Source organism: Nocardia crassostreae (assembly GCF_001613405.1).
Classification (GTDB): Bacteria; Actinomycetota; Actinomycetes; order Mycobacteriales; family Mycobacteriaceae; genus Nocardia; species Nocardia crassostreae.
Genome location: NZ_BDCH01000023.1, coordinates 226,511 through 284,181, shown reverse-complemented (window position 1 = coordinate 284,181; position 57,671 = coordinate 226,511). Strand labels below are relative to the sequence as shown.

The 57,671-nt window shown below is 67.5% G+C and carries 55 protein-coding genes and 4 pseudogenes (2 of these 59 running past the window's edge); 46 read left to right on the top strand and 13 right to left on the bottom strand.

The window, feature by feature from the left end:
• Both NC4_RS24820 and NC4_RS24815 read right to left on the bottom strand, forming a co-directional pair.
• On the bottom strand, positions 1–343 hold the beginning of the coding sequence (locus NC4_RS24820) for a class I SAM-dependent methyltransferase (protein WP_067542623.1). 416 nt of this gene lie to the left of the window's left edge; the window shows 343 of its 759 coding nt (coding positions 1–343); it begins with the start codon at positions 341–343; its stop codon lies off the left edge, out of view.
• A 44-nt stretch (positions 344–387) separates the two neighbouring features.
• Entirely contained in the window at positions 388–972 is a 585-nt protein-coding gene (locus NC4_RS24815) for a hypothetical protein (RefSeq protein WP_067542620.1), read from the bottom strand.
• 114 nt (positions 973–1,086) lie between these two features.
• Here NC4_RS24815 and NC4_RS24810 point away from each other — a divergent pair, with 114 nt between their 5' ends.
• The 5 genes from NC4_RS24810 to NC4_RS24790 all read left to right on the top strand — a co-directional run bounded on the left by NC4_RS24810 (position 1,087) and on the right by NC4_RS24790 (position 5,772).
• Entirely contained in the window at positions 1,087–1,353 is a 267-nt protein-coding gene (locus NC4_RS24810) for a hypothetical protein (protein WP_067542617.1), read from the top strand.
• Position 1,354: 1 nt separating this feature from the next.
• Positions 1,355–2,251 (top strand): TlyA family RNA methyltransferase, encoded by an 897-nt coding sequence (locus NC4_RS24805; RefSeq protein ID WP_067542614.1) that lies wholly within the window; start codon positions 1,355–1,357, stop codon positions 2,249–2,251.
• Positions 2,248–3,288, top strand: a complete 1,041-nt coding sequence (locus NC4_RS24800; RefSeq protein WP_067542611.1) for an NAD kinase — start codon at positions 2,248–2,250, stop codon at positions 3,286–3,288. The genes NC4_RS24805 and NC4_RS24800 overlap by 4 nt, the downstream gene beginning before the upstream one ends.
• Complete coding sequence (recN, locus tag NC4_RS24795) at positions 3,266–5,038, top strand: DNA repair protein RecN (RefSeq protein ID WP_067542608.1); 1,773 nt, start codon at positions 3,266–3,268, stop codon at positions 5,036–5,038. Before NC4_RS24800 ends, recN begins: the two co-directional genes overlap by 23 nt.
• Before the next feature lie 167 nt (positions 5,039–5,205).
• On the top strand, positions 5,206–5,772 hold the full coding sequence (locus tag NC4_RS24790; RefSeq protein ID WP_157555195.1) for a hypothetical protein: 567 nt from the start codon (positions 5,206–5,208) through the stop codon (positions 5,770–5,772).
• Here NC4_RS24790 and NC4_RS24785 read toward each other — a convergent pair.
• Entirely contained in the window at positions 5,757–6,410 is a 654-nt protein-coding gene (locus NC4_RS24785) for a TetR/AcrR family transcriptional regulator (protein ID WP_067542602.1), read from the bottom strand. The genes NC4_RS24790 and NC4_RS24785 overlap by 16 nt on opposite strands.
• Before the next feature lie 158 nt (positions 6,411–6,568).
• Between NC4_RS24785 and NC4_RS24780 the strand changes: the two genes are divergently transcribed.
• Entirely contained in the window at positions 6,569–6,871 is a 303-nt protein-coding gene (locus NC4_RS24780) for an ester cyclase (RefSeq protein ID WP_169814869.1), read from the top strand.
• 76 nt (positions 6,872–6,947) lie between these two features.
• The gene (locus tag NC4_RS24775) at positions 6,948–7,199 is read left to right on the top strand and encodes a hypothetical protein (RefSeq protein ID WP_157555193.1); all 252 of its coding nucleotides are present in this window, start codon (positions 6,948–6,950) and stop codon (positions 7,197–7,199) included.
• A 64-nt stretch (positions 7,200–7,263) separates the two neighbouring features.
• Here the strand turns inward: NC4_RS24775 and NC4_RS24770 are convergent, their stop codons facing one another.
• Positions 7,264–7,686 (bottom strand): SRPBCC family protein, encoded by a 423-nt coding sequence (locus tag NC4_RS24770; RefSeq protein ID WP_067542596.1) that lies wholly within the window; start codon positions 7,684–7,686, stop codon positions 7,264–7,266.
• 147 nt (positions 7,687–7,833) lie between these two features.
• Between NC4_RS24770 and steA the strand changes: the two are divergent.
• The 14 genes and pseudogenes from steA (at position 7,834) to NC4_RS24700 (ending at position 24,707) form a co-directional block, all read left to right on the top strand.
• Positions 7,834–8,995 (top strand): annotated as a pseudogene (gene steA, locus NC4_RS24765) (putative cytokinetic ring protein SteA).
• A gap of 7 nt (positions 8,996–9,002) precedes the next feature.
• A complete protein-coding gene (locus NC4_RS24760) occupies positions 9,003–9,923 on the top strand; it encodes a copper transporter (protein WP_067542587.1) in 921 nt (306 codons plus the stop codon).
• Positions 9,924–10,019: 96 nt separating this feature from the next.
• Positions 10,020–11,747 carry a CTP synthase gene (gene pyrG / locus NC4_RS24755; protein WP_067542584.1) on the top strand — a complete coding sequence of 576 codons (1,728 nt, stop codon included), beginning with the start codon at positions 10,020–10,022 and terminating at the stop codon, positions 11,745–11,747.
• Positions 11,744–12,388 carry an NUDIX domain-containing protein gene (locus NC4_RS24750; protein WP_067542582.1) on the top strand — a complete coding sequence of 215 codons (645 nt, stop codon included), beginning with the start codon at positions 11,744–11,746 and terminating at the stop codon, positions 12,386–12,388. Before pyrG ends, NC4_RS24750 begins: the two co-directional genes overlap by 4 nt.
• Before the next feature lie 341 nt (positions 12,389–12,729).
• Positions 12,730–13,650, top strand: a complete 921-nt coding sequence (gene xerD / locus NC4_RS24745) for a site-specific tyrosine recombinase XerD (protein WP_067542580.1) — start codon at positions 12,730–12,732, stop codon at positions 13,648–13,650.
• A 363-nt stretch (positions 13,651–14,013) separates the two neighbouring features.
• Complete coding sequence (locus NC4_RS24740; protein ID WP_067542734.1) at positions 14,014–14,910, top strand: ParA family protein; 897 nt, start codon at positions 14,014–14,016, stop codon at positions 14,908–14,910.
• Positions 14,911–15,020: 110 nt separating this feature from the next.
• Positions 15,021–15,884, top strand: a complete 864-nt coding sequence (locus NC4_RS24735; RefSeq protein ID WP_067542731.1) for a segregation and condensation protein A — start codon at positions 15,021–15,023, stop codon at positions 15,882–15,884.
• 563 nt (positions 15,885–16,447) lie between these two features.
• Positions 16,448–17,128 carry an SMC-Scp complex subunit ScpB gene (scpB, locus tag NC4_RS24730; protein WP_439957554.1) on the top strand — a complete coding sequence of 227 codons (681 nt, stop codon included), beginning with the start codon at positions 16,448–16,450 and terminating at the stop codon, positions 17,126–17,128.
• Positions 17,129–17,824: 696 nt separating this feature from the next.
• A complete protein-coding gene (locus NC4_RS24725; RefSeq protein WP_439957552.1) occupies positions 17,825–18,688 on the top strand; it encodes a pseudouridine synthase in 864 nt (287 codons plus the stop codon).
• A 65-nt stretch (positions 18,689–18,753) separates the two neighbouring features.
• Positions 18,754–19,422, top strand: coding sequence for a (d)CMP kinase (gene cmk, locus NC4_RS24720; RefSeq protein WP_067542722.1), 669 nt, complete (start codon positions 18,754–18,756; stop codon positions 19,420–19,422).
• Positions 19,419–20,834 carry a ribosome biogenesis GTPase Der gene (der, locus tag NC4_RS24715; protein WP_067542577.1) on the top strand — a complete coding sequence of 472 codons (1,416 nt, stop codon included), beginning with the start codon at positions 19,419–19,421 and terminating at the stop codon, positions 20,832–20,834. Before cmk ends, der begins: the two co-directional genes overlap by 4 nt.
• Before the next feature lie 138 nt (positions 20,835–20,972).
• Entirely contained in the window at positions 20,973–22,115 is a 1,143-nt protein-coding gene (locus tag NC4_RS24710; protein ID WP_067542575.1) for a serine/threonine-protein kinase, read from the top strand.
• On the top strand, positions 22,082–23,212 hold the full coding sequence (locus NC4_RS24705) for a branched-chain amino acid ABC transporter substrate-binding protein (RefSeq protein WP_084529738.1): 1,131 nt from the start codon (positions 22,082–22,084) through the stop codon (positions 23,210–23,212). Before NC4_RS24710 ends, NC4_RS24705 begins: the two co-directional genes overlap by 34 nt.
• 121 nt (positions 23,213–23,333) lie before the next feature.
• On the top strand, positions 23,334–24,707 hold the full coding sequence (locus NC4_RS24700) for a serine/threonine-protein kinase (protein WP_067542571.1): 1,374 nt from the start codon (positions 23,334–23,336) through the stop codon (positions 24,705–24,707).
• Between the two features lie 12 nt (positions 24,708–24,719).
• Here the strand turns inward: NC4_RS24700 and NC4_RS24695 are convergent, their stop codons facing one another.
• From NC4_RS24695 to NC4_RS24685, 4 genes are read right to left on the bottom strand one after another with little or no spacing between them, the layout of a single operon-like run.
• A complete protein-coding gene (locus NC4_RS24695; RefSeq protein ID WP_245721890.1) occupies positions 24,720–25,286 on the bottom strand; it encodes a TetR/AcrR family transcriptional regulator in 567 nt (188 codons plus the stop codon).
• Positions 25,283–25,420: a hypothetical protein gene (locus NC4_RS40530; RefSeq protein WP_157555191.1), complete on the bottom strand. Its 138-nt coding sequence runs from the start codon at positions 25,418–25,420 to the stop codon at positions 25,283–25,285. Before NC4_RS40530 ends, NC4_RS24695 begins: the two co-directional genes overlap by 4 nt.
• A gap of 44 nt (positions 25,421–25,464) precedes the next feature.
• A complete protein-coding gene (locus tag NC4_RS24690) occupies positions 25,465–25,893 on the bottom strand; it encodes a zinc ribbon domain-containing protein (RefSeq protein ID WP_067542565.1) in 429 nt (142 codons plus the stop codon).
• A 15-nt stretch (positions 25,894–25,908) separates the two neighbouring features.
• Complete coding sequence (locus NC4_RS24685) at positions 25,909–26,877, bottom strand: hypothetical protein (RefSeq protein WP_067542563.1); 969 nt, start codon at positions 26,875–26,877, stop codon at positions 25,909–25,911.
• A gap of 245 nt (positions 26,878–27,122) precedes the next feature.
• Between NC4_RS24685 and NC4_RS24680 the strand changes: the two are divergent.
• Positions 27,123–27,335, top strand: a pseudogene (locus NC4_RS24680) (ABC transporter permease); the annotation flags it as partial.
• A 39-nt stretch (positions 27,336–27,374) separates the two neighbouring features.
• On the opposite strand, the gene NC4_RS24675 reads toward NC4_RS24680, so the two are convergent.
• Positions 27,375–28,514, bottom strand: coding sequence for a PucR family transcriptional regulator (locus NC4_RS24675; RefSeq protein ID WP_067542554.1), 1,140 nt, complete (start codon positions 28,512–28,514; stop codon positions 27,375–27,377).
• A 142-nt stretch (positions 28,515–28,656) separates the two neighbouring features.
• On the opposite strand from NC4_RS24675, the gene NC4_RS24670 reads away from it, so the two are divergent.
• The 6 genes from NC4_RS24670 to NC4_RS24645 all read left to right on the top strand — a co-directional run bounded on the left by NC4_RS24670 (position 28,657) and on the right by NC4_RS24645 (position 35,194).
• Entirely contained in the window at positions 28,657–30,156 is a 1,500-nt protein-coding gene (locus tag NC4_RS24670) for an acyl-CoA synthetase (RefSeq protein ID WP_067542552.1), read from the top strand.
• A gap of 471 nt (positions 30,157–30,627) precedes the next feature.
• Positions 30,628–31,476 carry a lysophospholipid acyltransferase family protein gene (locus NC4_RS24665; RefSeq protein ID WP_067542550.1) on the top strand — a complete coding sequence of 283 codons (849 nt, stop codon included), beginning with the start codon at positions 30,628–30,630 and terminating at the stop codon, positions 31,474–31,476.
• A gap of 172 nt (positions 31,477–31,648) precedes the next feature.
• Entirely contained in the window at positions 31,649–32,218 is a 570-nt protein-coding gene (locus tag NC4_RS24660; RefSeq protein WP_067542548.1) for a hypothetical protein, read from the top strand.
• Positions 32,215–33,303 carry a PrsW family glutamic-type intramembrane protease gene (locus NC4_RS24655; RefSeq protein ID WP_067542541.1) on the top strand — a complete coding sequence of 363 codons (1,089 nt, stop codon included), beginning with the start codon at positions 32,215–32,217 and terminating at the stop codon, positions 33,301–33,303. Before NC4_RS24660 ends, NC4_RS24655 begins: the two co-directional genes overlap by 4 nt.
• Before the next feature lie 75 nt (positions 33,304–33,378).
• Positions 33,379–34,245: a hypothetical protein gene (locus NC4_RS24650; RefSeq protein ID WP_157555187.1), complete on the top strand. Its 867-nt coding sequence runs from the start codon at positions 33,379–33,381 to the stop codon at positions 34,243–34,245.
• A gap of 112 nt (positions 34,246–34,357) precedes the next feature.
• Complete coding sequence (locus NC4_RS24645; RefSeq protein WP_169814867.1) at positions 34,358–35,194, top strand: hypothetical protein; 837 nt, start codon at positions 34,358–34,360, stop codon at positions 35,192–35,194.
• Positions 35,195–35,209: 15 nt separating this feature from the next.
• On the opposite strand, the gene NC4_RS24640 is transcribed toward NC4_RS24645, so the two are convergent.
• Positions 35,210–35,992: a VOC family protein gene (locus NC4_RS24640; RefSeq protein ID WP_067542534.1), complete on the bottom strand. Its 783-nt coding sequence runs from the start codon at positions 35,990–35,992 to the stop codon at positions 35,210–35,212.
• Between the two features lie 181 nt (positions 35,993–36,173).
• Here NC4_RS24640 and NC4_RS24635 point away from each other — a divergent pair, with 181 nt between their 5' ends.
• Positions 36,174–36,920, top strand: coding sequence for an alpha/beta fold hydrolase (locus tag NC4_RS24635; RefSeq protein ID WP_067542531.1), 747 nt, complete (start codon positions 36,174–36,176; stop codon positions 36,918–36,920).
• A gap of 3 nt (positions 36,921–36,923) precedes the next feature.
• Here NC4_RS24635 and NC4_RS24630 read toward each other — a convergent pair whose 3' ends face one another.
• Positions 36,924–38,309, bottom strand: coding sequence for a hypothetical protein (locus NC4_RS24630; protein ID WP_067542528.1), 1,386 nt, complete (start codon positions 38,307–38,309; stop codon positions 36,924–36,926).
• Between the two features lie 503 nt (positions 38,310–38,812).
• Here NC4_RS24630 and NC4_RS41150 point away from each other — a divergent pair.
• The 6 genes from NC4_RS41150 to NC4_RS24600 all read left to right on the top strand — a co-directional run bounded on the left by NC4_RS41150 (position 38,813) and on the right by NC4_RS24600 (position 44,760).
• The gene (locus NC4_RS41150; RefSeq protein WP_067542525.1) at positions 38,813–39,103 is read left to right on the top strand and encodes a helix-turn-helix domain-containing protein; all 291 of its coding nucleotides are present in this window, start codon (positions 38,813–38,815) and stop codon (positions 39,101–39,103) included.
• A gap of 59 nt (positions 39,104–39,162) precedes the next feature.
• A complete protein-coding gene (locus tag NC4_RS24620; protein ID WP_067542523.1) occupies positions 39,163–39,810 on the top strand; it encodes a response regulator transcription factor in 648 nt (215 codons plus the stop codon).
• Complete coding sequence (locus NC4_RS24615; RefSeq protein ID WP_067542521.1) at positions 39,807–41,396, top strand: GAF domain-containing sensor histidine kinase; 1,590 nt, start codon at positions 39,807–39,809, stop codon at positions 41,394–41,396. The genes NC4_RS24620 and NC4_RS24615 overlap by 4 nt, the downstream gene beginning before the upstream one ends.
• Before the next feature lie 159 nt (positions 41,397–41,555).
• On the top strand, positions 41,556–42,503 hold the full coding sequence (locus NC4_RS24610; protein WP_067542519.1) for an acyl-ACP desaturase: 948 nt from the start codon (positions 41,556–41,558) through the stop codon (positions 42,501–42,503).
• Positions 42,504–42,603: 100 nt separating this feature from the next.
• Complete coding sequence (locus NC4_RS24605) at positions 42,604–43,224, top strand: GNAT family N-acetyltransferase (protein ID WP_157555185.1); 621 nt, start codon at positions 42,604–42,606, stop codon at positions 43,222–43,224.
• Between the two features lie 150 nt (positions 43,225–43,374).
• The gene (locus NC4_RS24600) at positions 43,375–44,760 is read left to right on the top strand and encodes a cytochrome P450 (protein ID WP_067542516.1); all 1,386 of its coding nucleotides are present in this window, start codon (positions 43,375–43,377) and stop codon (positions 44,758–44,760) included.
• Here NC4_RS24600 and NC4_RS24595 read toward each other — a convergent pair.
• Positions 44,670–45,353: a DUF8020 domain-containing protein gene (locus tag NC4_RS24595; protein WP_067542513.1), complete on the bottom strand. Its 684-nt coding sequence runs from the start codon at positions 45,351–45,353 to the stop codon at positions 44,670–44,672. The two genes, NC4_RS24600 and NC4_RS24595, sit on opposite strands and share 91 nt — an antisense overlap.
• A gap of 41 nt (positions 45,354–45,394) precedes the next feature.
• Positions 45,395–46,333 (bottom strand): PDR/VanB family oxidoreductase, encoded by a 939-nt coding sequence (locus NC4_RS24590; protein ID WP_067542511.1) that lies wholly within the window; start codon positions 46,331–46,333, stop codon positions 45,395–45,397.
• Between the two features lie 197 nt (positions 46,334–46,530).
• On the opposite strand from NC4_RS24590, the pseudogene NC4_RS39345 reads away from it, so the two are divergent.
• From NC4_RS39345 to NC4_RS24540, 11 genes and pseudogenes are all read left to right on the top strand, one after another.
• A pseudogene (locus NC4_RS39345) lies at positions 46,531–47,472 on the top strand (ABC transporter ATP-binding protein); the annotation flags it as partial.
• 240 nt (positions 47,473–47,712) lie between these two features.
• Entirely contained in the window at positions 47,713–49,077 is a 1,365-nt protein-coding gene (locus tag NC4_RS24585; RefSeq protein ID WP_067542711.1) for an ABC transporter substrate-binding protein, read from the top strand.
• A gap of 119 nt (positions 49,078–49,196) precedes the next feature.
• The gene (locus tag NC4_RS24580; protein WP_067542714.1) at positions 49,197–50,063 is read left to right on the top strand and encodes a carbohydrate ABC transporter permease; all 867 of its coding nucleotides are present in this window, start codon (positions 49,197–49,199) and stop codon (positions 50,061–50,063) included.
• Positions 50,053–50,864: pseudogene (locus tag NC4_RS24575) on the top strand (carbohydrate ABC transporter permease). Before NC4_RS24580 ends, NC4_RS24575 begins: the two are co-directional and overlap by 11 nt.
• Positions 50,865–50,941: 77 nt before the next feature.
• Positions 50,942–51,766 carry an MBL fold metallo-hydrolase gene (locus NC4_RS24570; RefSeq protein ID WP_067542508.1) on the top strand — a complete coding sequence of 275 codons (825 nt, stop codon included), beginning with the start codon at positions 50,942–50,944 and terminating at the stop codon, positions 51,764–51,766.
• A 112-nt stretch (positions 51,767–51,878) separates the two neighbouring features.
• Positions 51,879–52,811, top strand: coding sequence for a LysR family transcriptional regulator (locus tag NC4_RS24565; RefSeq protein ID WP_067542505.1), 933 nt, complete (start codon positions 51,879–51,881; stop codon positions 52,809–52,811).
• A gap of 67 nt (positions 52,812–52,878) precedes the next feature.
• Positions 52,879–53,517, top strand: coding sequence for an HAD-IA family hydrolase (locus tag NC4_RS24560; RefSeq protein ID WP_218021279.1), 639 nt, complete (start codon positions 52,879–52,881; stop codon positions 53,515–53,517).
• 53 nt (positions 53,518–53,570) lie between these two features.
• Positions 53,571–55,337 carry an AMP-dependent synthetase/ligase gene (locus NC4_RS24555; RefSeq protein WP_245721889.1) on the top strand — a complete coding sequence of 589 codons (1,767 nt, stop codon included), beginning with the start codon at positions 53,571–53,573 and terminating at the stop codon, positions 55,335–55,337.
• 30 nt (positions 55,338–55,367) lie between these two features.
• Positions 55,368–56,606 carry an NAD(P)/FAD-dependent oxidoreductase gene (locus NC4_RS24550; protein ID WP_067542502.1) on the top strand — a complete coding sequence of 413 codons (1,239 nt, stop codon included), beginning with the start codon at positions 55,368–55,370 and terminating at the stop codon, positions 56,604–56,606.
• Between the two features lie 30 nt (positions 56,607–56,636).
• Positions 56,637–57,251, top strand: coding sequence for an SGNH/GDSL hydrolase family protein (locus NC4_RS43135; RefSeq protein WP_067542499.1), 615 nt, complete (start codon positions 56,637–56,639; stop codon positions 57,249–57,251).
• A gap of 11 nt (positions 57,252–57,262) precedes the next feature.
• Positions 57,263–57,671, top strand: partial view of a type I polyketide synthase gene (locus tag NC4_RS24540; RefSeq protein WP_084529733.1) — the 5' end (the start) only. The gene runs 4,679 nt beyond the window's last position; 409 of the gene's 5,088 nt are visible here — the first part of the coding sequence; it begins with the start codon at positions 57,263–57,265; its stop codon lies beyond the right edge, outside the window.

Sequence of the window (57,671 nt, the reverse complement as noted above, 5' to 3'; positions counted from 1 at the left end):
GATCGAAGGCCGAGTCCGAGAAGGGCAGCGGCGGTTCGTCGGGATCGGCGACCACGACCGCGCCTCGGGGGTGCAGCAGCCGGGTGGCCTTGGCGAGATTGGGCGGCCAGGATTCGGTCGCCACCATGGTGGGCGGGAATCGTCCGGCCTCGGCGAGGACTTCGCCGCCGCCGGTCTGGATGTCCAGGGCTGCGGAGGCGACGGCGAGTCGTTCGGCCTGCTGCCGCTGATACCCCCAGGACGGCCGCTCTTCGCTGGCGCGGCCGTCCAGCCAGGAGAAGTCCCAGCCGTCCACGGAGACGGTGGCAGCCTCGTCGATGAGGTCTTCGAAGCTGCGGTTCATGGGATGATTCTCATCGACGGAGGAACCGAGCCGACAGCGGCCGTTCAGCTGGGTGACGGTGCCGTGGTTCGCGTCTCCCGCATGACCGTCGAGCCCAGCCACACGCATCCGGCGAGCATGAGCACGCCGTGCGCAATGCGACCCGCCGCCGGGAGGAAGAACTGCGGGAGATACAGCGCGAAGCCGACCGCGTAGACGATGGCCGCGGTGGTGCGCAGCGCGATCGCGACCCACACCGCGCCCGCGCCCAGTGCGATCAGCCCGGCCGCGAACATGGCCGCGGCGATGGGCAGGTAGCGGAAGCCCTCCGTCACATCGACGAGTTCGGCCCGGGAGCCCTCGGTGGCGGCGGCGTGCAGCCCGAAATCCTCTGCGCCGTAGTAGGGCAGCACCAATGCGGCGCCGATCCAGGTCGTGATCACCGGGCCCGATCCGATGCGGTCGCGCAGGCCGTACAACGCCAGTGACACGAGGATGAATCCGATCATGGCGCACAGGTGTGAGATCACCCAGCCCGTCGAGCTCAGCGCGGCATATGCGCCGTCGGTGGTGGTTTCGTCCTCCCAGGGGCGGAGGACGGGGTAGAGGAGAAAAAGGATTCCGGCCGCAACAAGGGCATATCTGGGCATCGATGACTCCAATTCGAAACATCGTGGGAGTGTCCGGCCCCACGGGATGCGACGTTATCCGGTCGGCACGGGTACGTGTGTTCGAATGGGAGTTCGGGTAGCGTTGTCGCCACCATGAGTACGCCTATGCCTCACCCGCAGAATCCCGTTCCGGGGCCCCGTCCGGGGGCGCCGTTGCCCGGGCAGCATCTGGCGGGTGCGAATCAGGAGTTCGCCGACCCAGAGCGGGTGCGCGCGGAGGTGGACGCGTTACTGGCCGAACTATCGGCGGGCGGCCGGGATTCGGCGGAGACCGGCACCGATATCGTGCGCCGCGCCCGAATTCTGGAACAGGCCCACGATGTGCTGGTGCAGGCCTTGGCCACGGTGGACAAGATCTGAGGTGGCCAGGCGCGCACGGGTGGACGCGGAACTGGTTCGCCGTGGAATGGCGCGATCGCGAGAGCATGCGGTCGAGCTGATCTCGGCGGGACGCGTCCTGATCAATGGAACGGTCGCCACCAAACCGGCGACCGGTGTGGAAACCGGGACGCCCCTGCTGGTGCGGGACGAGCCCGACGAGGTGCAGTGGGCCTCGCGCGGGGCGCACAAGCTGTTGGGAGCCCTGGAAGCCTTCGAACCCCAGGGTGTATCCGTCGACGGGAAACGCTGCCTGGATGCGGGCGCGTCCACGGGCGGATTCACCGATGTGCTGCTGTCCAAGGGCGCGAAGGAGGTCGTGGCCGCCGATGTCGGCTACGGCCAGCTGATCTGGCGATTGCAGAACGACGATCGCGTCCTGGTGCACGATCGCACCAATGTGCGCGCCCTGACAGCCGAACTCATCGGCGGCACCGTCGAATTGGTGGTCGCCGACCTGTCCTTCATCTCCCTCGGTCTGGTGCTGCCCGCGCTGGCGCAGTGCTGTGCACCGGGCGCGGATCTGCTGCCCATGGTGAAACCGCAGTTCGAGGTCGGCAAGGAACGCGTCGGAAGTGGTGGCGTGGTGCGGGATCCGGCGCTGCGCGCCGAGGTCGTCGGCGATGTCGCCGCGGCGGCCGCCGGGCTGGGCCTGCGCACGCGCGGCGTGGTCGCCAGCCCGCTGCCCGGTCCGTCCGGGAATGTCGAGTACTTCCTGTGGTTGCGTAAGGAAGTGAATACCGCGCAGGACGAAACTGCCGCAGACCGTATCGAAGCCGACAGCGAGCGGGGAGATGTCCCCGGATTCGCCTACGATGCGGAGGAACAGGCGCGGGTCTCCGCGCTGATTACCAGAGCGGTGGAGGAGGGTCCGCAGTGAACGCGCAGGGGACCTCGAGGGAAATCCTGCTGGTCGCGCATCCGGGACGGTCCGAGATCACCGAAACGGCGCATCGCGTGGCGAAGATCTTCGATCAGGCGGGCATCAGTCTGCGGGTGCTCGAGGACGAGGCGTACAGCACGCGTTTGGATATCGACGACGCGGGCGCGCCCGACGGGTATCCGGTCCGGATCATGGAACACAATCCGGATGCCGCGGTGGGCTGTGAAATGGTGCTCTCGCTCGGCGGTGACGGCACCTTCCTGCGCGCGGCGGAACTGGCGCGCAATGCGTCGGTGCCGGTGCTGGGAATCAATCTGGGCAGCATCGGATTTCTGACCGAGGCCGAGGCCGAACATCTGGACGAGGCGCTGTCCCAGGTGGTGCGGCGCGACTATATCGTCGAACAGCGCATGACCATCGATGTCACCGTGCGCGTGGATGATGTGGTGGTGGAACGCGGCTGGGCGTTGAACGAGGCCAGTATCGAGAATGCCGCGCGCATGGGCGTTCTCGAAGTGGTCCTGGAAGTCGACGGCCGTCCGGTGTCGGCCTTCGGCTGCGACGGTGTGTTGATCGCCACCCCGACCGGTTCGACCGCATATGCCTTCTCGGCGGGCGGCCCGGTGGTGTGGCCGGAACTCGAAGCGCTGCTGGTGATTCCGAGCAATGCGCATGCGTTGTTCGCGCGGCCCCTGGTGACCAGCCCCGATTCGCTGATCGCCGTGGAAACCGTTGCCACCGGCCATGATGCGATAGTTTTCCTCGACGGCCGACGCACCCTCGCACTGCCGCGGGGCGGCCGGGTCGAGACGGTCCGCGGTACCGAACCGGTGCGCTGGGTGCGACTCGATTCCGCACCCTTCGCCGACCGGATGGTGCGCAAATTCCAGTTGCCCGTGACAGGCTGGCGGGGCCGCCCGCCTGCACGGTCAGGCGCGGAGGCGGCAGCTCGCGTACCCACGGAGCGCCCGAGTGCAGGCGAGATCGATGACCGCCGAACGGAGAGCACGAGTGCTGACAGAGATCAGGATTGACGGGCTGGGCGTAATTTCCACCGCCACCGCGCAATTCCACGAGGGTTTGACCGTTCTGACCGGTGAGACCGGTGCGGGCAAGACGATGGTGGTGACGAGCCTGCACCTGCTCAGCGGCGCCAGAGCCGATGCCGGGCGGGTGCGCCTCGGCGCGTCCCGCGCGGTCGTCGAGGGCCGCTTCACCGTCGAGGAAGTCCACGACGGGGCCCGCGGCGAAGTGGCGGAGGTAATGGAATCCTCCGGCGCCGAATTCGACGACGACGGCAGCATCATCGCCGTCCGCACCGTCGGCAGCGACGGCCGTTCCCGCGCTCACCTGGGCGGCCGCAGCGTCCCCGCCTCGGTGCTGGGCGATTTCACCACTCCGCTGCTCACCGTCCACGGCCAGAACGACCAACTGCGCTTGCAGCGCCCCGATCAACAGCTGCACGCGCTGGACCAGTTCGCCTCGGACACCGTCACCGCGCTGCTGACGAAGTACCAGAAGGCCCGCCGCACCTGGCTCGACGCCCGCAACCAGCTCCTGGAGCGCACCGCCCGCAGCCGCGAACTGGTCCTGGAAGCCGACCATCTGACCCAGTCGCTGGCCGAAATCGACGCCATCGCACCGGAACCCGGCGAAGACAAACACCTCATCGACGAGGTCCGGCGCCTCTCGGACCTCGATTCCCTGCGCGAAGCAGCCTCCACCGCCCACGACGCCCTGGCCGGCCCCGCCGACAATCCCGGCGACGGTGCAGGAGCCCTCGATTTGCTCGGCACCGCCCGTGCCCGCATCGAAGGTTCCGACGACCCCAAGCTCACCGCCCTGGCCCCCCGCCTGGACGAGGCCATCTCGGTGGTCGTGGACCTCACCACGGAACTGAGCTCCTACCTCTCCGACCTGCCCTCGGAGCCCGGCGCACTTGACAACATGCTCACCCGCCAAGCCGAACTCAAAACGTTCACAAGGAAGTACGCCCCCGACGTGGACGGCGTAATCGCCTGGGCCGAAGACGCCCGCACCCGCCTCGCCGGTCTCGACGTCTCCGAGGAGTCCCTCGCCGCCCTCGCCGCCGAGGTGGAAACCGCCGCCGAGAAGGTCCGCGAAACCGCCCGCAAACTCACCACCGCCCGCACCAAGGCCGCAGGCAAACTGGCCGCGGCCGTAAGTACCGAACTGGGCGGTCTCGCCATGGGCCGCGCCCGCCTCGAGGTCGTAGTCGGCCTCGTCCCCGCCGGTGTCCAGGATTCGGCCCCCCTGACCATCGACGGCCAGGACCTGCACGCCGGATCGACAGGTGTAGACGAGGTCGAATTCCGCCTCGCCGCCCACTCCGGCGCCCACCCCCTGCCATTGAGCAAGAGCGCCTCCGGCGGCGAACTCTCCCGCATCATGCTCGCCCTCGAGGTAGTCCTCGCCAGCTCCGAACACGGCACAACCATGGTTTTCGACGAAGTCGACGCCGGTGTAGGCGGCCGCGCCGCAGTAGAAATCGGCCGCCGCCTGGCCCGCCTTGCCCGCACCCACCAGGTAATCGTCGTCACCCACCTCCCCCAAGTGGCAGCCTTCGCCGACACCCACCTGATGGTCGACAAACTCGACGACGGCAAAGCCGTCAAATCCGGCGTCCGAGCCCTAACCCAAGACGAACGCGTAGCCGAACTGGCCCGCATGCTAGCCGGTCTAGGCGACACCGAAACCGGCCGCGCCCACGCCTGGGAGCTCCTCACCACAGCCCACGCCGAAAAGGTCACCGCCGCCAGCTAACCCCCACCCCCCAGGTTCACACCCCTTCCCGCCGGTCCACACCCCATATCCACCCGGCATAAAGGGTGTGAACCCACGAGAAGGGGTGTGAACCCGAGTTATGTCAACGGGAGGGGGACCAGCCAGATGCTCGGCTACATCCAGGGGAGTACGTAAGGTTCGTTCCGATGCCGGATGTGTGGGAAGTGTCCTGGGGGGAGGCTGGGGACATCGATGCACGGTGGGAGCGAATCATGAAGGAACGCTGGGGATTTCCGGTGCTTTTATTGACTGCGGTGAGCGGAGTCTTCGGAGCTGGGCTGGCTTGGATGACGCATATGCACCATCGCGCGTTGCAGTACATCGCGCCCGGGCGGATGGCCGAGTTCGATGCTGGTTATGAGCGGCTCTCGGATCTGACGGTGATTCCGGCCGGGGTGGTCGGGGTGGCCGGTTCGGTGCTGTTGCTGTGGTTGCGGCCAAAGGGGGTGCCGGTGTGGATGATTGTCGGAACACTGGCGCTTCAGCTTTCGGTGTTCGTCACCCGGATCTGGTGGTGGGGTGCGTGGGCCGAGGAGGTGCGGGAGGCCGGGGCGGTGTGGCGGGCCGATGGCGGTGTGCACGAGGCGTATTCGCGCTATATGGATACCAACGGGATTCGGATCGCCGTTATCACCGCGTATGCGTTGTCGGCCGCTGGCATGGTGTTTCGCGCATTTCAGTGGCAGCGGAGCAATGCTCACGCCTCGGTCTGATCCGCCTCGGCCAGCGCGGAGCGGATGAGGGCTCGGGCAGCCCAGCGCATGGTGGCGATGGCGGTCTCGGTGTCGAGATCGCAGGTGTCGCGCGTGGTGACGAGGGCTTCCATGCCGTAGACGAAGGTGAGGGCGTTGGCCAGGCGGTCCAGTTGGTCCGGGGTGAGGCGGTCGGCGAGGGGTTCGATGGCCAGGTGCGCCATCTCCAGGCGGGTATTGCCGCGGATCGGGACTCGTTCGGCCTGCGGGGTGTTGGCCTGGTCGAACCAGCGGTCGAGCGCGGCGCGGACGAGCCTGCGCCAGACGGCTTCGTCGGCGAACTGCATTTCGGCGGTAATGCGGACGATCTTGTCGATGCGCTCCTCGGCATCGTCGGGCAGGTCTGCGAGCAATTCCGGGAATCCCGTGGCCGTGATCTGCATCCGACTCGCCACATCGGCCCAGAGGGAGCCCGGGTTGGGGTAGTAGCGGTAGGCGGTGGCCGGGGAGACGCGGGCGGCCTCGGCGACTTCGGCGATGGACGGGGACTGGCCGTCGCGGGCGAGGGTCATGGCGGCGTCGAGCAGAGCTTCGCGGGTGCGCTGTTTCTGATTCTGTCTGCCACTGCTGAGAAATTTCTCTTGACGTGAGAAGCTCATCTCATGAAGATAGCACTATCTCGTAAAACGGGAGGTGGTCGCTATGACCCGCGACGAGATCGATGCCCTTTTCGAGCGGCATGCTGCCGCGGAGGGCCGCAAGGATGTGGACGCCATCATGGACACCCTTGCCGAGGGGGTGGTGCACGAAGTGGTCGGTGACCCCCCGGGGGGTGCTCACCGACCGCGCCGCCATCAGGGAGCGTTATGTCGAGCTCTTCGACGGTCTGACCGAGGACAAGTTCGAAGTGCTGAGCCGGTACTACGGCGAGAACTTCTTCATCGACGAATCCCATTGGTACGGGCGGGCGACCGGGATGTTCCTGGGCATTCCCGGCGGCAATCGCCCGGTCGATTTCCGGGTCCTGCACGTCTGCGAATTGCGGGACGGGCGGATGAGCAAGGAGCAGGTCTGGCTGGATACGGCCGCGATCATGCAGCAACTCGCGCCCGCCCAGTGATCGACCATCCGAAAACAATCCGATGCGGCTAGGCTGCTGCCGCATTCGTCATCCAACCGTGGAGGAAATCCGAAATATGACGCGTATCAGCCGTTTTGCCGCCGTCGCCGTGTGCGTCGGCGCGCTCGCCACCGGATTCGCGGGCGGCGCCGCGGCCGCCCCGTCCTTCGACAGGGGCAGCGCCCAGATCACACAGCAGGGCGATCGGGGACCGTTCACCCAGGAGAGCGAATGCCTGGCGCGCGGTAACCGCGGCATCGACGCCGGTGAATGGAACGACTACGAATGCGTCGGCGGTCCCGGCAGTTGGACCGTTCAGCCCAAGTAGCGCGCACAGCCGAACGGGGCGTCGCGATCATCCGATCGCGGCGCCCCGTTCGTATTGGAACCGGCTACTTGGCGGCCTTGCGCACGCCGCCGATGAGCACGTTGATCAGGCCCTTCAAGCCGACCTCGAGAACCTTGCCCGGCACGGACAGGCTCGGCTCGGACACCATGGTGTAGACCACGCGGGTGCCGCCTGGGGCGTCGGAGAACACGATGGTGCCCACATGGTTCTTCACCGGAGCGCCGCCGATGACCTTGTAGACCATGCGCTCACCCGGGACCAGTTCGACGGTCTCCTCGGTGACGCCCACCCCCGCCAGGCCGAGCACGTACTGCGCGCCCACGCCGGAGGGGATGCCCGCGCCGGGCTTCTTGAGCGAAACCTGGATCGGCAGTGTGGCATTGATGCTGTCGCGCTCGCTGAAGAGCTTGAAGACCTGCTCGCGGGGAGCGGCGATGACGGTCTCGACGGTGCTGGTGGCGGCCATAACGGTGGTGTCTCCTCTCATACCGTTGCCCGGAGCTTATCCGTACCCGCCGGGAACAGATAGAGACTGCCATCACTGTGACGAATGGCGGGCGGGACCGGCGCGCCTCCACCATTGGTTGAGACTTTCGGATCATCATCGATCGTTATGAGGATGCTGGCCCTGTTGTCGCGCAATACCGAAACGCTGCCCGGGATCATCGGGCTGGCCCGGATCGACCGCAATACCCGGCGTCTGCTGCAGCGGGTCGGGCCCGGGGACATTGTGGTGCTGGACGAGATGGACCTGGATCGGCTCACCGCCGATCTCCGGCCGCTATCCGAACCTGGGACCGGAGGTCCTGGTGGCCAATGGCATTCAGCTGCTCGACGCGGTCAGCTCCGATGTCTTCACCAAGATCAAAGACGGCGCCAAGGTGCGCGTCGAGAATGGCGTGGTCTACGCCGACAAGGCCACCAAGAAGGAGCCCGAGGCGCTCGTCGAGGGCATCGAGCTCACCGAGGCGGGTATTGCCGAACGCATGATCGAGGCCCGTAATGGGCTGGCCGATCATCTGGAAGCGTTCGCGGGCAACACCATAGAGTTCATTCGGACCGAATCCTCGTTGCTCATCGATGGAATCGGCGTGCCGGATGTCGAATTGGATATGCGCAAGCGGCATGTCGTGGTGGTCGGCGACGGTCCCGAGCATGCCGAGGAGCTCAAGCAGATCAAGCCGTTCATCAAGGAGTACGCGCCCATCCTCATCGGCGTCGGCCGGGGCGCGGATACCTTGACCCGCAATGGTTATCGGCCGGACTTGATCGTCGGCGATCCGGAGGAGATCACCGCCACCACGCTCAAATGCGGCGCCGAAGTCATCCTGCCCGCCGATACCGACGGCCACGCCAAGGGTTTGGAGCGCATCCAGGATCTGGGCATCGGCGCGACCACCTTCCCGTCCTCGGGCGCGCCCGCCGATCTGGCGCTGCTGCTGGCCGATCACCACGGCGCGGCCCTCATCGTCACCGCCGGGGCGGCCGCCTCCCTCGACGATTTCTTCGACCGCGGACGGCGCGACTCCAATCCGGCCACCTTCCTGACCCGGTTGAAGATCGGCACCAAGCTGATGGACGCCAAAGCCGTTGCGGCGCTGTACCGTCACCGCAGTTCCGGATGGGCGGTCGCACTCGTGGTGCTGGCCGCGCTGGTGGCGCTGATCGTCGCCATGCTGGCCACGCATATGGGCGGCGAGGTGTCCGACTGGGCCGTGCACACCTGGGACCGCGGCTACCTATGGGTTCAGGACCAGCTAAACCGCCACAAATAGGGGACGCATGATTTCCTTTCGCCACCATGCCGTTTCGATCGCCGCCGTCTTCCTGGCCCTCGCGGTCGGCGTGGTGCTGGGCCGTACCCACACCGACGGGCTGATTCCGGGTAGTGGGGACAAACAGCAGCGCATCGAAGTCCTCGAGGACGAGAATGCCCGCCTCGCCGAACAGGTCAAGGCCGCCGACGCCTTCCTGGCCGGGGCGGCGGGCAGGCTGCTCGCGGGCAGCCTCGCCAATCGCAGCGTCCTGGTCTTCACCACCCCGGACGCCGAGACCGCCGATGCCGATGCGGTCACCGCGGCGCTGACCACCGCCGGGGCCGCGGTCACCGGGCGGGTGGCGCTCACCGGCGCGTTCACCGACTCCTCCGAGGGCGACCGCATGCGCACGGCCCTCACCAATGTCGTCCCGGCGGGTGCGCAGTTGAAGATCGACGCACCCGATCAGGGCAGCCTGGCGGGGGATCTGCTCGGCCAGCTGTTGCTCACCGATCCGGGCAACGGGCAGGCGCGCGGCACCGAGCAGGAACGCGAGCTGGCCCTGGAGACCCTGCGCGGGGGCGGGTTCCTCACCTTCGGGGAGGTGCAGCCCGCCAATCTGGCCGTGGTGGTCACCGGTGACGGCGCGCGCGCCGACGAGAACAATCGCGGCACCATCATCGCCCGGTTCGCCGGGGGTCTGCGGTCGCACAGCGCCGGTGTGGTGCTGGCGGGTCGCTACGGTGCCGCCGAAGGTCCGGCGCCCATCGCGGTTGCCCGTTCCGAGGCCGGTCTGGCCACGGTGACGACCGTCGACAACGTGGACCACGAGATCGGTCGCATCACCACCGTGCTCGGTCTCACGGAGCAGCTGAGCGGCGGTACCGGGCGATACGGGACCGGCGCGCGGGCGACCTCGCTCACAGTCGCGGCCATGCCTCGATGATGTGACAAGCTTTTTCCCGCAATATCCGGCTGGTAGCTGGTGGCTGCGAGCGTGGCATTCGATTGGTCGCGCCGATCCGTGTTACCGTGAAGTCCCGTGGGTCAATCACGGATTCCGGCGCGCGCGGCCACGAAACACATCTTCGTCAGCGGTGGTGTCGCCTCTTCACTCGGCAAGGGGCTGACCGCCTCCAGCCTCGGTCAGCTGCTCACTTCGCGCGGATTGCGCGTCACGATGCAGAAGTTGGATCCGTACCTGAACGTCGATCCCGGCACCATGAACCCCTTCCAGCACGGTGAGGTGTTCGTGACCGAGGACGGCGCGGAAACGGACCTTGACGTCGGTCACTACGAGCGTTTTTTGGATCGCGATCTATCGGGGATCGCGAATGTCACCACCGGCCAGATCTATTCGTCGGTGATCGCCAAGGAGCGCCGGGGCGAATACCTCGGCGATACCGTGCAGGTGATCCCGCACATCACCGACGCCATCAAGGAACGGATCCTCGCCATGGCGGGCCCGGACCTGCACGGCCAGGTGCCGGATGTGATCATCACCGAGATCGGCGGCACGGTCGGCGATATCGAATCGCAGCCGTTCCTCGAGGCGGCGCGGCAGATCCGGCACGAGGTGGGCCGGGACAACTGCTTCTTCCTGCACGTCACGCTGGTGCCGTTCCTCGGCCCGTCGGGCGAGCTGAAGACCAAGCCGACCCAGCACTCGGTGGCGGCGCTGCGCAATATCGGTATCCAGCCCGATGCGCTCATCCTGCGCTGCGATCGGGACGTGCCGCAGCCGCTCAAGAACAAGATCGCGCTCATGTGCGACGTGGACGTGGACGCCTGTATCGCCACCCCCGACGCGCCGTCGATCTACGACATTCCGAAGGTGCTGCACCGCGAGGGCCTGGACGCGTACGTGGTGCGCCGCCTGGGCCTGCCGTTCCGCGATGTCGACTGGACGGTGTGGGGCGACCTGTTGGATCGGGTGCACAACCCGCGCGAGCAGGTGACCGTCGCACTGGTCGGCAAGTACGTGGATCTGCCGGACGCCTACCTCTCGGTCACCGAGGCGCTGCGGGCCGGTGGCTTCGCCTCCAAGTCCAAGGTCAATATTCGTTGGGTGCAGTCCGACGAATGCGAGACCGAGGCGGGCGCACGGGCGCATCTGTCCGATGTCGACGCGGTGCTGATTCCGGGCGGTTTCGGCATTCGCGGTATCGAGGGCAAGGTCGGCGCGATCAAGTACACGCGCACTCATGGCATTCCGACGCTGGGTCTGTGCCTGGGTCTGCAGTGCATGGTGATCGAGGCCGCGCGGGCGGCGGGGCTCAAGGACGCCAACTCCGCGGAGTTCGAGCCGGATGTGAAGTACCCGGTCATCTCCACCATGGCCGATCAGGAACAGGCCGTGGCCGGTGAGGCCGATCTGGGCGGCACCATGCGCCTCGGCGCGTATCCGGCGGTGCTGAAGAAGGATTCCGTGGTGGCGCAGGCTTACGGCGCGACCGAGGTGTCCGAGCGGCATCGGCATCGCTACGAGGTGAACAACACCTACCGCGACAAGATCGCCAAGAGCGGGCTCGAGTTCTCCGGTACCTCCCCGGACGGCCATCTGGTCGAGTTCGTGGAGTTGCCGCAGGACAAGCATCCGTTCTTTGTCGCCACCCAGGCGCATCCGGAGCTCAAGTCGCGTCCGACGCGCCCGCATCCGCTGTTCGCCGCGCTGATCTCGGCCGCCCTGAAATACAAGGCCGCCGAACAGCTTCCGGTGGAGATCCCGGCCGAGGCGAAAGCCGACGAGGGTGAGAAAGTGTCCAAGTGACATCACCTGGCTCGCATGAGTTCGACACCTTATCCAGCCGCATCGCGTATTCGGGCGCCATCCTGGCGTTGCGGCTGGATCAGGTGGTCATGCCCGGCGGGCGGATCGCCGAACGCGAGGTGATCGAACACCATGCCGCGGTCGCGGTCGCGGCGGTGGATTCGGACGACAATCTGGTGCTGATCAATCAGTACCGGCATCCGGTGGGGCGGCGGCTCCTGGAGCTGCCCGCCGGGCTGTTGGACAAGCAGGGGGAGGATCCCCTGGAAGCGGCCAAGCGTGAACTGGCCGAGGAGACCGGTCTCGCCGCGCGCGAGTGGTCGGTGCTGGTGGACATCGCCCTGTCACCCGGTTTCACCGACGAGGCGCTGCGCATCTACCTGGCCTCCGACCTCTACGAAACCGACCGGCCCGACCCAGAATTGGAAGAGGCCGACATCCAACTGGTCCGCATGCCCCTCGCGGAAGCGGTGCGCCAAGCTCTCACCGGCGAGATCACCAATGCCACCGCCGTGGCGGGCGTGACGGCCCTGATGACCGCCCGCGCCACCGAAGCCGTGCTGCGCCCCGCCTATGCGCCGTGGCCGGGTATGCCGACCGCCTTTCTGGACCGCAAGGCCGCCGAGCAGGGCGAGGATTAGCCCGCCGCGGTCCGTCGTGGACCCCCGCCGAATTCATGCTGAATACCGGGCGGTCCGCTGAAATGATGGGCTGTCCGGCCGGACTGATGAGGTCGGCGCTACCGGTCTGGCGGGCCGGGCTCGGCGGGATGGCGAGAACGATTCGATACCAAGCAGTCTCGAGCCTGGCTGCGGTGACCGGATTTGTCGGTGCCTGCTGACATGATGTCCGCCATGTCTACCGCCGCGCCGACCATACCGCCCCCTCCGCGGGCAGACGCGCTGGTCCGGGGCCCAGGACACCCCGCGCGGCCACGCCGCGACGACCGATTCGCGGGTCCCGCCGGACCGGGGGTCCGGATATGTTGACGCGGCAGATCGACGCCTACCTGGACCACCTGACAGTCGAGCGCGGGTCGGCCCGCAACACCCTCACCGCCTACCGCCGCGACCTCGGCCGGTATCGGGATTTCTTGAGCGCCCGGGGAATCGACACCTTGGCGAAGGTGTCGGAAACCGATATCGCCGACCTCATGGTGTCATTGCGCTCCGGGGATGCGGATCATCCTGCGTTGGCGGCGAGTTCGGCGGCGCGCGCGCTCGTCGCGGTGCGCGGCCTGCACCGCTTCGCCGCCGCCGAGGGCATCACCACCGCCGATGTCGCGCATCCGGTGAAACCGCCCACCCCGGCCCGCCGTCTCCCGAAAGCCCTGCCCTACGACCAGGTTTCGCGCCTGCTCGAGGCCGCGGGCGGTGACGCCGCCGACGGCCCGCGCGGTCTGCGGGATCGCGCCCTGCTGGAATTGCTCTACTCCACCGGCGCCCGCATCTCCGAACTGGTCGGCCTCGACGTCGACGATATCGACACCACCGACCGTGCCGTAATCCTCCACGGCAAGGGCGGCAAACAACGCATGGTTCCCGTGGGCCGCCCCGCTCTGGCGGCCGTGGACGCCTATCTGGTGCGCGGCCGCCCCGCCCTCGCGATCCGCGGCAAGGGCAACAGCGCCCTGTTCCTCAACCACCGCGGCGGCCGCCTATCCCGCCAAACCGCTTGGCAGGTCCTGCAATCCGCCGCCGAGCGCGCCGGGATCGCCGCCCAGGTCTCGCCGCACACGCTACGGCATTCCTTCGCGACCCATCTGCTCGACGGCGGAGCGGATGTGCGAGTCGTCCAGGAGTTGCTCGGGCACGCCTCGGTGACCACCACGCAGATCTACACCCTGGTCACGGTCGGCACGCTGCACGAGGTGTGGGCCACCGCGCACCCGCGCGCCCGGTGAGATCACGACCGGGGCATGAGGTCTCGTGGACGCCCCGAATGTGTGCACTGGCCGGAAACGGACGTATCCTCGGGCCGCAAGGTTGATCATGGGATAGTGCCCGTAACCTGCTGTGCCGCAGCAAGTAGCTGTTCCGGATCGGCCGCCACACCGACCGGGGGTCACGCCACCCGGTCTGAAGTGCAGGTTTAGGGTGCGTGTCCGAACGTTGTCTTGCGCGAACAGACGGTAGCGTCTATTGGGTATCGGACCGCACACGCGGCCGGGCGCGCCGTCCGGGTGCCACCTGGTGCTCGGGCGGACAAGGGCAGGAACGTCGAAGGAGCAGCGGACGTGACGACAGCCGGTGGTGCGGGCCAGCGGATCGAAACCGCCGCGCAAACATTGTGGGAGGCACCCGATGTGGTGTCCGACGGCGGCGAACTCGGTCCTACCGGGCGGCCGCTGCGGGAGATCCCGGAGCCTCCTCAGGCCGATCACACGGGCGACGCGCTGATTGTCGCCATGTGCAATCAGAAGGGCGGGGTGGGCAAGACCACCTCGACCATCAATCTCGGTGCGGCGCTGGCCGAGTACGGTCGCAAGGTGCTGCTGGTGGATCTGGATCCGCAGGGCGCGCTGTCGGCGGGGCTCGGTGTGGCGCATCACGATCTGGACCAGACCGTGCACAATCTGCTGGTCGGGCCGGGGCGGGTGACCGTCGACGATGTGCTGCTGAATACCAAGGTCGACGGGATGGACCTGCTGCCCAGCAATATCGACCTGTCGGCGGCGGAGATCCAGCTCGTCAACGAGGTGGGCCGCGAGCAGACCCTCGGCCGGGCGCTGGCGCCGCTGCGCAGCCGGTACGACTACATTCTCATCGACTGCCAGCCTTCGCTGGGGCTGCTCACGGTCAATGCGCTGGCCTGCGCGGACGGCGTCATCATTCCTATGGAATGCGAGTACTTCTCACTACGCGGGCTAGCCCTGCTCAATGACACCGTGGAGAAGGTGCGGGACCGGTTGAATCCGGCGCTGACCCTGTACGGCATCGTTGTCACCATGTTCGATGCCCGTCTGCTGCATTCGCGTCAGGTCATGACGCGCGTGGTCGAGGTGTTCGGTGACCTCGTCTACGACACCGTCATCTCGCGCACCGTGCGTTTCCCGGACGCCAGTGTCGCGGGTGAGCCCATTACCACCTGGGCGCCGAAATCCGGTGGCGCGGAAGCCTATCGGGCCATGGCGCGGGAAGTGATCCACCGGTCGGGCCGTTGAACGATGCGCTCGACACCGCGTTCGGGAACGATACGGCGGACGCGGAATCAGACCTGCCCGGGGGCTCGCAGGAGTCCCCGGGGACGGCTGTGCCCGCGGAGAGTTCGCCGGTGGTCGCCGATATTGTTGCGGAGTCGGACAATTCGGACAAGAAGTCCGGGTTTCATCTGAGCCTGAGCAACTTCCAGGGCCCGTTCGACCTGCTCCTGCAGCTGATCTCCCAGCGCCGCCTCGATGTCACCGAGGTCGCCCTGCACAAGGTCACCGACGAGTTCATCGCCTACACCAAGGCCTTGACCGCCAGCATATCCGAGGAACAGGGCCTGCGCGCCGACAAGATCTTGGACCAGACCACCGAATTCCTGGTGATCGCGGCGACCCTGCTGGATCTGAAGGCCGCGCGATTGCTGCCCTCGGGCGAGGTGGCCGACGAGGAGGACCTCGAACTCCTGGAGGCGCGCGACCTGCTCTTCGCGCGGCTGCTGCAGTACCGCGCCTTCAAGCAGGTCGCCGAATTGCTCGGCGAGCTCGAGGCGGCGGCGCTGCAACGGTATCCGCGCGCGGTCTCCCTGGAAGAGCGCTTCTTGGAGCTGTTGCCGGAGGTTACGCTGGGAGTTGACGCCGCGGGATTCGCGGAGGTCGCCGCAGCCGCCTTCCGGCCGCGCCCCGCGCCCAAGGTGGGCCTGGATCACATCCACCAGCACGCCATTTCGGTGGCGGAGCAGGCCGCCCTGGTGCTCGAGATGCTGAAGAGCGCCGGGGTGGGAGGCTGGACGAGCTTTCACGAACTCTGCGCCGACTGCGACTCGCCGATCCAGATCGTCGCCCGCTTCCTGGCACTGCTCGAGCTGTACCGGGGCAAGACGATCGAATTCGAACAGCCGGACCCACTGGGCCCGCTGTCCATCAGCTGGATCGGCGAACCGCAGGACCGACCGGCCGAGCCGGTGACCATCGAGGAGGACTACGGGTGACCGAGGTGCAGAACCTGAGCGAAGACCTGCCGGAATCGGCCGAGAGCGCACAGGACTCGGCCCTGACCGACTCGTCCGCGGAAACTCCCGATCCCGGCAGCGTGAGCTCCGACATCCAGCACTCCGGCGCCGCGGTGCCCCCGGATTCAGCGGCCGGACAGGACCCGGGTTCGGCGCAGCCACAGACGAGCGGTGCTGGTTTCGGGCCGTCCGTCGCGGCATACCTGGCGGCGGGCAGGGCCGAGGGCGCCCGCCTCCGTGCACAGGACGCGAAGCCGACCGCGCACGCGGCCCAGGACGCCGCCGAGCCCGACTCGGCCGTCGACGAGATCGATGGCGGGCCGTCCACGGCAAGCGAGACCACCCCTGCCAACAGCGTTGACGCGACAGCGGCCACCGGAGCTCACAGCACACGCGCCGCAGGGGTCGGCGTGCCTGCCGCGAACGACAGTGCGGGTGATATCGACGACACCGGGCGTGCCGCTGATGTCGCGGCAGGTGAAGCCGATGACGCGGAGCGTGATGGGGATGGTTCCGCGTTCGTTGATGCGGGTGGGTCGGCGGTGTCGGATGCTGACGACACGTCCGATTTGCCGGAGGATGAGGCGGATCGGGAGGAGGCGCTCGACGAGGTCGAGTTCCGGGGGGCGCTGGAGGCGATGCTGCTGGTGGTGGACGCGCCCGCGCCGGTGGAGTTGCTGGCGGCGGCGCTCAATGATCATCCGATGCGGGTCGAGGTGGCGTTGCGGGAGATGTCGGATGAGTTGACGGCGCGGCGTAGTGGCATGGATCTCAGGTTTGTGGGGGACGGGTGGCGTTATTACACGCGGACCGAGTTCGCGCCATATGTGGAACGTATGCTTTTGGATGGCGCACGGTCGAAGCTGACCCGGGCCGCTTTGGAAACTCTGGCGGTGATCGCGTACCGTCAACCGGTTACCCGAGCCCGAGTGAGTGCGGTGCGCGGTGTGAATGTGGACGGCGTGATCCGGACCCTGCTCGCGCGGGGGCTGATCGCGGAGGCTGGAGCGGACCCGGAGACCAACGGCACTCTGTACGTCACCACCGAACTGTTCCTGGAACGGATCGGACTCGCGTCCCTGGCGGATCTGCCGCCGTTGGCGCCCTTGCTCCCGGGCGTCGACCTGATCGACGAGATCAACGAGAGCCTGGACACAGACCCTCGATACACCAGGCTCAAAAAGCCTGCCGAGGCGGAGATCGACCTCGGCACCGAAGATTGATTGGACAACGTGAATACTCCCGCTCGCCGAGATGGCACACCGGAACGTAGGAAACGTGGATTCGAACCGCAGAGCGGTTCGCGCGCCGCGCGCGGCCGAGCCACCGGCTCCCCGCAGTCACGCGGCGGTTCTTATGACAACCCGCGCGGCGATTCGTCGTCGCGCGGCGGCTACGACTCCCGCGGCGGTTCGACCGGACGCGCCAACTCGTACGACTCGCGCGGCGGCGCCCGCAGTGGCTCGTACGACACCCGCAGCGATTCGTCCGGATCGCGCGGCAATTCTTATGACACACGCGGCGGCTCCTCCTCGCGTGGCGGCTCCTACGACGGCGGACGCGGCGGCTACGACGGCGGTCGTGGCGGTTCGCGCGGAGGGGACTACAACGCGCGTGGCGGTTCGTCGTCGCGCGGCGGTTCGTATGACTCGCGTGGGGGCTCAGCTTCGCGCGGTGGTTCGTATGACTCGCGCGGTGGATCTGCTTCGCGCGGTGGCTCTTACGACTCGCGTGGTGGATCGCGCGGTAGCGCGCCGTCGGCGCGGGCGGGCAATATTCCGCCGCGGCGGAGTGGCGACGGCCGGGATGGGCAGGGGCGCACCGGGTTCGGGGCTGATCGGACCGGGTTCGGGGCCGATCGGAATGCGACGCGCGGGCGGATCGGGGGCGGGCGGCCGTTGGCGCCGCGGACCGCGCCGGTGAAGAAGAAGACCACGCCGAAGCCTGCGAGCATCGCGCCCGCGTCGGTGCTGATCTCCAATGCCAAGCCTGCGCGCCGCCAGAATGTGGAGACGCAGAGTGACGGGCCGAAGAAGCTTCCGTGGGGTGAGGGCGAGCGGTTGCAGAAGGTCCTCGCCAAGGCCGGTGTGGGTTCGCGGCGCGTCGCCGAGGACATGATCGCGGCCGGGCGCATCGAGGTCGACGGGGAGATCGTGCGCGAGCAGGGTCTGCGCATCGATCCGCAGAATGCGGTGGTGCGCGTGGACGGCGTGCGCATTGTGGTGCGCGACGAGCAGGTGTACCTGGCGCTGAACAAGCCGAAGGGCTGGCAGTCCACCATGTCCGACGAGATGGGCCGTCCCTGTGTCGGTGACATCGTCGCCGAGCGGGTCGCGGCGGGGCAGCGCCTGTTCCACGTCGGTCGTCTCGACGCCGATACCGAGGGCCTGCTGCTGCTCACCAATGACGGCGATCTCGCGCACCGGCTCATGCACCCCTCCTTCGAGGTGCCCAAGACCTATCTCGCCACCGTGAACGGCGAGATCAAGGACCGCAATGTGGCCAAGCGCCTCAAGGACGGCGTCGAGCTCGAGGACGGTCCGGCCAGTGTCGACCGCTTCCAGGTGCTCGAGGTCGGCGAGGGCAAATCGCTGGTGAAGGTGGTCCTGCACGAGGGCCGTAAGCACATTGTGCGCCGCCTGCTGGCCGCGGTCGGGTTCCCCGTCACCGCGCTGGTGCGCACACATCTGGGCCCGGTGGCCCTGGGCGATCAGCGCCCGGGCACGCTGCGCGCCCTGGGCCGGGACGAAATCGGGAAGCTCTACGAGGCGGTGTCGTTGTGAACGGTGTGGGAAGTCTGATCGACACGACCGGTGCGCTGTCCGGTACGGCGCCGCTGGTCGTCGCCATGGACGGCCCGTCCGGCACCGGCAAGTCGAGCGTGTCGCGCCTGCTCGCGACCCGACTCGAGGCCAGCTACCTCGATACCGGCGCCATGTACCGGGTGGCGACGCTGCGCGTCCTGCGCAGCGGCGTCGATCTCGACGATGCCGCCGCCATCGCGGTCTCGGTAAAGGAGCTGCCGCTGACCATTGGCACCGATCCGCATCGCGAGCTCATTCTGCTCGACGGTGAGGACGTGTCCTCGGAGATCCGCGGCAATGCGGTCACCAAGGCCGTGTCCGCGGTGTCGGCCGTGGCCGAGGTGCATGAGCAGCTCGTCGCCCTGCAGCGCGAGATCACCGTGTCCGCGGGCCGGATCGTGGTGGAAGGCCGCGATATCGGCACCGTCGTGCTGCCCGAGGCCGATGTGAAGATATACCTCACGGCCTCCGCCGAGGCGCGGGCCTTCCGCCGCAATGCCCAGAACATCGCCGAGGGCCGCGGCGACGATTACGAGGCGGTGCTGGCCGATGTGCAGCGCCGCGACAACCTCGACTCCACCCGCAAGGTGTCCCCGCTGCGTCCCGCCGAAGACGCGGTGCTGGTCGACACCAGCGACCTGAACAAGGACGAGGTCATCGACGAGCTGTATCGCGTGGTGCGGCAGCAGATTTCGGCAGGAGGAGCGCAGTGACGCAGGACACCTTCGCCGGTGACGGTATCTGGACCGACGAAACCGATTGGGAGCTGGCCGAATTCGAGGGCGAGCAGGACGCCGAACACGTCCCCATGCCCACCCTCGCCATTGTCGGCCGCCCCAATGTCGGCAAATCGACTCTGGTGAACCGCATTCTGGGCCGCCGCGAAGCGGTGGTCGAGGATATTCCGGGCGTCACCCGCGACCGTATCTCCTACGAGGCCACCTGGTCCGGGCGTAAATTCCTGGTGCAGGACACCGGCGGCTGGGAGCCCGACGCCAAGGGTCTGCAGCAGTCGGTGGCCCGCCAGGCCGAGGTCGCCATGCAGACCGCCGACGCCATTCTGGTGATCGTGGATGCCACCGTCGGCGCCACCGCCACCGATGAAGCGGTGGCGAAGGTGCTGCGGCGCTCCAAGACTCCGGTTCTGCTGGTCGCCAACAAGGTCGACAACGAGAAGATCGAGTCCGACGCGGCCGCGCTGTGGTCCATGGGTCTCGGTGAGCCGATCATGATCTCGGCCGCACACGGCCGCGGCACCGGCGATCTGCTCGACGCCGCCCTCGCCGTGCTGCCCGAAACCCCGCGTGAGGGTGGCGGAATGGTCGGCGGCCCGCGTCGCGTGGCGCTGGTCGGCAAGCCGAACGTCGGCAAGTCCAGCCTAATCAACAAGCTGTCGGGCCAGGAGCGTTCGGTCGTCCACGATGTCGCGGGCACCACCGTCGACCCGGTCGACTCCCTGGTCGAATTGGGCGGCAAGCCTTGGCGTTTCGTCGACACCGCGGGTCTGCGCCGCAAGGTCGCGAATGCCAGCGGCACCGAGTTCTACGCCTCGCTGCGCACCAAGTCGGCCATCGAGGCCGCCGAGGTGGCGGTCATGCTCATCGACGCCTCCCAGCCCGTCACCGAGCAGGACCTGCGCGTCATCTCCATGGTCGCCGAAACCGGCCGCGCCCTCGTCATCGCCTACAACAAGTGGGATCTCGTCGACGAGGACCGTCGCGAGCAACTGGAACGCGAGATCGACCTGGAAATGGTCCAGGTCCGCTGGGCCCAGCGCGTCAATATCTCGGCCCACACCGGCCGCGCCGTCCAGAAGCTCGTCCCCGCCATGGAAACCGCACTGGAATCCTGGGACAAGCGCATCTCCACCGGCCGCCTGAACAACTGGCTCAAAGAGGTCGTAGCCGCCACCCCGCCCCCCATGCGCGGCGGCCGCCTACCCCGCATCCTCTTCGCCACCCAGGCCTCCACCCGCCCGCCGACCTTCGTCCTCTTCACCACCGGCTTCCTCGAGGCGGGCTACCGCCGCTTCATCGAGCGGAAGCTGCGCGAGGAGTTCAACTTCGACGGCTCCCCGGTGCACGTGAACGTGCGCATCCGCGAAAAGCGGGATCGCAAGAAGTAACCCGCATCAGCGCTGCCGCGCCCCTTCCCACGCTGGGAGGGGGCGCGGTGGCATTTCTACGGTTCCCGGATGCGCGGTATCGAATCGGCCCTCCGGGTATGGTCCGAATGGTCCGTTGTGTCGTCTCGGGGGGCCAGAATGCTGCTACCGGGTGAAGTTTTCGCCGATTACCTCATTGAAAGACAACTCGGCAGCGGCGGGATGGCCGAGGTGTACCTGGCACGACACCCGCGCCTGCCTCGCCAGGTCGCCCTGAAATTGCTGGGCTCGGCGCACTTCTCCAATTCCGAAATCCGGGCACGGTTCGAGCGGGAGGCGAATCTGGTTGCGCGGCTAGATCATCCGAATATCGTCTCGGTCTTCGACACCGGTATCTTCGATTACCAGCTGTGGATGTCGATGCAGTACATCGACGGTACCGACACCGAGGCCATCGACTACCGGACCCTGGCGCCGGAACACGCGGTGCATATCATCGCCGAAACGGCCAAGGCCCTCGACTACGCGCATACGGTCGGCGTCCTGCACCGCGATGTGAAGCCGGCGAACATCATGCTGGCTCGGCCGTGGCCCGGGCACGGCGCACGGGTTCTGCTGACCGACTTCGGCATCGGCCGATTCCGGGAGGACACCCAGAGCATCACCCCCGATGGCACCCTCATGGCAACCCTCGGCTACGCCTCACCGGAGCAGTTGAACGGTGCTTCGCTGGATGCCCGCTCTGATCAATATACCCTGGCGTGCACATTGTTCCGATTGCTGTCGGGCTCGACCCCGTTCGCCGCGAACAATCTGCCCGCGCTGATCAACGGTCATCTGCAAGCGCCACCACCGTCGATATGCGCCCGGCGGCCGGGCCTGCCGCTCGCCATGGACCGGGTGATCTGGCGGGCGCTGGCGAAGAATCCGGCAGATCGTTTCGGTTCGTGCGCCGAACTCGCGGCCGCCGCGGCTGCGGCCCTGACACCCACCACCGCCACCGCGGCCATCCCGGGGCCCCGAATACCGGTACGGCAGCTGTCATACGGACGATTCCGGCGACCTTCGGCGGTCCGTCCGCGGCCGGGCCACCGCCGACGACCTCGGCAGGGCGCTGGCTCGCCGCCGGGGTCCTCGGCCTCGTCGTCGTGCTCGCGGTGGCGGGTGGCATCTACTGGGCGACTCGTGACGGCGGTTCACCCGATGCCATTGCGACGAGCAGTTCGCCGAACACTGCGGCGACATCGAGGACGACCCAGGATCCCACTGTGGAGGCGACGCTGGCGGCCGGGACGCGGCTAAGCATGTTTCCGCAGTTTCAGCCGTTGATGCAGGTGGACGACCAGGGAAAACAGGTCGCGCCACCGGATTTCGCAGTCGATCCGGCCGGGGACGGCAAAGCTGTGTGCGCGCCGCTAGCCATCGCGACGATCGGCCCGGTCAGTGGGGCGAACCAGGCCCTCGGCCAGAATGTTCCGGGCGGAGTGAAACTGGCCATAGACCAGTTCAATCGCAAGAACCCGGGCTGTCGGGTGTCGTTGAAGGAGTTCGACACCACCAGTGAGGTACGCGTCGCCGCCGACCTCGCGAAGCAGATCGCGAGTGATTCCGCCATCGCCGCGGTGATCGGACCGCTTTTCTCCGGGGAGGCGGCGGCGTTCGGCAGTGCGCTCGGTGGTGCCGATCTCGCATTCCTCTCACCGGGAGCATCCAATTCGGCGCTCTCGGACAGGGGCTTTCAAGGCTTCTTCCGCGGCGTGTCCAATGATGACATCCAAGGTCCTGCGATAGCGCGATACCTCACCGGCACCGCGGGATTCGACCATGTTTGTGTCGTGACCGACACCGACGCCTACGGCAGTGTGCTGGGCCGGGCGGTCAGTACCGCCCTCGGAGCCGCGGCCGACGGGGCCTGTGTGATGTCGGTTGCCGCGGGCGCGGATCTCACCGGGGCGGTGAGCAAGATCGCCGCGGCCCGGCCCGACGCGGTGTTCTACGGCGGTTACAACCCGGATGCTGCCAACCTCGCCAAGCAACTGCGTGAGGCAGGTGTCACGGCCACCTTCGTTTCGGGCGACGGCGCCTACGATCCCGCTTTGGTCGAAGGAGCGGGCGCAGCCGCGGCGGGGGCGATCCTGTCCTGTTTGTGTGCTCCGCCCACCGATTGGTTCACCACCGCGTACGCGAACGTCACCCTGCGAACACCGGGCAGCTTCACGGTCGAAGCCTATGACCTGACCGCCATCGTATTGCGGGCGATCGCGTCCGGACGTGTCTCTCGCGCCGACATCATTGCCTACCTGCGGGGTTACAGCGGCAATGGTCTCGCCCGCAGGTACGACTGGAACGACCGGGGCGAACTGACGCCGTCACTGCTCTGGCTGTACAAGGTTCCCTAGCGGGTGAACTCGTAATGCCACGGTGGGCGTAACCAGAAGGGGCGTGTGGTCGTTTCCGGGGCTCGGTGCGGGGGCGGCGGCGTACCTTTGAAGTCGTTCTCGCAGTTCGAGAGGGGGCCGCATGCCCGAGGCGGGTGAGGTCTTCGCCGGGTTCGTCATCGAGCGCCGGTTGGGGACGGGCGGGATGGGGCAGGTGTATCTGGCTCGGCATCCGCGGTTGCCGCGGTTGGTGGCGTTGAAGTTGCTGGGGGAGGAGTTCGCGACGGATGCGGAGTCGCGGGCTCGGTTCGAGCGGGAAGCCGATTTGGTTGCGCGGCTGGATCATCCGAATATCGTGTCGGTGTACGACCGGGGGATGGACGGCGGGCGGATGTGGATCGCCATGCAGTTCGTGGATGGGGTGGACGGGTCCACGCTGGAGGCGCGGACCATGGGGCCGGAGCGGGCGGTGTTCATTCTGGGGGAGACGGCGAAGGCGTTGGATTATGCGCATACCGTGGGCGTGTTGCATCGGGACGTGAAGCCCGCCAATATTCTGCTGGCGCGGCCGACGCTGGGGCATGATGAGCGAATTCTGTTGACCGACTTCGGGATCGGGCGGTTGCGGGATGACACCAAGCAGGTGACGCAGGCGGGGACGTTCACGGCTACGCTGGCTTACGCCTCGCCGGAGCAGCTCAGTGGCAGGCCGCTGGATCATCGGGCCGACCAGTATTCGCTGGCGTGCACACTGTTCTGGTTGTTGTGCGGGTCCACGCCGTTCGCGGCGGACAATCCCGGGGCGATCATTTCCGGACAGTTGAACGACCCGCCCCCACCGCTCGCGACGCGCCGCACCGGCCTACCACCCGCCTTGGACGGTGTGCTGCGGCGGGCGATGTCGAAGAACCCTGCCGACCGGTTCGCGACCTGCACCGAATTCGCCACCGCCGCCGAGCGCGCGCTGACACCGACCGAACCGACCATGGTCGTGCCGTCCCCAGCGGACGAGCCGACCGCCATCGTCCCACCGCGACCGCCGAGCACCGCCGCCTCCCGGCCGCCGGGACCCGGCTTCGACAGACCCCCCAGCGATCGGTGGCCGCAGTCGAATCTCGCAGGGGCGAACAATGTTCCGCCGCCCACCGCGCCGCCCCCACAGCGTGCTGCGGAACCGCCCGCTCAGCGATCGGGGTATCCGCCCGCTCTGGGGTCGGGGCGCTCGCCTGTCCAGCAATCCGGGCAGCCGCATGGTCAGGGACCGGGGCAGCCGCCTGCTCAGGGGTCGGTCCAGCCGCCTGCCCAACGATTCGGGCAGCCGCCCGCCCATGTTCGTGGGCAGCCGTCGCTTCAGGGATCGGGTGAGCCTCCCGTCCTGAGAACGGGCGAGTCGCTCGATCAGAAGTCCGGCCGGTCACCCGAGGCCGGGCGGGGCAGTCGATGGGTAGGGGTGGTGACGATCGGGGTTCTCGTGCTGCTCGTGGTGGCGGCGTTGATCATCTTCGCGACCGGGTGAGTGCCGCGCTCGTCACGGCGTCATGGTGCGGATGAAGTGTTCGTAGCCGTCCCGTAGGCGGTCCAGGCCGAAGCGGAAATCGCCTTCCTCCCAATTGATGTCGTCGTCCTCGAAGGCGCGGTTGGTGATGGCCCGGGTGAGGGCGGGGAAGCGTTCGGGATCCATGACCTGGGCGAGGATCGCGGTGAAGTCGGTGTCGTCGGCGGATGCGGCCAGGGTCCGGAGGAAATCGGCGCGGCCGATGACATACATCGACAAGTTCATGATCAGTTGAAGTTTGAGACCCTCCGGGATGGGTGCGTCGGTCATGGCGGTCATCCCGGCTTCCAGCCACGCCATATTGTTCGGGCCCATCGGCGGGCCGGACCTGGGAATGTCGAGCCACCAGTCACGGGCGCGGATCATGCGGAATTCGGCCCAGGCCCAGGCTTCCAGACCCTCGCGCCACCCGGCGGCGGGCAGTTCGGGCGGCAGGCCGCAGACATGGTCGAGCAGCAGTTCGGCCAGGGTGTCCTTGCTGTCCACGTACCGGTACAGCGACATGGTGGTGAAGCCGAGCTCCTTGGCGATGCGGCTCATGGACATTGCAGGTCGCCGAGATCGATGCCGAGCAACTTGTCCTGCATGTCTCTTCCGACGGCGGTGTCTGTGGTATTCGCCGCATCCTGGACCGTACGGACGATCGCGCCGCCATCGACCAATTGGCCATCCACAGTATCCAGAATCGTAGAGTTCTGTGGTTCTGGTTGACTCCGCCTCACGGCGAAGAAGCGGTACTGTGACCGCGTGGTTGTCGCTCCCGAAGGTCGGCGGCCGTCACGCCCCAGCGAGCATGAAACCGGTTGTCGATCTCCGCAAGAGTTCGCTCCTTGGGCAAGTATCGGTAACTGCCCTCGACCCGGGAACGTCCCAGGCCGGTACGGGCGGCATTGATATCGGCCAGGAGCTTCTTACCGCAGAACCGGCACACGAACCGCTTCTGGGAAGTCCTGTTTCGTTTGTCGGCGTACCCGCAGCCGGAGCATTCCTGCGACGTGTACGCCGGATTCACCGCTGTGACCGTGACACCGCGCGACTGCTCGAGATCGGAGAGCTTGGCTTTCACCGCAGTTCGCCCGGCGCGGGTCAGGATGCGGTTCAACCGTTTCGACAACCCGCCCATGCGGAAGTCCAGCGCCTCCACCACAAGTTCCCGAACATCTTACACGGCAATCCGGTTGAGGATCCGGTTCACTTCATTGCGTGCATACTCGCGGATACGGCGGTTCAGATTCCGAAACCGCTTGCAGCTGCGCGGTGTGAGCCCGGCGCGTTGCAGCGCCGCTGTAAGTTCGGTGAGTTCGGTGTCGCGTTCGGCCAGCCACGAGTGCAGGCGCTGCCCGAGGATCTGGCCGTCGCTGGTGGTGAAGATGTTCTTCAAACCCCAATCGGCCCCGATGGTTTCGCCGTCGGGGCGCGGGGATGCGTCCGCTGATTTCTTCACCAGCCCGAATGACACCTCCCCGTTGCTACTGACGGTGACCTGACAGTAGTTCCGGACCTGTCCGGCTGCATTGTCGAAGTAGTGGTAGCCGTGCAGCGGGATGTGCACCGGCTGCCCTTTGACGAGGGTCGAGACCCGCACCCAGTAGTCGCCGTGTGTACTGGCGGCTTCGCTGACGTTGGCGATGGGGCCGTCCATCAGCATCGTCGGGACATGGCCGAGATTTGGGAACGGGCGACGCCACAGCCACGTCCGGACCAGCTCTCCAGCGAGGGCGAGGGCTCGTTCGGATATGGTGACCGCGCGTTTCGAATCCAGTATCGGGCTGGTCGTCCACCACGCCTTGTAGGCGTTGATCCGGTACAGCTGCTCACGAAGTTCTTCGTCCGTGAGGTCGAGGTCGCCGATCATATCGCGGATACCGCGTTGCGCGGTGGCCTGCCAAGACTCCAAAGCGGCGTTGACCTGATTGACGACGGACTTCCATTGTCGCTGCGGCAAGTAGCCGGGCAACGCTGTGGCGTCCTCGCCGCCGAGCCAGCCGAGTTTGGTGACACCGGATTTCAGTTTCCGGGTTTGGATGTACTGCACGTGTACCAGCCCGCGCTGCCACATCGGCAGCACATCGGCCACGGTCGCGAGCTTGCCCGGGTTCGCCGTCGTCGGCAACCGATACGTGCGCATCATGCCAAGCCACCCCCGATCGAGCCATTGTCGATTGTTCCCGTGCTTTCTCTGATACACGTACCGATCGTGAGCTCACACCGACGCGATCGGCGACAGCCACACTAGCTCGGTAATCGAAAAGCTGTTCGAGATCGATCCAGCGAGTCGGGAATCGCCCGATTCAGTACGGAACTCGGTGCGCCACAGCGAAAGCGGCAGTCACCATCATCGAACGGCCACGACCTACCAGAGAACCAGAGACAGGCAACAGCGCCTTCGTCCCGCCGCAGACCATGCCCTCCTGGCTGCACGGTTTCGCCGAGAACCAGCCCGTCACCCCGGTCACCGAAACCGTTCGCGGCCTGCTCATGGGCACCCCCATCGGCAGCAGCGGGTGGCAGGCCCTGGCGTGGTGCGCCGCCCTCGCCCTGGCCGGTTACCTGGCTGCGGGCGCGCTCTACCGCCGCCGCAGCGCCTGACCGACACCGCTTCTCGCGCCGTCGCGTGCTCCTGACCGTTCAGGAGTGTGCGGCGGCGCGCCGGTGCTGGATGGCCCACCAGACCTGGAGAGCGGTGTGTGCGCGATGCAGGTCGGCGCCGGTGAGTTCCTCGAAGCGGCGGAACCGGTATCGAATGGTGTTGGGGTGCAGGAAGAGACGCTTGGCGGTGTGGTCGATGCGCATACCTTCGTCGAGGTAGCAGTCGATGGTGTCGATGATGGCATCGCCGTGCGGGGTCAGCGGATCGAGGTAGCGGCGGGCCAGCTCCTCGCCCAGATCGGTGTCGACGGCGACGGCGGGGAGCAGACCCAGCTGATCCAGGTCGACGGATCCGGTGCGGCCGAAGCGGTGCGCGGTGGCCAGCATGCGACCGGCGAGCCGGAAGGAACGCCCCAGGTCGTGGAGGCGAACCGGTGGGCCGAAGCCGATGGGTTCGTCGCCCGGCAGGGTTTTGGACTTTTCGATAAATCCCGCGATGTCGTCATCGATGGTCGTGGTGTAGCCGCGGGCCGCGGCCAGCCGCTGCGGTGCGAGTTCGTGCGGGTCGCGCGGGTTTCGGGTCTCGGCGCGGGTCCGGAAGGCGCGGTATTCCAGGCTGGGGTTCAGCCCGAACTGTTCGGCGCGAATGGTCAATTCGGCGGGGCTCAGGGCGCCGAGCAGCGCGGCGCGGGTGAAGTCGGCGCGGGCCTGCTGGTCCTGTCTGGCCAGCGCGAGTTCGATATCGCGATGACCGCCGCTGTAGGACATGGCGGCCTGGTCGACGATGTCGAGGAGATCGTGGGTGAGTTCCAGGAGCATGCGGTCGGTGGTGTCCGGGTCGGCGGAGGCGGTCAGCTCGTGCAGCATCTCGCGGACCGCGATGCGCCAGCCGTTCTGGATATCGGAGAGCGAAACCCCCTGCCGGGCAAGGGTTTCGCCATATTCGCGCAAGGCGTGCAGATCGTCGTCGGAGAGCGGTCGGCCGTCGCGCAGGGCGGCGAGCAGGCGGTCCACGACCGCATTGGTGATACGGGCGATGGTGTCGGTCGAGAGCACGGCATAGGCGGGCATCTCCGATTGCGCGCGAACCACGACCCGCTCGACGATCTCGGCCGTATGGCGGCGGACGCGGGTCAGCAGCTGTTTCTTGGCCTTCGCCGTGGTGGATTCCGAACCCATGGCGGCCGAGCCTACCCACGCTGGTTTAGAGAAATCAACAAAGAATCCACGGGTGATTGAACAGCATTTCCATGGCGCAGGTCACAGTAGGCCGCCGATACTCGTCGAATCCGACCATCGCCGTTCGACGAAGGATTGTTCGATGTACTTGACCCAGGGTCTGCACCGCGCCGCCCAGCAGGATCCGGACGGCGTGATGACCGTCTGCGGCGAGCGTTCCCACACCAATGCGCAGGTGCTCGATCGCGTGGCCCGGCTGGCCGGTGCGCTGCGCGAGCTCGGGGTGGGTGAGGGCGATCGCGTCGCCATGCTGGCGCTGAACTCCGATCGCTACCACGAATATCTGCTGGCCGTGCCCTGGGCGGATGCCGTGCTCAATCCGGTCAATATCCGCTGGAGTCCGGTCGAGATCGCCTACTCCCTGGCCGATTCCGAGAGCCGGGTGCTGTTCGTCGACGATGCCTTCGCACCCATGCTGCCCGCCATCCGGCAGCAGTATCCGGGCCTGGCCACGGTGATCCACTGCGGTGACGGTCCGACCCCGGACGGCGCGCTCTCCTATGAGGACCTGGTCGCCGCCACCGCCCCGATCCCGGACGCGCATCGCGGCGGCGATGCCCTGGCCGGGTTGTTCTACACCGGTGGCACCACCGGATTCCCCAAGGGCGTCATGCTCACCCACGCCAATCTGCTGACCTCGGCGCTCGGCTCCCTGGCGACGGGCTATCTCATGTCGCCCGGCGGCACCTACCTGCACGCGGCGCCCATGTTCCATCTCGCCGATTTCGCGGGCTGGGCGGGTGCGCTGCTGGTCGGCGGCACCCAGATCATGATTCCCGCCTTCGATCCGGTCGCCACCATGACGGCCGTCGAAACCCACGGCGTGACGGCCACACTGCTGGTTCCGGTCATGATCCAGATGCTCGTCGACCATCCGGAGGTCGGCGCGCACGATCTGTCCAGCGTCGAGAGCGTGCTCTACGGCGCCTCGCCGATCTCGCAGGCGGTGCTGGAGCGCGCCATGCGGGTCTTCCCCAATGCCCGGTTCACGCAGGCGTACGGCATGACCGAACTGGCCCCGGTCGCAACATTGTTGGGCCCCGAGGACCACCGGGCCGGACGCCTGCGCTCGGCGGGTCGCGCGGTCCCGCACAGCGAGGTGCGCATTGTCGATGCCGACGGCGTGGAGGCGCCGCGCGGTGTGGTCGGCGAGATCGTCGTGCGCGGTGGGCATGTCATGCTCGGCTACTGGAACAAGCCCGAGGAGACCGCCGCGGCCGTCCGCGACGGCTGGATGCACACCGGCGACGGCGGCTATATGGACGACGCCGGATACGTCTACGTGGTCGACCGCCTCAAGGACATGATCGTCTCGGGCGGTGAGAACGTGTACTCCGCCGAGGTGGAGAACGCGGTCGCCGCGCACCCGGCCGTGGCCGCGGTGGCGGTCATCGGCGTCCCTGATGCGGAATGGGGTGAGCGCGTGCACGCGGTCATCGTCGCCAAGCCGGGCGCGGACGTCACGCCCGAGCAGATCCGCGACCATGCGAAGACCCTGATCGCGGGCTACAAGGCCCCGCGCACAGTCGATTTCGTCGATGCCCTCCCGGTGTCCGGAGCGGGGAAGATACTCAAACGTTAACTGCGCCAGCAGTATTGGACCGACGCCGACCGCCAGGTCAACTGAGGCGCGATAATTCGCCAAGAGCGGCCCCCGGGGGCTCCGCCCCGGGGGCCGCTCTTGGCATTCACCTACACCGATATGCGCATCTTGGCATGTTTGTCCGGCATGTCGGAAATCGAAAGCGGCACATCCTAGGTCAACGAAAACCCGAGCGCAGGGAGGTCGGTGCGAGTTGTTGGGTTTCGCACACTTCCTACCAAGCAAGTGCTTGGGTTTCTACCGTCGGAAGGGCAGGAGGACGGTGACGGGCATCGATCGCAAAGTGGCGATACGCGCTCTGCCTAACCGGACCGCGCTTTTCGCGGCGGGACTATCAATGGGGATGTGACCGGGGGCAATTCAATTCGGCTCGGCGTCTGTTCGGAGGACGCCTGGCGTAGGACGTCGCGCGCGCCCGTCTACCGGCATGGCAATAGACAGGAACGACTCATGAGCGACAGCAAGGTAATCCCGGACCCGAACCACCCGCTGCTTCCCCTGGCCCGGGCATATACCAACTACTTCACGCCCACGGTCACCGGTGTGGAGAATGTCCCGGCCGCGGGCCCCGCGCTGATCATCGGCAATCACTCGTCGATCTACTGGGCCCCGGAGGTGTGGATCACCTTCATGGCCATGATGGAGCGCCGCCCGGACGAGCCCACCCACGGCGTCGCACACGAAATCCTTTTGCGCGCACCGCTGCTCGGCGACAGCCTGAAGCAGTTCGGCGTGATTCCGGCCTCGCAGGACGCGGCAACGCAGGGGCTCAAGGACGGCGGCGCGGTCATGGTGTACCCGGGCGGGGACTGGGAGGCGTGCCGCCCGTGGACCGATCGGGGGAAGATCGATTTCGCGGGGCGCAAGGGCTTCATCCGGCTGGCGCTGAAGCTGGGGGTGCCGGTGATTCCGGCGGTGGCCAACGGCGGCCACGATTCGATCTTCATTCTGAGCCGCGGTGAGCGCACCGCCCGGCTGCTGCAGCTGGACAAGCTGGTGCGCGCCAAGGTGTTTCCGTACACCGTCGGCCTGCCCTTCGGGGTGGCCCCGATCCTGCCGCAGATTCCGCTGCCCGCGCATGTGAGCGTGAGCTTCCTGCCCGCGCTGAACTGGTCGACCGAGCCGGGCGATCCCGAGGACGCGGATCTGGTGGACGCCTACTACGAGCAGACGGTATCGGCCATGCAGACCGAACTGGATCGGCTGCGGGCGGAGACGCCGAATCCGGTGACGGCCGGGCTCAAGAAGCACGCGGAGGGGCTGCCCGGTCCGCTGTCCGCGCTGGCTAACCTTTTGTAATCAGCGAATCCGGCCCCGGCGGCAGGATGCGGCGGCTCCCGGAGACTCACTCCGGGAGCCGTTTTGCTGGAATCCGCAGGCCGACCGGCGTGCATTCACGATTCCGTGCCCGGAATGTGGTTAACTCTCGGCACGCTGTGCCCCGACGGTATCGACCGAGAGGCTGGAAAGCATGGTGCGCCTGCTGTATTCGGTGGGACCCGCGGTGGCCGCGGTGGGTGCGCTGGCCACCGTGTTCGTGGTTCCGCCCCTGCTGGATGCCGCGGTGCCGACCCGCGAGACCGAGGTGACGCCGGGGACCGTCATCACCCTGGCCGCGTCCGGGGTCGGATCGCTGTCCGGTGGTGACGATCCCGCGAATGCCGTGGCCTTCCTGGTCCCCGAGCCCATGGACCGCATTGCGACCGGTGACGAGTCCATCGCGGTGCTGCGCTCGCGGCAGGACGATCAGCGGCTGGCCGTCACGGTGGCCGACGGCATCACCGACTTCGAGGTCGCCGCACCGCGATTGCTGCTGCCGCTGAAGGCCGCCGGTGAGCAGGTGTATTTCGACGGCGGCGCGTTCCGGGCGGGGGAGTTCGAGGGCCTGACCTGTGTGCTGCCCAATACCGCCGGTGGGGTGTGCGCGGTCGCCAAGAGCGGTGACGTGGCGGTGACCGTCACCGTGGCGGGCACGACGCGGGAGGCGGGCCGCGCGCTGATCGCCATGGTGCTCGAATCCAGCAAGGCGGTGACGGAATGAGCGGGCCGGAGGCGGTGGCGGGGCGGTATCCCGCGGGGGCGCAGGGCATGCCGGGGGAGCACGGTATGAGCTGGTTGCAACCCCGTTCGGCGCTGTTCTGGGTGTACTGCTGCGCGGTGATCGCCGGTCCGATCCTGTTCCTGGCGCAGTCGTTCGGGCAGATCTGGTACGCGGGCGCGGCCGCCTTCGCGGCGGTGCCGATCACCGTGCTGACCCTGCTGGTGTTCGGTTCGATCCTGTTCTGGCTGGATCCCTTCCGGGCGCGCCGACATCTGGTGGCTCCCATGGCCATGGGTTTCATCTGGGGCGCGACCGTGTGGACCGGGCTGGCGCTGTGGGCCAATGACCATGTCACCCGGGTGATCACGAATCTGGGCGGGGATCGGTTCGCGTCGAACTGGTCGGCGGCCATCGCCGCGCCCATCGACGAGGAGTTGATCAAGGCGATCGGTATCGCGGTGGTGTGCGTGCTGTTCCGCCCGCTGCTGAGCCGCCCCATCCACGGTTTTCTCATCGGCGGCTCGGTGGGGCTGGGTGCGCAGATCGCCGAGGACGGGCTCTACAGCACGCAGACCGCGCTCGGCGCGCCGCAGCATCCGGTATTCGATGTGCTCGTGGTGGCGGTGCTGCGCCTGGTCACGGCGTTCACCTCGCACTGGGCCATGTCGGCGCTGGTGGGTGTGGGCATCGTGGTGCTGCTGACCCGCAAGGATCGGTCCTGGCCTTGGCGGCTGGGTGTTTTCGCGCTGTTCTACCTGTGTGCGGTCACCATGCATTTCATTTTCGACGCCCCGCGCCCGGCCGGTCCGGGCTGGCTGGTCATGTTCCTGCCGGTGATCGTGGATCTGGCGATCTTCACCCTGGCGTATCGCTGGGTGCTGCATGCGGAGCGGAACTGGCTGCGCGCCACCATTGCCCAGCCGTCGGCTCGTGCGCTCGGGACCGAGGCGCAGCTGGCCTGCCTGCTCACCCAGCGTCGCCGCCGCAAGGCTCGTAAGCAGTTGCGGCATCAGGCGCAGCTGTCGCGCCGCCAGGCGCAGCGTTACGAGGACGGTCTGATCGATCGGGTGCAGGCACTGTCGTAGCAAATTCTCAGATAGCGTCGTGACACGCGCGCCGATGCCTTGCAGCACGGGTCCGCAACGCTAGCGTTTGCCAATATGAGTGAGGGTAGACCGCTTTCCGAGGGAACGGGGACCGACCGCGCGCGTGAGCTCCTGGAGCGGCGTCAGCAAGCACTGTGCAACTATTTGGATGCCAGTGCGGAGATCGCGAGCACCCGCATCCGCGCCAACCTCACCGGGTGGAAACGGTGGGTGCATCGACTGCCCGGCGGTTCCATCGCCCATGCCACCCATCGCCGGGACGCGCTGGTGCAGGATCTCGCCCGCCACGGTGTCGGCGCGGACGACCATCGCTGGGGTGTGCTGTCGGGCGGCTACATTCGCAGTCTCGGCGCCGCCGTCTGTCTGGAGAACACGCTCACCGATCTGATCGCCCGCAATGCGGCGACCTCGCCGCACTGGGCGCGCCAGCTACGGGTGGTCGCCGAATCCAGCGCCGCGGTGCGCCCGCTGGCCGCCGTCGGCGACCGGGCCGCCGTGGCCGAGCTCATCGATCAGGTCATTGCGGTGACCCGCGCCGCGCCCGACGATATCGCGCGCCAGAAACTGTCCGACCATCTACCGGGCGTGCTCAGACCCATCCCGTCGGACATCGAATCCCTGCGCCGCAGTGATCAGCTCGTGGACGTCGTCTTCGAGGTCTATGCCGACACCATCAAGCTCGACAACATCACCATCAATCCGGAATTGCGCGGCGCCGGTCTGGGCACCGCCACCCTGCAACATCTCTGCCGCGCCGCCGACGCCCATCACCTGTATATCGTCGGCCAGCTGGTCCCCACCTTCCGCGACGACGACTCCCCCGTCCCGATTCTCGCCAGTTGGTGCCGCAGCCACGGTTTCGCCGTTGACGAGCGCCTCGGCGGCCGCATTTCCCGCACCCCGGCCAGCGTGTGGGCGTAACCGTTCCGAGCATCTCGTGAGCCGGGCTCATGGCCTCGTGAAACCAATATCGGGTGCGCTTCGTTGGCGGTGGGTGAGCATCCGTGGCTGGGCGTATACCGCGATCCGGGTCGTGCTGTCGTTGCTGATGATCGCGTTCGGCATGGTGAAAGTGGTTCCGACGCAGTTCATCACCTTCACCTTGCCGGGGGAGATGCTGGTGGCGCTGGGGGAGTCCTCGCCGTCGGGGATGCTGTGGAAGTTCATGGCGACCTCCACGCCCTACATCGTCATCAGCGGGCTGGTGGAGGTGACGGGCGGGGTGCTGCTCATCTTCCAGTGGACGGTGCTGCTCGGCGCGCTGGTGAGCATGGTCGCGTTGATTCAGGTGAGCATTCTCAATCTCGCCTACGACGTACCGGTGGTGCTCCCTCCATTGCTGATGCTGGGTATGGCGCTGGTGGTGTCCATGCCGTGGTGGCCGCGGTTGATCGATGTGCTGATCCGCAATCGGGATTCCCCGGCGCGCAACGAGAATCGTCTCGTGGCGGATCCACGCCTGCGGACCGCCGGTGTCGTCGCGCACGCGGTGGCGGCCTTGGTCATCGTGGTTGCGTTGGGGGCCAATGGAATCGACCGCTACCGCGACTACACCGACCGGCTCTCGGCGCTCGACGGCGTCTGGGCGGTGGACGAATTCCGGGGCGGGAGCCCGCGCTGGGTGCGGCTGGCCATCGACGACCGGCCCGCCTCCCAGCGCGTGGTGGTACTCCGCGACACCGGCGAACTGCTCGATCTCGAGCTCGTCGTGGAGGAACCCGAATCGCGACTACGCGTGGGTGATTCGATGCTGAGCTACAGTCAGCCGACCCCGGACACGCTGCGCCTGACGGGCGCCTTCGGCGGTGCGGCAGCCGAGATGGAGTTGCATCGGCTGCCGCTGCGCGCCGAGACGCGGCACTTCCGGTGAGTTCGCGCGCGAGCCTCAGCCGCGCGCGGTCAAGGTGATCACGCCGAATATCTCGTCCTGCGGGGCCTGCAGAATGCCCATGCGCCCGAACGGGCCGTCCTCGGGGCCCATGAGCTCCGTCGAACCCAGATTGACGGCCTCGGCCATGACATCGTCGGTGCTGGCGACCTGGAACCAGGTCAGCCAGGACGGCGGGGTCTCACCCGGATGATTGGTGGTGTCGGAGATGCCGCCGATGGGGCCGCCGCCCGGATTGGCGAAGGTGGCGTAGGGCAGTTCGGGCGACCGGCCGACCTCGGTGAACGACCAGCCGAAGACCGCGCCGTAGAAGTCCTTCGCCACCTGGTACTGCGGGGTGTGCAGGTCGTTCCAGCACCAGGCCCCGTTCTCGTTGTAGATCTCCGCGCCCTTGTGCGCGCGGGCCTGCCAGATGCCGAACATGGCGCCCGCCGGATCGGCGGCGATGACCATGCGGCCGACATCCATGACATCGAGCGGCGGCATGAGCACCATGCCGCCCGCCGCGGTGATCGCCTCGGCCACGGCGTCGGCATCGTCGGCGGCGAAATAGGTGGTCCACACCGAGGGCATGGGCGCCGCGGCCATTTTCGGGCCGGTACCCGCGGCGGGCCTGCCGTTCAGCATGGCGATGAGATACCCGCCCGCCTCGGGCGGACCGTCCACCGCGTCCCAGCCGAGCAATCGGTGGTAGAAGATGCGTGCCGCGGCCGGATCGTCGACCGAACAGTCGACCCAGCAGGGAGTTCCCTGCGGCCAAGCGGAGTCGCGGGTGGGCATGACGATCCTCCTGCGGGCGGTCGATGGTGCCTGACGGAGTAACGGCTTCCTGCCAGCTAATCACGGATCGGGCAATTTGGTCAGGAGTTCGGCCGGAAGTCGGGGCGGCGTCCGGTCACCCGGCTAGGCTGCGCGGAGGTAGGGATACCGCCGGACGGCGGTGCATCGGTGGGGAGACGCGATGACCGGATGGCTGCTGCTGCGCGGACTGACACGCGATCAAAGGCATTGGGGCGCCTTCCCGCAACTGCTGTCCGATGCGCTCGGCGCGCCCGTGGCCATGATCGATCCGCCCGGCTTCGGGACCGAATACCGGCGGCGCTCACCGAGCGCCATCGCCGGGATCACCGATGATCTGCGCGACCGCTTCGACCCCGGCGATACCGCGTGGTCGGTGCTGGGAATCTCCCTGGGCGGCATGCTCGCCATGGATTGGTGCGCGCGCTATCCCGGGGATTTCCGGCGCTGCGTGGTGGTGAACACCAGTGCGCGCGAAGTGTCGAGCATCCGGCGCATGCGCTGGGAGCCGGTGTCGGTCTTCGCCGGGCTGTCCTTCCGCACGCCGCGGGCGCACGAATCGGCCGTCAGCCGCATCACCGTCAACCATCCCGACGTGGACCGGGCGGCACTGGCCGCTACCTGGGCGGGCTATGCCGCCGACGCTCCCGTCACCTCGGCCAATGCGCTGGCCCAGATCCTGGCCGCCGCGAGATTCCGGCTGCCGCAGCGGATTCCGGTGCCGCTGCTGGTACTGGCCGCGACCCACGACCGGCTCGCGCCGTTCCAGATGTCACAGCGCATCGCCGGGCGCTACGGGGCCCCGCTGCGGCTGCATCCCTCCGCCGGGCACGATCTGCCGGTGGACGACGGGCCGTGGGTGTGCCGCCGGATCGGCGAGTGGACCAGCGGTGCGCAATGCGGCCACTAGTGCTCAGCGCGGCCAATAATTCTCCGGCCCGGCCTGTTTCACCCCTTCGCTGGCCGCGGCGTCGAGCCATTCCATGATGCTGCGGTCCTGCGTGAGGTTGATGTAGAGGGCGGTGGCCTCGAAGACGTAGCGGTAGTGCTGCGCGCCCCAGCTGGCCTGTACGGCGAAGTCCGGATTGGTATCGCAGGGTTCGGAACCCACGCCCTGCAGCGGGCAGCGGATTCCCCAATCCTGGGTCTTCCCCTTCATGCCCTCGTAGAGCCGCGCGGCATCGGCGCCGGTCGAGAACGCGAAAACCTTGACGGTGAGCAGGATCTGATCGGTGTGATCGATGTACGAACAGGAAACCGCTTGTGTGCAACCATATTCGCTCAGGACCTGCTGCACGTTCCACGACATGTCCGAGGACGAGCATTCGTGCACGCCGCTGGCGCGCAGGGTGTAGTCCACGTTCTTGGCATCGCGGAAGCTGCGCGGCAGCAGCGCCTCCACCGTGAACGGAGTCTTGTCGGTGGCGGCGGAATCGAGGGTGTTCCAGTCGAAAGGCGCTGTGGTGGGCGTGCTGTCGGAGGTGGGGCCGGGCGTGTAGAGGGAGTAGGTCGTGGTCGTCGTGGCGGCCTCGACCTGCTCGCCGGTATCGCGCGCCGCGACCGCGACGACGACCGCGACCACGGCGATGAGCGCGACCACGGCGGCGACGATACCGCCGATCAGCGCACCCGAATTGCCCCGTGCGGGTGGGGGACCGGGCCGCCAGCCGGTGTTCGGCGCCCAACCGGGCTGCGCCATCGGGACGGGCATGGGGGGATGCGCGGTCCGCAGCGCGGTCAGCCATTCCGCGGCAGTGGGCCGGGCGTCGGTGGCGAAGGGATCGGCGAAGGCCCGTTCGAACAGCGCCCGCAGGTCGGGATGCACCTCCGCGGTCAGGGCGGCGCGCCAATTCCCGTGCGGGATGGACGGTGCGCCGAGATCCAGGAACAGCCCGCGGTACAGCAGCACCGCGAGCGCGAACCGGTCGCTGTAGCGGTCGGGGGCATTGATCTGCCCGGCGAGCCAGCGCGGATCGCACCATTCCCCGCCGCCGGGAGCGCGCGGCGCGAGGGTCTGGGCGCCGCTCAGCAATGCCTCGCTCGGGACGAGATACGCATCTGGACGGCTGCGCCGCCACAGCAGATGCTGCGGCGCGATATCGCCGTGCACCAGGTGGCGTTCCTCGAACGAGGCCACGATCTCGCAGCTGCGGATCAATACCGCGACACGGAATTGCGCGTCGGGTGGATTCGCGGCGAACGAGCACAGGTGGTCGAAGGTGAGCGGTGTTCCGTCGTAGTTCAGGAACTCCTGCGGAATCTGGCCCTGACCTGTGAATTGCGACGGCTCCCACGACATGAGCCACCTCCCATCCGGTGCCCCCGGCACCCGCCCTACTCAGCGCTCGACTGTGCCACAACCCGCAATCGGGGACAAACCGGGCGGAGTGAATGGGCCTGCGCGGCGGCGCCTTCCGAGAAGTCCCCGAAGAGTGCGAGCTCTTCGGGGACCTGCTCCGGGAGCGTGTCGGGGGTGACAATAGGAGCACTAATATTCGAGCACATTTACCGTGGTTGCGGGCCTATTGGCCCGCATTCGAATCATGTTGGCCGATTTCGGTTCCCGGTCGCCGGGTGCGGCATCGCCGGGTCGAGGAATGCGAATCGAGGACTTTGTGCCCTAGCGGCGAATTCGAATTCCCGTTCTCGATCGCTCAGATAACTGTCAATTTGCCGCTTGTTCGCGGTCCGTGTCAGGATGCTGGCAGTGGACCGCCGGAAACGAGCGCGAAAGACCCTGGTGTGCAGACGGTTTCAAATCCAGTCCGATCGATCCCGACGGACCGCGAATGCGGCGCGCGGGTGCGGGAAGCGCTGCTGTGCCACGGTGTCGCCGCGCAGCGGGAGATCGCCGCCGCCCTGTCGATGAGCGTGCTCACCCTGCGCCGTCGGCTCGCGGCGGAGGGCACGACGTTCAAACAGCTCAGCGACGACACTCTCGGAGCGCTCGCGGCCGAGCTGTTGCTGGAGGGCGCCAGCGTGCGGCACGTGGCCGAGCGGCTGGGGTACTCCAGCAGTTCGGCGCTGTCGGTGGCCTTCAAGTCCTGGACCGGGCAGTCGCCCAGCGCGTACGTGCGCGAGCGCCGGGGCTGAGGGGTGGGCCGGGACCGTTTCGTAGGCTGGGGGAGCCGCCGAGCCGAGAGGAGCAGTCGATGATCACCATCTTTCTGGTCGATGACCACCACATCGTGCGGCGCGGCGTCGCCGATCTGCTGGAGTCGGAGCCGGATCTGGCCGTGATCGGCGAGGCGGGCAGCGTGGCGCAGGCCATGGCCCGGATTCCGGCCACCCGCCCGGACGTGGTGGTGCTGGATGTGCGGCTGCCCGACGGCAACGGCATCGAACTGTGCCGGGAGCTGCGCTCGCGGCAGCCGGAGCTGCGCTGCCTCATCCTGACCTCCTACACCGACGATCAGGCCATGCTCGACGCCATTCTGGCCGGGGCCGCCGGATACGTGATCAAGGACATCGGGACCCTGGAGCTGGTCGAATCCATCCGGTCGGTCGGGGCGGGCGTCTCCCTGCTCGATACGCGCGCCGCCACCGCGCTCATGGCCAAGCTGCGCGCCGAGGCCGACAGCCGGACCGGGCCGCTGGCCGAGCTCACCGATCAGGAACGCATCCTGCTCGGCCTGCTCGGCGAGGGGCTGACCAACCGGCATATCGCCGGGCGCATGCATCTGGCGGAGAAGACCGTCAAGAACTACGTCTCGCGGCTGCTGTCCAAGCTCGGCGTCGAACGGCGCACCCAGGCGGCGGTGCTGGCGACCAAGCTCGGCGCGGCCGCCGATCCCGCATGATCGGGCGCGAGGATCGCGAACCCAAGCTGGACGAGACGCTGCGCGCCATCGTGCACACCGCCATCACCCTGGTGGACGCGCGGTTCGGGGCGCTGGGCGTGCGCGATGCCGAGGCGGGCGGGGAACGGCTGGCGCGGTTCGTGTACGAGGGCATCGACGACGAGGCCCGGGCGCGCATCGGTGCGCTGCCCACCGGGCACGGTGTGCTCGGGCTGTTGCTACAGGATCCGAAACCGCGACGGCTGGAATGTCTTTCATCGCATCCGGCATCGGTCGGGTTTCCGGAGCACCATCCGCCGATGCGCAGCTTTCTCGGGGTGCCGGTGCAGGTGGGGGACGAGGTGTTCGGCAATCTCTACCTGACCGAGAAGGCGGGCGGCGGGGAGTTCACCGCGCAGGACGAGGTGCTGGTGCAGGCGCTGGCGGCGTCGGCGGGCATTGCCATCGCCAATGCCCGGCTCTACGAGCAGTCCCGCATGCGCCAGCAGTGGCTCGAGGCCACCCTCGAGGTCGCCACCCAGTTGCTGGCGGGGCGGGAGCCGGGGGAGGTGCTGGAGCTGGTGGCCGAATGCGCGGCCAGCCTGACCCAGGCGGTGTACGCCTTCGTCGCGCTGCCGGAGGATCCGGAGGTCCCGCACGCCGAGGTCGAGGAGATCGTGGTGGTCGCCGCCGCGGGGACCGGCTCGGAAAATCTTGCGGCGCAGCGGCTTCCGGTGCATTCCTCGCATTCCGGGGCCGCCTTCCTGGACGGCCGGGTGCACTCGCTCGACGAAACGACCTATGTGCCTTTGGATACGGTTCCGGTCGACGGCCCCGCGCTGATCCTGCCATTGCGCGCCGGTGCGACCGTGCTCGGCGTGCTCACCACGGTGCGGCCCGCCAAGGTGCCGCCGCTGGATGCCGACGGGCAGTCGATGATGGCCGCCTTCGCCGGACAGGCCGCGCTCGCACTGCAATTGGCGCACGCACAGCGGCGCATGCGCGAGCTGGACGTGCTCTCCGAACGCGACCGCATCGCGCGGGATCTGCACGACCACGTCATTCAGCGGCTCTTCGCGGTCGGGCTGTCGCTGCGCGGGACGGTGCAGCGGAGCTCCCTGCCGGAGGTGCGAGATCGGCTGGGCGACACCATCTCCGATATCCAAGCCATCGTGCAGGATCTGCGGCACTCCATTTTCGACCTGCACACCGGCGGGGACCGGGCCACGCCGCAGCTGCGGCAGCGGCTCTACACCGCGGTGACCGCCATGACCGGGGATACGGGGCTGCGCACCACGATCCGGCTGGCCGGACCGGTCACCGTGCTCTCGCCGGGACTGGCCGACGATGTCGAGGCCGTGCTGCGCGAGGCCGTCAGCAATGTGATCCGGCACGCGGGGGCGAGCACCGTCTCGGTGACCCTGCTCATTCGCGACGATGTCACCGTGGAGGTGCTCGACGACGGTGTCGGCATCCCCGAAACCCTGTCCCGCTGTAGCGGTCTGGCCAATCTAGCGGTGCGGGCCGATCGGGCGGGTGGCCGCTTCGGCATTGTGCGCCGCCCCGAGGGCGGATCGGTGCTGCGCTGGTCGGTCCCCTTGGCGTGAGTTCGATCTCACGGCCGGGCTGTCGGATGTGATCTACGTCCGCCCCGGTCCCGCGAGGACTTTCGGCCCTACCCGCTGTTCGCGCCGCCTGGTGATCTGGATTGCGACCAGGTTGCTGCTGTACGGCGCAGCACCGAGATATCGGGCGAGGAGCACGGTTTGCCGCGGGAGCTGACTCAGCGAGAGATCCTGACCGAATTGGAGCCGGTGGCCGCCGACTGCGTGGACCGCCACCTGTCCATCGCCAAGGACTGGCACCCCCACGACTATGTCCCCTGGGATGATGGGCGCAACTTCGCCGCTCTCGGCGGAATCGACTGGGACCCTGAGCAATCCCGGTTGAGCGAGGTCGCCAAGGCGGCGTTGATCACCAATCTGCTCACCGAGGACAACCTGCCCTCCTATCATCGCGAGATCGCCGAGAACTTCTCCCGGGACGGCGCGTGGGGCACCTGGGTGGGCCGCTGGACGGCCGAGGAGAACCGGCACAGCATCGTGCTGCGAGACTACCTCGTCGTCACCCGCGGCGTCGACCCGGTCGCGCTCGAGAACGCCCGCATGGCGCATATGACCGGCGGCTTCGGCGCCCCGGCCGAGACCCAGGACGCCGGATTCCTGCACTCGGTCGCCTATGTGAGCTTTCAGGAGCTGGCCACGCGCGTGAGCCATCGCAATACCGGCAAGGTCTGCAACGATCCCATTGCCGATCGCATGCTACAGCGCATCGCCGCCGACGAGAACTTGCACATGATTTTCTACCGGAACATGTGCGGCGCGGCCCTGGACCTGGTACCGGACCAGGCCATGGAGGCCATCGACGCCATTGTGGAGAACTTCCGCATGCCCGGCACCGGCATGCCCAATTTCCGGCGCAATGGCGTGCTCATGGCCAAACACGGCGTCTACGATCTGCGCCAGCATCTGGAGGAGGTGCTGATGCCGGTCATCCGGCAGTGGAACATCTTCGGCCGCACCGATTTCACCGCGCGCGGCGAGCGCGCACGGGAGAGTTTGGCCGCCTTTCTCGCCGATCTCGAGCAGGTGCGCATTCCGCGTTTCGAGGAGCAGCGTGACCGCGCCCTGGCCCGGGAGCGGGCCCGCGCATGAGCCGCGATGCCGACACCGCCGTGGCCACGGCCGCCGTCACCGGTGTGGCGGCCTTCGCCCTGAGCATCCTCACCGAAACCGCCGCCGTAGCATCGTCGAAGTGAGAGAAGAAGGACGCACGGCCGCGCGACCGGTGCGCACCGGGACCATGGCCGAACTGCGCACCGTATCCGGACTGCTGGCTCGCGCGTTCGTGGACGACCCGATGACCCGGTGGCTGCATCCGCAGGCCTCCGCGCGTTTGGCGAAGCAGCACATGGTGTTCGAGCTACAGGCCCGCTACGCCCACACCTCCAGCAATGGCATCGAACTGGCCGTGGACCAGTCGGCCGGTATCGTCGGCGCCGCGCTGTGGGTCGCGCCGCACCGGCGGTCGCCCGCGATGTCGCTGTCCGACCGCGCCACCCTGTGGCGCGCCTACGGCAGGCACTACGGCCGCGCCGCCATGGCGACCCGCGCGATCTGGGCCTCCGGTGTGCAGGAACCGCATTGGCATCTGCTGTCCGTCGCGACGGCCCGGGAATTCCGCGGCCGCGGCTACGGCAGCCATCTCGTGGAATCGGGGCTGTCGCGCTGCCGGGCCGAGCGGCTGCCGGTGCACCTCGAGACCTCCAAGCCCGAAAACCTCCCGTTCTACGGGCGATTGGGCTTCGAGGTGACCAATGCGGTCGACTTGCCCGGCGGCGGTCCCCGCGTCTGGTTGCTGCGCTACCAGCCGTAGCGCGGTGCGCGCGGAGCGCGAAAGCCCCTGCCTGCGGCGATCATGAAGTAAAGCGGTTTTCGGACTCATGGCCGCCGCGGTCTTGTGGGCCGACCGGCATGTGCTCACCCTGGGAGTAGCTGGAGCGCATTCCGTGGGGGGAGCAATCTCGTGGACACTGTCATCGCACCTCGGTTCGACCTCGACGATCCCGCATTCATCCTCGATCCGTATCCCTATTACGCCTGGTTGCGGGAGACCGCGCCGGTGCATCCGGCAACGACACCGGGCATGTGGATCGTGAGCCGCTACGACGACGTCAATGCGGTGCTACGTGATCCGCACCTGTTCTCCTCCCGCCGCGACCGCACGGAGGTCGCCGCGAACGATCTGGGCTCGGGCGCGTCGCGCCTGCTGTCCGCGCTGATCCGGCGGCGCATGCCGCGCACGGTGGTGACCGTCGATCCGCCGGAGCACGCCGCCCTGCGCAAGAAGGTGGGCCGCGTGTTCACCCCGCGGCGAATCGAGGAGTGGGAGAACCGTATTCGCGTGAATGCCGAGGACCTGGTGGATCGGATGATCGCCGCGGCCGCCGACGGAACGCCGGTGGATCTCGTCGCCGCCCTCGCCCGGCCCCTGCCGACCATGGTGTTCACCGAACTCATGAATATTCCGCCCCGGCGCCGCGCCGATTTCCGGCGCTGGTCCGATCGCCTGATCGGCGGCCTGCGCGAGAACGGATCGGCGCGCGTGGTCACCGGCGGCCTCGCCGTCGGCGCCTACACCACCGGCCTGGTCCGCCGCCGTCGCCAGCACCCCGGCGAGGATCCGATCAGCATCCTCCTGACAGCGGGCGACTCCGACGCCCCGACCACCACCGACCTGGTCATCTTCTGCATCCTGCTACTGGTCGACGGCAACACCCCCACCACCGACCTGATGACCAATACCGTGCTCGCCCTCCTGGACAACGACCTGTGGTACCGCCTCGCCGAGGACCCCAAACAAGCGGGCGCCGCCATCGAGGAAACCCTGCGCTACGACAACCCCGCCCAGGCCCTGCTCCGCACCGTCACCACCGAAACCACCCTCCACGGCGTCCCCCTCCCCGCTGGCTCCCGCGTCCTGGCCCTCCTCGGCTCCGCCAACCGCGACCCCCGCCACTGGGAAGCCCCCCCACGAATTCCGCCTCGACCGCAACACCAAGGACCACGTCGGCTTCGGCACCGGCATCCACTACTGCGTAGGCAACACCCTGGCCCGCCTGGAATCCCGAATCGCCCTGCAGGTCCTGGCAGAACGCGTCCCCCACCTGACCCGCGAGGGCGAGCCACTGCGCATCGCCAACCCCTTGATCCGCGGCCAGCGGGGCCCACGCACACTGCCGGTCCGCATCGGGTGAAAAGACCCCGCCCGGGTGACCGGGCGGGGTCGATGTCCCCCGGCGAGCTCGCCGGGCTACCAGCCTATTTCGCCGGGGCGGTGAAGGGCTGGTTGATCGTGGTGAAGTACTGGATCGCGGCCAGGATGGCGACCGGGGCGGTTACGAAGATCTGACCGGCGAGGGTGCCCAGGAAGCCGACGAGGCTGGCGCCGACGAGGCAGCCGCCGAGTGGGCCCGCGCCGAACATGAGCAGCAGCGGGGTGGTGGCGGCGAAGGCGACACCGGCGCCGATGACGCAGCCCAGGGCCGCGCCGCCGATGCCACCGGCCAGGGTGCCGATGGTGGCGCCCATGGAGATGGTGCTGGTCAGGCGGGACCAGGCGGCGACCTCACGGTCGTACTCGGACTTCCACGGCGCGACGTTCTCGTAGGGCAGCGCGACCAGCTTGTAGACGGCCTTCTCCTGAGTGAACTCCGGAGTCAGGGTGGCGGTCCGATCGGTGATCTCCGCGGCGATCGGGAACTCGAAATCGTCCACGCGGAACTTCAGCTCGGTGCCCGCGACCGTGGCGCCATTGGCAGCCTTGATCTTGAAGACACCATCCTCGACGACCATCGAACCGGCATCGCTCCGGATGATCGTGGAGGTCTCGGTGGCGGTGGCGGCGTAGTTGATGGCGGCGTCGTCCGCGTGGGCCGTTGCGGGCACAGCGGTGATACCTAGTGCGGCGGCCAGCAGTAGGGTCGCCGCAGCGGTTTTCCTCATTCTTGATCTTTCTTCTCGAGATACATCGAAGCGGGGCTGGGTCAGAGGTCCAGGACGAGCGTGGGGGAATTGGCGCGGGAGACGCAGAGCATCATGGTGTTGCCGCGGGCGCGTTCGGCGGGGGTGAGGATGGCGTCGCGGTGGTCGATATCGCCGTCCAAGACCGTGGTTTCGCAACTGCCGCAGGTGCCTTCGCGGCAGGAGGTGATGACGTCGATGCCCGCTGCCTCGAGGACGTCGGCGATGGATTGCTTGGGACCGATGCGGTGGGTGGCGCCCGTGCTTGCCAGGCGGACCTCGAATTCGTGGTCGGGGGTGGGGCGCGCGGTGACCGGGCGCGGCGCGAAACGTTCGGTGTGAATGGTCAATCCGCGTTCGTCGCCCTGGTGTTCGATGGCTGCCAGCAGGGGTTCCGTTCCGCAGCAATAGATTTCGGCGTCACCGGCGCCGTCGAGGATGCGGGACAGCGGCAGCAGTCCGTCGCGATCCTGCGGGATCAGGGTCACCTCGGGATAGCGCGCGGCGAGATGGTCGGCGAAGGCCATATGGGCGCGGGTGCGCGCGCCGTAGAACAGGCGCCAGCGGGCGTGCGCCGCCGTGGCGGCCGCCAGCATCGGCAGCAGCGGGGTGATGCCGATGCCGCCCGCCACGAACACGTAGGACGGGTGCGGGACGAGCTCGAAATTGTTGCGGGGCGCGGAAACTCGAAATTCGGCGCCTGGCCGCGCGGTGCGGAACAGATGTGCCGATCCGCCGCGGCCGCCGGGTTCGTGCAAGACCGCGATCTGCCACAACTCCCGGTCGCCGGGATCGCCGCACAGCGAATACTGCCGCACTCCGGCCGCTCCGGCGCGTACATCGATGTGCGCGCCCGGCGCCCACTCCGGCAGCGCGTCGCCGTCGCACGCCGCCAGTACCAGGGAGAAGACATCCTCTGCCTCGTCACGGCGCCCGGCTACCCGCACGGAGAACTCGCTCATGGTCGGCCCCTGTCGAATACCGAAACCCGATCGTCGTCGCCACCACCCTCACCGAGCGGTCACGGTCGCGCACGACTGCTGTGGTGACTCGATTGGACCGATTGACGTTCACTATCGCCGGGTCGTAATCGCGGGGATCCGGCCGAGACTGACCGCGTGACTTGTGTGCCGAAATCGGTCGACCCGAAGGAGCGGTAGTGGCGCGGCTGTACCTCGATGCGATCTCCAAACGATTCGGCGGCACCGATGCGGTGAACGCGGTGAGTTTGGATATCGCCGACGGTGAATTCCTGGTTCTGCTCGGCCCGAGCGGCTGCGGTAAATCGACGCTGCTGCGGATGATCGCCGGACTGGAGGATCCGAGTGCGGGCCGAATTCTGCTGGACGGCACGGATATCACCGACGCGCCGCCGCAGCGGCGGGATCTGGCGATGGTGTTCCAGAGTTATGCGCTGTATCCGCATTTGACGGTGGCGAAGAACATCGGATTTCCGCTGCGGGCGCGACGGCAGCGCCGCGCCGCCATCGCCGCCCGGGTCGCGGAGGTGGCGGCGACGCTGGAACTGTCGGAGCTGCTCGACCGCCGCCCGGCGGCGCTGTCGGGCGGCCAGCGCCAGCGTGTGGCCCTGGCCCGCGCCATGGTGCGCGATCCGGGCGCCTTCCTCATGGACGAGCCGCTGTCGAATCTGGATGCCAAGCTGCGCAGCGCGACTCGCGCCGAGCTGATCGCACTGCACCGCCGCCTGGGCGCGACATTCGTCTACGTCACCCACGATCAGGTCGAGGCCATGACCATGGCCACCCGCATCGCGCTGCTCGAGGGCGGCCGGGTGGAACAGGTCGGCACGCCCGAGGAGCTCTACGACCGGCCCCGCTCCACCTTTGTGGCCGGGTTCCTCGGATCCCCGCCGATGAACCTGTTCCCGGCCGTGGTCGCGCGGCACGCGGACGGTCTGCGGGTCACGGCCGATGGGATCGACGCGCCCCTGGGCATCGAGACCGACGAGGACGCCGCCACGCCCGTCATCGCGGGCATCCGCCCGGAGAAGCTCCGTATCACCGCGGGCCCCAGCGCGATTCGCGGAGAAGTGACCATGGTCGAGAACCTCGGCAGCGAGGAGCTCGTCCACGTCCGGGTCGGCGCTACGGCGGCCGGAATGCTGTCGCCCGCGCACCGCGCCCGGCGGGCGCCCGGGTCGGCGAGGCCATCGGCTTCGCGGTCGACCCCTCCGATATCCACCTGTTCGATCCGGAGTCCGGTCAGCGCCTCACCTGGCGGCCACCCGCCGCGGTCGTGGCGCCCGTGCCCGGCGAAACCCCCGAGACCGATGCCGCCTAGCGGCCGGAAACCCACTGCACCACCCGATGAGGAGAGAGAAGTGAAACGCACCGTGCCCCTGCTGGGCCTGGTGACCGCCGCACTGGTCGCGCTGACCGCCTGCGGTATCGGCGCCTCCAGCGAGACGGATTCCCCGACGGTGTCCCCGATTCCGGAACTGGAACCGCACCAGCAAGTGTCGATCGTGTTCGAGTCCTACAACTACGGCCTGGCCGGGGCCTGGACCGATACCTTCAATGCCTTGATCGAGCAGTTCCGTGCCGAGCACCCGAATATCACGGTGACCGCGCAGAAGCCGCAGGGCAACAGCCCCAACCCGACCACCGACACCATCTCCAGCATTCAGAGCCAGATCGTGGCGGGCAATCCGCCCGATGTGGCCCAGATCGGGTTCAGCGACCTGGATTTCACCATCCACCAGCTGGGCGCCAAACCGCTCGACACTCTCTTCGGCAAGCAGGATCTGCAGCGCACCTTCGACGGCGTGAAGTACCCGTACGCCCCCAAGGCCCACACGCTCAGCGATTGGGACGGTCACACCTACGGCGTGCCGTTCGTGCTGTCGACGCCCGTGCTCTACTACAACGCAACGCTTTTCGAGCAGGCCGGACTGGATCCGGCTGCGTCGCCGAGCACCTGGGCGCAGGTGGCCGAGGCCGGGAGGGCCATTGCCGAGAAGACCGGTAAGGGCGGGGTGTACATCGACTGCCTCACCAAGACCGCCAAGGACTGGTGCTTCCAGTCCATGGTTCGCTCCAATGGCGGCCGGGTGATCTCCGAGGATCGCAGCAAGCTCACCTTCGCCGATCAGCCGGTGGTCGAGGTGGCGCGCATGGGGCAGCAACTGGTCGACACCGGGGCCATGCCCAAGCTCGACCAGAAGCAGGGGTACGAGGCCTTCGCGCGCGGTGAGGTGGGCATGATCCTGGAATCGAGCGCCTTACAAGGCACCTTCGTCACGGGCGCCAAGGACAAGTGGGATCTGCGCTCGGCCGCCATGCCCAGCTTCGACGGCAAGACCACGATCCCCACCAATTCCGGTGCCGGACTGCACATCCTGTCCAGCGATCCGGTCAAGCAGCGCGCAGCCTGGGAGCTGATCGGCTTCCTCACCAGTGAGGCCGCCTACACCAAGATCTCTCAGGGCATCGGCTACCTGCCGCTGCGCACCGGGCTGCTCGACGACCCCAATGGGTTGCAGGCGTGGTACAAGCAGAACGGCCTGCTCGCACCGAATATCGCACAGCTCGAGCGCATGGAACCGTGGATCTCCATGCCCGGCAACAGCTATCTGCAGATTCGCGACGGCATGATGGAGGCGGTCGAATCGATCGTGTTCCAGGGCAAGGAGCCACAGTCCACCCTCAGCGCCGCCCGGGACGCGGGCGCCAAGCTGCTGCCCTGATGTTCGTCCTCGAATACCCCAACTCTCGGGGGCTCTCAGGGGCTCCGCCCCTGAAACCCCAAGTGCGCTCAGGGGCTTCGGCTCGAAAGCCCCGGGTGCGTGTCGCGCGCCGCAGCAACATGCTGCGGCGGGCGGTGCCCTACCTGTATCTCGCGCCCGCGGTGGTGTTGCTGATCGTCTGGACGTATCGGCCGTTGGTGCAGGCGTTCGAGTTGTCGACCTATTCGTGGAATCTGATGCCCACTTCGCCCGCACGGGCGGTTGGCATCGGGAATTACGAACGGCTGCTGGAGCTTCCGTCGTTCGGTGACTCGATCTGGCGCACCGTGGCGCTGATCGCGGGACTGCTGCCGTTCACCGTGTTGCTGCCGCTGGTCATCGCCCTGGCGTGCCGGAGGGTGGGTGGACGGGCCCGGACGGTGTATCAGGCGCTGGCGTTCGCGCCGTTCCTGGTCGCGCCGGTGGCTGCGGCGGCGGTGTGGCGGTGGCTGTTGCATCCGGGGGCGGGTGCGGTGGGGCAGGTGCTCGGGTCGGATCGCAACTGGGTGTATGACGCGGCCACCGCGCCGCGGGTGATCGTTGTGATCGCGGGCTGGCATCTGGTCGGGTTCGCCATGCTGGTGGTGTGGGCCGGGTTGGCCGGTATCAGTAGCGATTACGACGAGGCGGCCCGGGTGGACGGGGCCGATGCCGGGCAGATCCGGCGGTGGATCACGTTGCCGCTGCTCTCGCCCACGCTGATGTTCCTGGTGCTGAACACGGTTTTGCTCAGTCCCACACTCACTTTCCCGCTCATCGACACCATGACCCAAGGCGGGCCCGCGCAGGCCACGACCAATATCTATTACCTGCTCTGGGATTACGCCTTCCACAGCTTCGACGCCGGGCTCAGCGCCGCGGCGGGGGTGCTGCTGTTCCTCGGGTTCGGCGTCATTGCGGTTGTGCTGGTGTGGATCTCGGAAAAGGTGGCCTTCCATGACGATTGACCGGCTCCGCACGCTCGGCAGCCACCTGCTGCTCACCCTCACGGCGCTGGTGTGCGTCTTCCCCATCTACTGGTTGTTCGCCACCGCGCTGCGCCGCCCCGAGGACGTCACCTCGCTGTCACCGCTGCCGTGGCCGCTGTCGCTGGCCAACTACGGCGATGCGGCGGACAAGGTGGATATCGTCGGCCTGCTGGCGAACACCTTCTTCGTGGCGGCCCTGGCGGCGACCGGGCAGCTGCTGGTCGCGCTGCTGGCCTCCTACGCCTCGCCATGTACACCTTCCCCTTGCAGCGGCTGCTGTATCTGGCGTTCGTCGGCACCTGGCTGGTGCCGTTCCAGGTGACCATGCTGCCCAACTACATCCTGCTCAGCGATCTGGGTCTGCTCAATTCGCTGATCGGCGTGGTGGTTCCGACCCTGTGCTCGGCGCTGGGGGTGCTGCTGCTGCGCCAGCACATGGCGGCGTTCCCGAAGGAGCTCATTGCGGCGGCCAAGATCGACGGCCGGTCCTCGTGGTCGATCCTGTGGACGGTGGTGGTCCCGAATCTGCGTCCGGCCCTGGCCGCGCTGACCATTCTGCTGTTCATCAATGCCTGGAACGAGTACTTCTGGCCCGCGGTGGTGCTGCGGCAATCCAATAGCGTGCTGCAGCTGGGCCTGCGCAGTTTCATGGGCACCGAGGGGGAGCAATGGGGACCGATGATGGCCGTCGCCAGCCTCGCCTGCCTGCCGGTGCTGCTGCTGTATCTGCTGCTGCAGCGCCATATCGTCAACGCCTTCGTGCGCTCGGGGCTCAAGTAGCTCCTCCGGCCGGTGGGTCCCGGCCGCCTCTGTCTCCGCGCAATGTCGTTTTGCGCACCCTTCGAACGGAGAATCGTATGCAACTCACTGTGCTCGGCTGCCGAGCGGGCATGCCCGCGGACGGTCAGCCCAGTTCCGGCTATCTGGTGGACACCGGCGCCAGCCGGATCCTGCTGGATTGCGGTCCCGGCATCGCCACCGCGCTCACCGCCGATCGCTCCCCGGCGGTCCTGGACGCGGTGATCATCAGCCACCTGCACATCGACCACTGCTACGATCTACTGCCGCTGGGCAAGGCCCTGCTGGCTCCGTTCGCGCTGGCGAAGTATCCGGGTTTCGAGAACTGGTTCGCCGACACCCCGGACCGGCTGCCGCAGATCCCGCTCTACGTCCCGGCGGGCGCGCGCCCGATCCTGGACACCCTCGCCTCGGCGCTCACCACCGAAACCCTGCCGGTCCTGGACCGAGTCTTCGAGGCCGCCTTCGACGTTCGCGAATACCGGCCCGACGAGACCGTCGCCATCGGCGAGCACACGTGTGAGTTCATCGCACTGCCGCACGCCAAACCCAATTGCGGCATGCGCATCTGCGGACCCTCCGGCTCCATGGCCTGCACCGGCGACACCGGCGTCTCGGTCGCGCTGGAACGCCTCGCCGCCGATGTGGATCTGTTCCTGGCCGAGGCCAGCCTGGAACGCACCGACCGCGGCGCGCACGGTCACCTGTGCGCCGCCGACGCCGCCCGCGCGGCCGCCGCGGCGGGTGCGCACGAACTGCTGCTCACCCATCTGCCCACCAGCGACGAGGTGTGGCTCAAGGCCCGGTTGGCCGAAGCCACACAGCTTTTCCCGGGTCGCGTGCGGTTGGCGCATCCGGGCCTGGTGTGTGATGTCGGTAGCTGAGGCGCGGCGCGGCAGCTGAGGAATAGCCGACCGTTCACCCGGTCGTTCGCATGGTTCACCCGTCGTTACGCGGACCGGATACGCTGATCTCCATCCCGAAGGGGAGGTAAGCATGGAGCTCAGACTCTTGGTGTCTTTCCTGGCCGTGGCGGAAGAACTACATTTCGGTCGCGCGGCTGCCCGTCTACATCTGGCCCAACCCTCACTCAGCCAGCAGATTCAGCGGCTGGAACGCAGTGTCGGTGTCCAACTGGTGGAGCGCAGCTCCCACCAGGTCAACCTCACACCGGCGGGGGAGGTGCTGTGCGACCTGGCGCGCAGCATCATCGCCCAGACCGAAGAGGCCCGTTCGGCGGTGCGGGAGGTGGCCTTGGGCCGCGCCGGTACCCTGCGCATCGGGTACAACTTCGCCGCCGGACAACGCATTCTGCCTGCGGCGCTGGCGCGGATGCACGCCATTCTCCCCAATGTCAATATCAACCTGGTGGAACAGCGCACCGGCCCGCAGCTGGCCGCGCTGTCCTCGGGAGCACTGGATGTGGGGCTGGTCTACGGACGACCGGCCTCGACCGAATTCCATTGCCGCCCAATGATCCAAGTGCCGCTGGTGGCGGTGGTCGGGCGCGGGCACAGCTGGGCGCGCCGCTCGCGGACCCCGTTCAGCGAGCTGGCCAGCCAGTCCTGCATTCTGTTCGAATGCCAGCAGTGCCCGGCCATGTACGACGCCATCCACAATGCGGCCGAACGCAGCGGGATCAAGCTCAATGTCGAGCATCAGCTCGACGATCCCAATGCCACGGCCATCATGGTGTCGGTCAAACCCATGGTCGGCTTCGCGTCCTCGCTGCGCGCCGGGGCCACGCCCGCCGCGGGCTACAACCAGACCGTCATGGTGGCACTGCACGATCCGGTGCCGACGGTCGAACTGTGCGTGGTGTGGCGTTCGGACGACACCCGCCCGATCGTGCGCTCCTTCCTCGGTTGCATCGAATCGGCGCGGCCATTGGAATCCGCAATGCGGATGGAATCCGGTCTGGTGCAATAGGAATCGCCAACCGAGCGAATGAATTCTCGGCATTGCCGAGCGGCGTGGGCGCGGTGAGACTGAGTTCGTGATCGGCGAACTGGTCATCTGGTGCGATTTCGGTGGAGTGCTCACCGACCCGGTGGCGGACGTATTCGAGCGGGTGGCCGCGCAGTGCGCGGTCCCCGCCGAAACGCTGCTGCGGGCCTGCACGGCCGTCGCCGCCGAATTCGGCGGCGACGGACTGGCGCCACTGGAGACCGGCTGCCTGAACGAAATCGAATGGGGCGCCCGCGTGACGGCGCGGCTGGCCCCGGACTGGCGGCCGCACGCCGATCTCGGCCGCTTCAGCGAATTATGGTACGGCGAGCGCAGTTTCAATGGTGAACTGTGCGACGCCCTGGTCCTGCGCACCGATGCGCGGCGCCGGTTGGCCATGCTCACCAATAGCGTGCGTGAATGGGAACCCTATCGCGCCCGGCTGATTCCCGATGCCACCGTTTTCGAGGCGATCGTGCGATCGCACGAATACGGTGTCCGCAAACCTGATTCCGAGATATTCCGCATTGCCGAGGGCGTCCTCGGCGTGCCCGCCGCGCGCTGCCTGCTCATCGATGACAGTGAACGCAATTGCCAGGCCGCCGCAGCGGTCGGCTGGCAGGCGATCGTGCACCGCGGAAATACCGAAACCCTCGAACAACTCGATCGGATATTGGCCGCCGGATAATTCCGATCCGCGCGGCGAGCACCGAAGTCGATGAAAACAATTAGGTGGTTACCGTGTTGCTGTCCACATCCGTCGACGATCCCGATCTGTCGGCGGTCTCCCACGGCCGTGCCGACGCCGATGTGCTCCCGGATGAGGTCGGCCTGTTCCATGTTGTCGCCGAGGGTGCGCAGCGCACGCCCCATCGGCCGATCCTGTGCCGCCGCACCGAGAGCGGATGGGACGAGATCGCCTGGGGTGAATTCCGCGGTGATGTCGTCGCACTCGCTCGTGCGCTCATCGAATCCGGTGTCGGGCACGGGGATCGCGTGGCCATCCTGGGGCGCAACAGCTATGAGTGGGTGGTCGCCGACTTCGCCGCGCTGAGCATCGGCGCGATCGTGGTGCCGGTCTATCCGACCGCCTCCGAGCAGCAGATCGCGCATATTCTGGCCGATTCCGGTGCGGCGTACGGGTTCGCGGAGACCGTCGAGCAGCGTGACGTGCTGGCGCGGCTGGGCGAGGCGCGGTGGCGCGCGCCGGTGCGGCTGCTCACCGACGCGCCCGGTGCGATCGCCTCGATGGATGCCTTCACCGGACGCGGTGCGGTGGTGCGGGCCGAGGCCGTGGCGACCATCGTGTACACCAGCGGGACCACGGTAATGCCCAAGGGCTGCGTGCTGACGCATCGCAAAATGTTCGCTTCCTCGGCGAATACCGTGCGGCATCTGCCCGAGCTGTTCCGCGCCCCCGACGCCGCGACTCTGCTGGCATTGCCGCTCTCGCACATCTTCGGCCGGACCGTGCTCCTGACCTGCCTGCACGGCGGATCCAAAACCGTTCTGCTCGCGGGCATTCCGGATCTGATGGAGGCACTGCCCGGGTTCCGCCCCACCTTCCTGGCGCTGGTGCCCTACGGGCTGGAGAAGATTAGCAAGCGCTGCCGCGGGGCCATCGGCGCCGCCGCGGAACAGGTCGCGGTCGACTACGGGCGGGCGCTGTTCGAGTCCGATGCCGTCGATCCCGGCCTCGCCGGGCGGCATCGCAGCTTGAACGACACCGTATTCGCCGCCGTCCGAGCGGTTTTCGGTGGCCAGTGCCGGTACGTGATCAGCGGTGGCGCATCCCTCGACGCCACCACCGACGCGTTCTACGCCGGAGTCGGCATCCAGAGTCTGGGTGCGTACGGGCTGACCGAATCGGCGACGGCGGTGACCATCAACGAGGTGCACGCCAACCGGCACGGCAGCGTGGGCCGCCCGGTCCCCGGCACCACGGTGGGTATCGCCGCCGACGGCGAGGTGCTGGTGTCCGGGCTCAATACCTCGCCCGGCTATTGGCCGAACACCATCGCGGCCGAAACCTGTTTGCACACCGGCGATCTCGGTGCCGTCGACGCGGACGGCTACGTCTACATCACCGGCCGTCGCAAGGAGATCCTGGTGACCAGCGGGGGCAAGAACGTCTCGCCGACGCCGCTCGAGGACCGGGTGCGGCTGCACCCGCTGGTGAGCAACTGCATGGTGCTCGGCGAGGCGCGCTCGTTCGTGACCGCGCTGGTCACCCTCGATCCCGCCGCCGTGGTGGCGTGGGCCATCGAGCGGAATCTCGAAGTGCCGCAGCAGGGCTGGCATCGGCACGACGAGGTGAAGGCCGCGGTGGCGGCGGCGATCGACGACGCCAACTCGCTGGTCTCGCGGGCCGAATCGATTCGCGAATTCCGGCTGGTGGCCGGTGATTTCACGGTCGAGAACGGTCAGCTCACGCCCTCGTTCAAATTGCGCCGCGTCGTGATCGAACAGGCCTACGCGGGCGATATCGCGGCTCTTTATCACTCCTAGTTCACTTCTGAAATCACAGGGAGAAATTCCATGTACGACGTCATCGTGGTCGGCGCTCGCTGCGCCGGTTCGCCCGTGGCCATGCTGCTCGCCCGGAAAGGCCATCGCGTGCTGCTGGTCGACCGGGTGACCTTTCCCAGCGATACCGTCTCCACGCATTACATTCACCAGGTCGGTGTGGCGCGGCTGAAGGAATGGGGCCTGCTGGACAAGCTGGTCGCCACCGGCGTGACCCCCATCCGGCGGCTCAACTTCTCCTACACCGGAATTACGCTGCGCGGGTTCGCCGAGGTCGAGGGCATCGATGAGGTGTATGCCCCGCGGCGCACCGTGCTGGACGGCCTGCTGGTCGATGCCGCCCGCCAGGCCGTAGCCGAGGTGATCGAGGGTTTCACCGTCACCGGGCTGCTGTGGGAGGACGGGCGGGTGATCGGTGTGCAGGGCAATGCCGCCGACGGCGCCGAACAGGAATTCCGGTCCGCCTATGTGGTCGGCGCGGACGGCCGCAATTCCACCATCGGCGATCTGGTCGAGGCCGAATACCACAAGGTGCTCCCGGCGTCCTGCTTCGTCTACTACAGCTACTACGACGGCCTGGATTGGGAATTCCACCACTGGACCGGATTCGATCTGCAGCAGTTCGGCGCCTGGCCGACCAATGACAATCAGCATCTGGTCACCGTCATGCGCAAGATCGATCGCTTCGCCGATTTCCGCACCGATGTGGAGGGCAACTTCCAGCAGGTGTTCGATCAGATCCGCCCGGATTTCGGTGAGCAGCTGCGCGACAGCGGAAAACGCGTCGAACGATTCCGCGCCATGCGCTACCCGGACAACTACTACCGCCGCTCCGCGGGGCCCGGCTGGGCGCTGGTCGGCGATGCCGGATACCACAAGGATCCGTTCACCGGCTGGGGCATTTCCGACGCCCTGATCTACGCCGAGGTGCTGGCCGACAAGCTGCACGCCGGACTGGCCGGGGAGCAGCCCATCGACGAGGCCGTGCGCGAGTACGAGACCTACCGTGACGAGCACACCGCCGACACCTTCAACTTCACCTGCATGATCTCCGAGCTGAAGGCGCCGCCGTTCTACGAGACCGTCTTCCGCGCCGCGGGCGAGAGCGAACTGGGCCTGAGCCGGTTCTTCACCCTCATCGGCGGCGGTATGCACGGTAAGGAATTCTTCGCTCCCGATCACCTGACCAGCCTCTACGACGCGGCCGGAACCCCGGGCGCGGATCGGATGTACCCCGAAACCGCGTCCTGATCGGACCCCTTCGAACCGGAGACGAGTGCCATGCCCGCGATCAGACTCACCACGCTCGGCGACAGTTTCGTGGAAGGCCGAGGCGATGCCGCACCCGGCGGCGACTGGTACGGCTGGGTGCCCCGATTGGCCGAAATACTGGCCCTGCCCAGGGATTCGGTGCGCAATCTGGGCGCCTACCAAGCCACCACACAGCAGGTCGTCGAGGATCAGCTGTTCCGTGCCCTCACCAACAAGGCGCCGGTGATCGGCGTCGTGGTCGGCGTCAACGATCTCGTCGGCGACTTCGACGCCCAGCGTTTCCGACGCAATCTGAGCACCATCTTCGATCACCTGACCGGGATGGACACCGTGGTGTTCACCGCGACCTACGCCGATATCCCGGCCAATCTCCCTGTCCCCGAGGCATTCCGGACGCTGCTGCGGTCGCGCTTCGACTGGGCCAACGATGCCCTGCGCGAGACCACCGCCCGCACCGGAGCGCTGTGCCTGGACGTCACCACCATCCCCGAATGGGCCGATCCGGATATGTGGTCACCGGACGGCCTGCACCCCAGCCCGCGCGGGCACCAGTGGTTCGCCCGGGAGGTCGCCGCACTGCTGGCGACCGCCGGGATGCCCGCCGCCATGGCCTGGGCCAGCTAGGAAGGAAGAACGTGAGCGAGGAAATGACGCGCATCGGACGGCGCTTGGCCGACAATCCGATCGCGATCGTCGGCATGTCCAGCTTGTTCCCCATGGCCCGCAATCACCGGGACTACTGGCAGAACATTGTCGACGGCCTGGACTGCACCGCCGAGGTGCCGGAATCGCGCTGGCGCGTATCCGACTACTACGAACCGGATCCCGAAGCGCGGGACAAGACGTATTCGCGGCGCGGGGCCTTTCTGCCGGACGTCGAATTCGATCCGCTCGAGTTCGGCATGCCGCCCAATCAGCTCGACGTGACCAGCACCATGCAGACGCTGAACCTGATGGTTGCGCGAGATCTGCTGTGGGACACCGGGGTCGAAGCCGGGCAATGGTATCGGCCCGAGCGGACCGGCGTGGTGCTGGGCACCACCG

Excerpts from the sequence above, each read along its gene's own strand:
- NC4_RS24815 (WP_067542620.1), bottom strand. The coding sequence starts at position 972 with ATGCCCAGATATGCCCTTGTTGCGGCCGGAATCCTTTTTCTCCTCTAC.
- NC4_RS24810 (WP_067542617.1), top strand. The coding sequence starts at position 1,087 with ATGAGTACGCCTATGCCTCACCCGCAGAATCCCGTTCCGGGGCCCCGT.
- NC4_RS24790 (WP_157555195.1), top strand. The coding sequence starts at position 5,206 with ATGCCGGATGTGTGGGAAGTGTCCTGGGGGGAGGCTGGGGACATCGAT.
- NC4_RS24785 (WP_067542602.1), bottom strand. The coding sequence starts at position 6,410 with ATGAGCTTCTCACGTCAAGAGAAATTTCTCAGCAGTGGCAGACAGAAT.
- NC4_RS24775 (WP_157555193.1), top strand. The coding sequence starts at position 6,948 with ATGACGCGTATCAGCCGTTTTGCCGCCGTCGCCGTGTGCGTCGGCGCG.
- NC4_RS24770 (WP_067542596.1), bottom strand. The coding sequence starts at position 7,686 with ATGGCCGCCACCAGCACCGTCGAGACCGTCATCGCCGCTCCCCGCGAG.
- NC4_RS24760 (WP_067542587.1), top strand. The coding sequence starts at position 9,003 with ATGATTTCCTTTCGCCACCATGCCGTTTCGATCGCCGCCGTCTTCCTG.
- xerD (WP_067542580.1), top strand. The coding sequence starts at position 12,730 with ATGTTGACGCGGCAGATCGACGCCTACCTGGACCACCTGACAGTCGAG.
- cmk (WP_067542722.1), top strand. The coding sequence starts at position 18,754 with ATGGACGGCCCGTCCGGCACCGGCAAGTCGAGCGTGTCGCGCCTGCTC.
- NC4_RS24710 (WP_067542575.1), top strand. The coding sequence starts at position 20,973 with ATGCTGCTACCGGGTGAAGTTTTCGCCGATTACCTCATTGAAAGACAA.
- NC4_RS24700 (WP_067542571.1), top strand. The coding sequence starts at position 23,334 with ATGCCCGAGGCGGGTGAGGTCTTCGCCGGGTTCGTCATCGAGCGCCGG.
- NC4_RS24695 (WP_245721890.1), bottom strand. The coding sequence starts at position 25,286 with ATGAGCCGCATCGCCAAGGAGCTCGGCTTCACCACCATGTCGCTGTAC.
- NC4_RS24685 (WP_067542563.1), bottom strand. The coding sequence starts at position 26,877 with ATGATGCGCACGTATCGGTTGCCGACGACGGCGAACCCGGGCAAGCTC.
- NC4_RS24675 (WP_067542554.1), bottom strand. The coding sequence starts at position 28,514 with ATGGGTTCGGAATCCACCACGGCGAAGGCCAAGAAACAGCTGCTGACC.
- NC4_RS24670 (WP_067542552.1), top strand. The coding sequence starts at position 28,657 with ATGTACTTGACCCAGGGTCTGCACCGCGCCGCCCAGCAGGATCCGGAC.
- NC4_RS24665 (WP_067542550.1), top strand. The coding sequence starts at position 30,628 with ATGAGCGACAGCAAGGTAATCCCGGACCCGAACCACCCGCTGCTTCCC.
- NC4_RS24660 (WP_067542548.1), top strand. The coding sequence starts at position 31,649 with ATGGTGCGCCTGCTGTATTCGGTGGGACCCGCGGTGGCCGCGGTGGGT.
- NC4_RS24655 (WP_067542541.1), top strand. The coding sequence starts at position 32,215 with ATGAGCGGGCCGGAGGCGGTGGCGGGGCGGTATCCCGCGGGGGCGCAG.
- NC4_RS24650 (WP_157555187.1), top strand. The coding sequence starts at position 33,379 with ATGAGTGAGGGTAGACCGCTTTCCGAGGGAACGGGGACCGACCGCGCG.
- NC4_RS24640 (WP_067542534.1), bottom strand. The coding sequence starts at position 35,992 with ATGCCCACCCGCGACTCCGCTTGGCCGCAGGGAACTCCCTGCTGGGTC.
- NC4_RS24635 (WP_067542531.1), top strand. The coding sequence starts at position 36,174 with ATGACCGGATGGCTGCTGCTGCGCGGACTGACACGCGATCAAAGGCAT.
- NC4_RS24630 (WP_067542528.1), bottom strand. The coding sequence starts at position 38,309 with ATGTCGTGGGAGCCGTCGCAATTCACAGGTCAGGGCCAGATTCCGCAG.
- NC4_RS24620 (WP_067542523.1), top strand. The coding sequence starts at position 39,163 with ATGATCACCATCTTTCTGGTCGATGACCACCACATCGTGCGGCGCGGC.
- NC4_RS24615 (WP_067542521.1), top strand. The coding sequence starts at position 39,807 with ATGATCGGGCGCGAGGATCGCGAACCCAAGCTGGACGAGACGCTGCGC.
- NC4_RS24595 (WP_067542513.1), bottom strand. The coding sequence starts at position 45,353 with ATGAGGAAAACCGCTGCGGCGACCCTACTGCTGGCCGCCGCACTAGGT.
- NC4_RS24590 (WP_067542511.1), bottom strand. The coding sequence starts at position 46,333 with ATGAGCGAGTTCTCCGTGCGGGTAGCCGGGCGCCGTGACGAGGCAGAG.
- NC4_RS24580 (WP_067542714.1), top strand. The coding sequence starts at position 49,197 with ATGCTGCGGCGGGCGGTGCCCTACCTGTATCTCGCGCCCGCGGTGGTG.
- NC4_RS24570 (WP_067542508.1), top strand. The coding sequence starts at position 50,942 with ATGCAACTCACTGTGCTCGGCTGCCGAGCGGGCATGCCCGCGGACGGT.
- NC4_RS24565 (WP_067542505.1), top strand. The coding sequence starts at position 51,879 with ATGGAGCTCAGACTCTTGGTGTCTTTCCTGGCCGTGGCGGAAGAACTA.
- NC4_RS24550 (WP_067542502.1), top strand. The coding sequence starts at position 55,368 with ATGTACGACGTCATCGTGGTCGGCGCTCGCTGCGCCGGTTCGCCCGTG.
- NC4_RS43135 (WP_067542499.1), top strand. The coding sequence starts at position 56,637 with ATGCCCGCGATCAGACTCACCACGCTCGGCGACAGTTTCGTGGAAGGC.